Genomic DNA, 57,671 nt, shown 5'->3' on the forward strand with positions numbered 1-57,671 from the left:
ATTCGTGAAGGTGGTCGTACTGTTGGTGCCGGTATCGTCTCTAAGATCATTGAATAAATAATGCTTGTTGAGTGCTTGTTAAAGGTATTTTAGTTTTAAGAATTAGGGGTATAGCTCAGTTGGTAGAGCGGCGGTCTCCAAAACCGCAGGTCGCGGGTTCAAGTCCTGCTGCCCCTGCCAAAGGGGAATAGGATTCAGATATGAGTTAGTAGATTTTTCTGCTTTTTTTGCTTTTTTTTATATGGGGCTTGTTTTTTTGTGTATGAAACTGTATTGAATAGAAAGTAAGAAAATTGCGTAAGTCTGGAAGTTGGCTTTTGCATTTTTTTCTATTTATTTTGTTGTATAAAACACAATAGGGCGAGAGAGAGTAGTGTGACGATGGCATCTAGAACCAATCCGATTACCTTTATGAAGCAGGTTTATGCAGAAACAGTTAAAGTGAAATGGCCTACACGTCGTGAGACGGTTATTTCTACTATTATGGTTTTGTTGGTAACTGCATTGGCTTCAGCTTTCTTTTTTATTGTGGATCAGGTTATGCATTTTGGTGTTTGGCGGGTTATTGATCTTCTGAAATATCTTTTTAGTTGAGAATGTAAGGAAGTGTGACTGTGGCAGCTCGTTGGTATATTGTTCAGGCATATTCAAATTTTGAAAAGAAAGTAGCGGAAGCTATTGATAAGGAAGCAAAGCAGAAAGGACTTGATCATCTATTTGAAAAAATTTTTGTTCCAACAGAGCGTGTTGTAGAAGTCCGTCGTGGACGCAAAGTTGATACTGAGCGAAAATTTTTTCCTGGTTATGTTCTTGTTTGTGCTGAATTAACAGATGAAGTTTATCATCTTATTAAGAATACTCCTAAAGTGACAGGTTTTTTAGGGTCGGATGCGCGTCCTGTTCCTATTTCTGATCGAGAGGTTGAAAAGATTCTCAAACAAGTTCAGGAGGGTGTTGATTCTCCAAAGTCCTCTGTGTTGTTTGAGGTTGGTGAACAAGTTCGCGTTGCTGATGGTCCTTTTGTTTCATTTAATGGAATTGTTCAAGAGGTTGAAGAAGAGCGCTCTCGTCTTAAGGTTGAAGTTCTTATTTTTGGGCGTCCTACGCCTGTTGATTTAGAATTTGGTCAGGTTGAAAAACTCTGATTAAACTTAGAGTAATTTTAATTACTTTAAGTAAGGAGTGGGAGGTGATTTATAGCTTTTGTCGGCTTAATGATCCGAACCACGTAACTGCAGCGGGTAGCAGGCAAAATAAATTGTCCGTATACCAGTGAAATTGAAGGCAGATTGTTATGGCAAAAAAAAGTATAGGTCAGCTCAAGTTGCAGGTCCCTGCAGGAGCTGCTACTCCATCTCCACCGATTGGTCCTGCTCTTGGGCAGCGTGGTATTAATATCATGGAATTTTGTAAGGCGTTTAATGCAGCGACACAAGAAATGGAAAAGGGGGCACCGATTCCAGTTGTTATTACGTATTACCAAGATAAATCTTTCACATTTTCTCTCAAGACGCCTCCTGTATCATTCTTTTTAAAGAAGGAAGCAAACCTGAAATCTGGCTCAAAAGAGCCTGGTAAAGTGTCTGTAGGAAGCATTTCTCGCGATAAAATTCGTTCGATTGCGGAATCAAAGATGAAAGATCTTAATGCAAATGACATTGAGGCAGCGATGCGTATGGTTGAAGGTTCTGCTCGCTCGATGGGTTTGGAAGTGGTGGGCTAGTATTATGGCAAAAGTAGCAAAGAGAATAAAAAATATCCGAAAAGATATCGATTTTAGTGAACTTTACGCTTTAAAAGATGCTGTTTTAATGGTTAAGGAGCGTGCCGTTGCTAAATTTGATGAAACAATCGAAATTTCAATGAACTTGGGTGTTGATCCTCGTCATGCTGATCAAATGGTTCGAGGTGTTGCTCATTTGCCTAATGGAACAGGAAGAAATATCCGTGTTGCCGTTTTTGCTCGTGGGGATAAGGCTGAGGAAGCTAAGGTGGCAGGAGCTGATATTGTGGGTGCTGAAGATTTGTTTGAAAGCATTAATAGGGGGGTGATTGACTTTGATCGTTGTATTGCAACACCAGACATGATGCCTCTTGTTGGTCGTCTTGGTAAGATTCTTGGTCCACGGAGTTTGATGCCCAATCCCAAAGTTGGTACTGTAACACTTGATGTTGCTGGTGCTGTCAAAGCGTCTAAGGGTGGTGCTGTTGAGTTTCGTGTTGAAAAAGCCGGTATTGTGCATGCTGGTATTGGTAAGGCTTCTTTTGGTGTTGAAAAAATCGTAGAAAATATAAAAGCCTTTGCAAGTGCAGTTATTAAAGCTAAACCGCAAGGTGCAAAAGGTGAGTATATTAAGCGCGTTGCTGTTTCTTCGACTATGGGGATTGGTGTTAAAGTTGATCCAGCAACAGTTCGTTCAGAGACAGTATAAGCTGATTTATAATTTTGTTTTGGGGTATGTGAACATCAAAATTGTATTTTAAATGCTGGTTTTGGTCGGTATTTAGCTATCTAAGCTTTATAGAGCTTAGGTTGTACCGGAAGAAATTCCGGAATATCCTGTCCGAGATTGTAGGTGATACTTTTAAGTATCTTAATCAAAAAAAGCCTGCATGAGACTGGGGTAAAAACTGAGAGTTAAAAGACTTAAAGGGTTTGAGCCAGGGTTGCCTTTGAGCGCTGTGCGTGAAAAAGGGGACAGGATCCTCATCGGTGACATGAAATATTTTATGTTATCAAAGGTAACCAACAGGTTTGTTTTAAGCAGATCTGTTAAATGGAGAGAGACAGTGAATAGAGCGGAAAAACGCGAATTTGTTACATGGCTTAACGAGGCTTTTCGGAAGTCTGGTTCTGTTGTTGTTGCACATTATTCCGGTCTGACAGTTTCACAAATGAACGATTTGCGTTCGAAAATGGGTGAAGCTGGCGGTGCCGTTAAAGTCGCCAAAAACCGTCTTGCTAAAATCGCTCTTCAGGGCACGGAATCTGAATCGATAGTGGATTTGTTTGCTGGACAAACACTTATTGCTTATTCAGAAGATCCAATCACAGCACCGAAAGTTGCTGTTGATTTTGCAAAAAGCAATGACAAATTTGTCATCCTTGGCGGTTCAATGGGTGCAACAAGTTTAAGTGTAGATGCTGTGAAGTCATTGGCTTCATTGCCTTCATTAAACGAGTTGCGTGCAAAACTTGTGGGTATGATTTCTACCCCTGCGACCCGTATTGCACAGGTTGTTAATGCTCCTGCTGGTCAGGTTGCACGTGTCATTGGAGCATATGCTCAGGAGGATAAGGCGGCTTAAGGCTGTTTGTATTCATGTTTATGGAAAAGCTTTAATGCTTTTCTGTTTTTTTGGATAAGTTTTAATAATGGTTCAAATCTTTTAATTGAAGGAATTTAAAAATGGCTGATCTAGAGAAGATCGTAGAAGACCTTTCTAATCTAACCCTTTTGGAAGCTGCTGAGCTTTCTAAGTTACTTGAAGAAAAGTGGGGAGTTTCTGCTGCTGCTCCTGTTGCTGTTGCTGCTGTTGCTGGTGCTGCTGCTCCAGCTGCTGAAGAAAAAACAGAATTTGATGTTATTCTTGTTGAAGGTGGCGCACAAAAAATTAATGTTATTAAGGAAGTTCGTGCTCTTACTGGACTTGGTCTTAAAGAAGCTAAAGATCTGGTTGAAGGAGCACCCAAGCCTATTAAAGAAGGTGCTTCTAAAGAAGAGGCAGAGAAAATTAAATCCCAACTTGAAGCTGCTGGTGCTAAAGTTGAACTTAAGTAAATTTAATTTTATTGGCGAACATTTATGTTCGCCGATTTTCTTTCTTTTAATAAAGAAAGAAAATCGTGAGTAGAAAACCTTGTCCCAACGGTTTTGTCACAATAATGGGATAGGTTTTGATTACTCATCCTGTCATCATAGAGTCAAAGAGATAAATGGCTTATGTTGGTGGGGAAAGTTAATGATGCTCATTATTGGGTGTCAAGTGAACTGGTCTGCATATGCAGGTTAATGATATAAGGCTTTCAAGGTTGGTCTACCTTGAACAGTAAAGATCAAGGAGCGATGATGGCTCAGACTCTTGCAATGATGTCTCAATTCAATGGTCGTAAGCGGGTACGTAAATTTTTTGGTAAGATTCCTGAAGTGGCAGAAATGCCGAATCTTATTGAGGTTCAAAAAGCGTCATATGATCAGTTTCTCATGGTTGAGGAACCGGAAGGTGGGCGACCAGATGAAGGTTTGCAGGCTGTTTTTAAATCGGTATTTCCTATTTCAGATTTCTCCGGTACAGCTATGCTTGAGTTTGTTGGTTATGAATTTGATTTACCGAAATTTGATGTTGAAGAATGTCGCCAACGTGATTTAACTTATGCTGCACCATTAAAGGTCATATTACGTTTGATTGTTTTTGATGTTGATGAGGATACTGGCTCCAAAGATATCAAAGACATTAAAGAGCAGGGCGTTTATATGGGCGATATGCCTTTAATGACGACGAATGGTACCTTTATCGTTAATGGTACAGAGCGTGTTATTGTTTCCCAGATGCATCGTTCTCCTGGTGTCTTTTTTGATCATGATAAAGGGAAGTCGCATTCATCGGGAAAGCTTCTTTTTGCTGCTCGTGTTATTCCATATCGTGGTTCTTGGCTTGACATTGAGTTTGATGCTAAAGATATCATTTATGCGCGTATTGATCGACGGCGCAAGATTCCTGTTACCAGTCTTTTGATGGCATTAGGTATGGATGCGTCGGATATTTTGTCAACGTTTTATGATAAAGTGACTTATGAGCGTGATGGACAAGGATGGCGTGTTCCTTATTCTGTTGATCGCTTTAAAGGAATGAAGCTTATTTCTGATCTTATCGATGCAGATAGTGGTGAAGTTGTTGCTGAGGCTGGTAAAAAGCTAACAGTTCGTACTGCGAAGTCTTTAGAAGAAAAAGGTCTCAAGGCGGTTAAAGTTAGCGAAGATGATTTATTAGGTTGTTATCTGGCCGAAGATATCGTCAATTACGAAACAGGTGAAATCTACCTTGAAGCTGGTGATGAAATTGACGAAAAAGTATTGAAAATTTTGCTTGATGTCAGTGCTGATCAAATCAATATTCTTGATATTGATCACATGAATATTGGAGCATATATCCGCAACACTTTAAAGGTGGATAAAAATGAAAGTCGGCAGGATGCGTTGTTTGATATTTACCGAGTAATGCGTCCAGGAGAGCCTCCAACAATCGATACAGCAGAAGCAATGTTCCATTCTTTGTTTTTTGATCCAGAGCGTTATGATCTTTCAGCTGTTGGACGTGTTAAGATGAATTTGCGTATGGATCTTGATTGTCCAGATACAGTTCGCATTTTACGTCAAGAGGATATTCTTGCTGTTGTTAAGATGTTGGTTGAATTGCGTGATGGTCGTGGTGAAATTGATGATATTGATAATCTTGGCAATCGTCGCGTTCGTTCCGTTGGGGAGTTGATGGAAAATCAATATCGCGTTGGTCTTCTTCGTATGGAACGTGCGATAAAAGAGCGTATGTCATCGGTTGAAATTGATACAGTTATGCCGCAGGATTTGATCAATGCAAAGCCTGCAGCAGCAGCAGTTCGTGAGTTTTTTGGGTCTTCACAATTGTCGCAGTTTATGGATCAAACCAACCCATTGTCGGAAATTACCCATAAACGCCGTCTTTCTGCTCTTGGTCCAGGTGGTTTGACTCGTGAACGTGCGGGTTTTGAAGTTCGTGACGTCCATCCTACGCATTATGGTCGAATTTGTCCGATTGAAACACCAGAAGGCCCGAATATTGGTCTGATTAACTCCTTAGCAACCTTTGCTCGGGTTAACAAATATGGCTTTATTGAAAGCCCATATCGAAAAATTATTGATGGTAAAGTCACAAAAGAAGTTATTTATCTTTCTGCGATGGAAGAAGCAAAGCATTATGTAGCTCAAGCTAATTCTTCATTAGATAGTGAAGGCCGCTTTATAGAAGAGTTTGTTGTTTGCCGTCATGCGGGTGAAGTTTTAATGGCGCCACGCGATCATGTTGATTTGATGGATGTTTCACCAAAACAGTTGGTTTCAGTTGCAGCAGCGCTTATTCCGTTTTTGGAAAATGATGATGCAAATCGTGCGTTGATGGGATCGAACATGCAGCGTCAGGCAGTTCCTCTTGTACGCGCTGAGGCACCCTTTGTTGGTACGGGAATGGAATCCGTTGTTGCACGCGATTCAGGAGCTGCTGTGAGTGCAAAACGTAGTGGTATTGTTGATCAGGTTGATGCGACCCGTATTGTTATCCGTGCAACAGAAGATTTAGATCCTTCAAAATCAGGTGTTGATATTTATCGCTTACAAAAATTTCAGCGTTCTAATCAGTCCACTTGTATTAATCAGCGTCCTCTTGTGCATGTCGGTGATAGGGTAGAGAAGGGTGATATCATTGCAGATGGTCCATCCACAGATCTTGGTGATTTAGCTCTTGGGCGGAATGTTCTTGTAGCCTTTATGCCTTGGAATGGATACAATTACGAAGATTCCATTTTGTTATCTGAGCGCATTGTTGCTGATGATGTCTTTACTTCGATTCATATTGAGGAATTTGAAGTTGCAGCACGTGATACAAAACTTGGTCCAGAAGAAATTACGCGTGATATTCCTAATGTTGCGGAAGAGGCGTTAAGAAATCTTGATGAAGCTGGCATTATTTATATTGGTGCTGAAGTTCAACCAGGTGATATTTTAGTTGGAAAGATTACACCAAAGGGTGAAAGTCCTATGACGCCGGAAGAAAAGCTTCTGCGTGCAATTTTTGGGGAAAAGGCATCCGATGTTCGTGATACTTCTATGCGTATGCCACCTGGGACTTTTGGTACTGTTGTTGAAGTTCGGGTTTTTAATCGCCATGGTGTGGAAAAAGATGAACGTGCTATGGCAATTGAGCGTGAAGAAATTGAGCGTTTAGCAAAAGATCGTGATGATGAACAGTCGATTCTTGATCGCAATGTTTACGCGCGTCTTACCGATATGTTGACGGGTAAAGTCGCGGTAGAAGGTCCAAAAGGCTTTTCGGGTAGCAAAAAGCTTGATAGCGCGGTAATGGGGCATTATCCACGATCCCAGTGGTGGCAATTTGCTGTTGAGGATGAAAAGCTTCAAAATGAAATTGAAGCTTTGCGTAAGCAATATGATGAATCAAAAGAAGCATTACAGCGTCGCTTTATGGATAAGGTTGAAAAAGTCCAAAGAGGTGATGAAATGCCTCCTGGTGTCATGAAAATGGTGAAGGTTTTTGTGGCTGTGAAACGCAAAATCCAACCAGGTGATAAGATGGCGGGGCGTCATGGGAATAAGGGTGTTGTCTCACGTATTCTTCCCATAGAAGATATGCCTTTTCTTGAAGATGGAACCCATGCTGATATCGTCTTGAATCCACTTGGTGTGCCTAGTCGTATGAATGTTGGACAAATTCTTGAGACGCACCTTGGTTGGGCATGTGCCGGGATGGGCAAGAAGATTGGCGATTTGTTAGAATTATATCAAGAAACTGGGGATATACTTCCTTTGCGCCAACGTATTGAAAATCTTATGCCTGATGATAATCATAATGAGCCAGTCCGTCAGTATGATAATGAAAGCCTTTACAAATTGGCTTTACAGATGAAGAAAGGGGTTTCAATTGCAACACCTGTTTTTGATGGAGCACATGAATCAGATATTAACATGATGCTGGAAGACGCAGGATTAGATAGTTCAGGGCAGGTTACACTTTATGATGGTCGTACGGGAGAGCCTTTTGATCGTCCAGTAACGGTGGGGTATATTTACATGTTGAAATTGCATCACCTTGTTGATGATAAGATTCATGCACGTTCTATTGGTCCTTATTCACTTGTTACGCAGCAGCCATTAGGAGGTAAGGCACAATTTGGTGGTCAGCGTTTTGGTGAAATGGAGGTTTGGGCACTTGAAGCTTATGGTGCTGCATACACTTTGCAGGAGATGCTAACAGTAAAATCGGATGATGTAGCTGGTCGGACGAAGGTCTATGAAGCGATTGTACGTGGTGATGATACATTTGAGGCAGGTATACCTGAGAGCTTTAATGTGTTGGTGAAAGAAATGCGTTCACTCGCTCTTAATGTGGAGCTTGATGATGCGCGTGAACTTATTGCACAGCGCGTATTGTCTGACACAGCAGAACAATAATTCAAGGAGCGCGCTGGAAAAAGGCTGCGCTCTGATTAATTTTAAAAGGTTCAAAACCTTATTAAGATACTGCAGATCATTTTTAAAAATAAATGTATTTTAAAGAAGATCTGTTATAAAATAAATGAGATATTACAACAGGTTCTAAGAATCTTTGAAGGAGAACAGCATGAACCACGAGGTCATGAATCTTTTCAATCCTCAAGCGCCAGCGCAGACATTTGACTCTATTCGTATTTCTATTGCAAGTCCTGAGAAAATTTTGTCCTGGTCGTATGGTGAGATTAAGAAGCCTGAGACGATTAATTATCGGACTTTTAAACCAGAGCGTGATGGTCTTTTTTGTGCACGTATATTTGGCCCTATTAAGGACTATGAATGTTTATGTGGCAAATATAAACGCATGAAATATAAGGGCATTATTTGTGAAAAATGTGGTGTAGAGGTTACTCTTTCGCGCGTACGTCGTGAGCGTATGGGGCATATTGAGCTTGCGGCGCCTGTTGCGCATATATGGTTTCTTAAATCATTACCAGGTCGTATTTCTACACTTTTAGATTTGACTTTAAAAGATATTGAGCGGGTTCTTTATTTTGAGAATTATATTGTAACTGAACCAGGGTTGACATCTCTTAAGCTCTACCAGCTTCTTTCTGAAGAAGAATATATGCTTGCTATTGATGAGTTTGGAGAAGATCAATTTACAGCTATGATTGGCGCTGAAGCTATTTACGAGCTTTTAGCTGGTATGGAGTTAGATAAAATTGCCAATGATTTGCGTCTCGAATTAGCTGAAACGACTTCAGAGTTAAAGCAGAAAAAATTGATTAAACGACTTAAGATCGTTGAAAATTTTCTTGAATCTGGGAATAAGCCAGAGTGGATGATTATGAAAACAATTCCGGTTATTCCACCGGATTTACGTCCATTGGTTCCACTTGATGGTGGGCGTTTTGCGACATCAGATCTGAATGATCTTTATCGACGTGTTATTAATCGTAATAACCGCTTGAAACGGCTTATTGAATTGCGTGCTCCTGGAATTATCGTGCGCAATGAAAAGCGTATGGTGCAAGAAGCTGTTGATGCATTGTTTGATAATGGACGGCGCGGGCGTGTGATTACTGGAGCCAATAAACGTCCGTTAAAATCTCTTTCAGATATGTTAAAGGGTAAGCAAGGGCGTTTTCGTCAAAACTTACTTGGAAAGCGTGTTGATTACTCGGGACGTTCTGTTATCGTGACAGGTCCTGAATTAAAATTACATCAATGTGGTCTTCCTAAAAAAATGGCTCTTGAATTATTTAAGCCATTTATTTATGCGCGCCTTGATGCGAAGGGATATTCCTCAACTGTAAAACAAGCAAAAAAGCTTGTTGAAAAGGAGCATCCAGAAGTTTGGGATATCTTGGATGAGGTTATTCGTGAACATCCTGTTTTGCTCAATCGTGCGCCAACATTGCACCGCTTGGGGATTCAGGCTTTTGAACCTATCTTGATTGAAGGAAAAGCTATCCAGCTTCATCCGCTGGTGTGCACTGCTTTTAATGCAGATTTTGATGGAGATCAGATGGCGGTTCACGTTCCGCTTTCTCTTGAAGCACAGCTTGAAGCCCGTGTTTTAATGATGTCAACCAATAATATTCTTCATCCAGCTAATGGAGCCCCCATTATTGTTCCATCACAGGATATGGTTCTTGGTCTTTATTATCTTTCGATTGTTTCTGAAAAAGAACCAGGTGAGGGAATGGCTTTTTCTGATATAGGTGAGCTTCATTATGCTTTGGAAAATAAGGTTGTAACGCTTCATACGAAGATTAAAGGCCGTGTTAAGGATATCGGTAAGGATGGAAAGGAAGTTTCTAAACTTTATGATACGACACCTGGTCGTTTGATTATCGGTGAGCTTTTGCCAAGAAATCCGAATATTTCTTTTGATATTGTCAATCAAGAAATGACGAAAAAGAATATTTCCAAAATGATTGATCATGTTTATCGGCACTGTGGACAAAAAGAGACGGTTATTTTTTGTGACCGTATTATGCAGCTTGGCTTTTCTTATGCGTGTCGTGCAGGAATTTCATTCGGTAAAGATGATATGGTTATTCCTGATAGCAAGTCGCGTTTAGTTGCGGAAACAGAAGCTTTGGCTAAGGAATATGAACAGCAATATAATGATGGTTTGATTACACAAGGTGAAAAATACAATAAGGTTGTAGATGCTTGGGGTAAATGTACAGATCGCGTCGCAGATGAAATGATGAAACGTATTCAAGCCATCGATTTTGATCCTAAAACAGGTCGTCAACGGCCAATGAATTCGATTTATATGATGTCGCACTCTGGTGCACGTGGTTCTGCTAACCAGATGAGACAATTGGCTGGTATGCGTGGATTAATGGCAAAACCATCCGGTGAAATTATTGAAACCCCCATTATTTCAAATTTTAAGGAAGGTCTGACGGTTAACGAGTACTTCAACTCAACTCACGGTGCGCGTAAAGGACTTGCTGATACTGCGTTAAAGACTGCCAACTCCGGTTATCTCACGCGGCGTCTTGTTGATGTTGCTCAGGATGCTATTATTTCAGCAGTTGATTGTGGTACAGCAAAAGGGCTTACCATGCAGCCCATTGTTGATGCAGGACAAATTGTTGCCTCTCTTGGGCAAAGAATTCTTGGTCGTACAGCGCTTGTGGATATTTTGCATCCCGTCTCTGGTGAGGTTATTCTTGAAGGGGGGGCAATGATTGAAGAAGCTGATGTCGCAAAGATTGAAGAAGCCGGAATTCAGTCAGTTCAAATTCGTTCTGCTTTAACGTGTGAAACACGTCTTGGTGTTTGTGCGAAATGCTATGGTCGAGATTTGGCGCGTGGAACACCTGTTAATCAGGGAGAAGCCGTTGGTGTTATTGCTGCTCAATCCATTGGTGAGCCGGGAACGCAGCTTACTATGCGTACTTTTCACTTAGGAGGAACTGCGCAGGTTGTTGATTCATCCTATTTAGAAGCATCCTATGAAGGTACGGTGGAGATTCGTAATCGTAATGTGGTTCGCAATTCTGAAGGCCATTTGGTTGTTATGGGGCGTAATATGGCTATCCTTATCAAGGATGAGTTAGGAAAAGAGCGCGTTGTGCATCGTGTTAGCTATGGTGCACATATTTTTGTTGATGATGGTGATATGGTTAAACGTGGCCAGCGTATAGCAGAATGGGATCCTTATACGCGTCCGGTTTTAACAGAAGTTGAAGGCTATGTGGGTTTTGAAGATATGGTTGATGGTTTATCTGTCACTGAAACAGCTGATGAATCTACGGGTATTACGAAGCGTTTGGTGATTGATTGGCGCGCTAATCCGCGTGGTGCGGATCTCAAACCAGCCATTATTATCCATGAAAATAAAGAAGGTGAATCCATTGCTAAATTGTATAAAGGAGGTGAAGCCCGTTATATGATGTCAGCGGAAACTATTCTTTCTGTTGAGCTTGGTGCTCATGTTAAGGCGGGTGATGTTATTGCTCGTTTACCAATGGAAAGTGCCAAGACGAAAGATATTACCGGTGGTTTGCCTCGTGTGGCTGAGCTGTTTGAAGCACGTCGTCCAAAGGATCATGCGATTATTGCTGAAGTAAGTGGTACAATTCGATTTGGCCGTGGTTATAAGAATAAACGTCGTATTATTATTGAACCAAATGATGAGACTCTTGAGGCAGTAGAATATTTGATTCCAAAAGGTAAGTTGTTTCACTTCCAAGAAGGCGATCAAATTGAAAAGGGGGATTATATCCTTGATGGAAATCCAGCTCCTCATGATATTTTGGCGATTAAGGGTGTTGAAGCTTTGGCATCTTACCTTGTTAATGAGATTCAGGAGGTTTATCGTTTGCAAGGGGTTCTTATTAATGACAAGCACATTGAAGTGATTGTTCGTCAAATGTTGCAAAAAGTTGAAATTACTGAATCTGGAGATTCTGGTTATATTCCAGGTGATAACGTTGATCGTATTGAACTTGATGAAATCAATGATAATTTGATTGCAGAAGGGAAGAAACCCGCATCTGGTAATCCCATTCTTCTTGGAATTACAAAAGCTTCTCTTCAAACGCCTTCTTTCATTTCGGCGGCATCATTTCAGGAGACAACGCGTGTTCTTACTGAAGCAGCAGTTTCTGGTAAAATTGATACTTTGCAAGGACTCAAAGAGAACGTTATTGTCGGTCGTCTTATTCCAGCAGGTACAGGTGGTACGATTTCTCAAATCCGTCGTATTGCTGCAGTTCGTGATGATCTGATAGTAGATGAGCAGCGTAAGTCTAGTAATAACGAAGTGGCTAAAGCTATGTTGACAAATATGACAACTGAGGCAGTTGCTAAATAGTTTAAATACAACATCCACATACTATAAAAGCGTCTGAATAGAAATTTCAGACGTTTTTTATCTCAAGATGCAGAAATTGCATATTTTTCCTGAAAAATATAATAATAACAATTATAAGGTTGTAGTCGTTTCAAACATTCTGAGTAGTTTATTATTTGATAATGATACTGATTTTTTTTATTGCGTCATTTTAAAGTTTTTTTATTTTTGAGGACAGTATAGAAATTTTTTTCAAGATACATGAAGTCAAAAAGCCGTATTCCAAGAAAAAGAGTAGCTTATATGTAAGTTAAATAACGACTAATTTCGAATTTTAGGAAAATTTTTGATTGGATATCTTCTATAAAGATTTAAAAGGCCTTATAATAGATGATTAGCAATCTTTCCTGTCATCTAAAAAAATAATTAATTTTTTACTGTATAATACTTATTTGACAAGAATGTATTTCTTCATATTTTAGAATGCAGGAAAGGATAGAGTGCTGACTAAATTTTTATAAAAATAGACATATTTCTTATAATAATGTGATCTATAAAGACAGAATGATAAAATGTACGAATATTATTCAATTGGAGAGTTGACACGTGAGTTTTCAATAACAGCTCGAACTTTGCGTTATTATGAAGAAGAGGGACTTCTTGTCCCTTTCCGGCGTGGAAGTACACGGCTTTATACACAAACGGATCGTCATAAATTAAAACAAATACTGCGTGCTAAAAGAGTTAAATTTTCGTTGTCTGAAATATCTGATATGTTGGCTATGGTTGGAAAACCACCTGATGATGAGAAAAAACTTAAGAAATTAATTGCAGGAATTAATAAAAAACGATCTGATTTAAAGAAGATGCAACGTGATATTGATGATCTTCTACAGGATTTAGAACACATTGAGGAGACTTTTTTTGAGAGCTTAGCAGAGTTGGGGGTTAATCGTTGATTGTGAGATTTATTTCATCTGCTTTTAGGAAATTTCTTTTCTATTAAAAGAGATAGCCATCAGTATTTCTAATGGGATTTTTTGACACTGCGTGAAATGTGTAAATCATTTGAAGAAATAGAGGGTGTGAAAAAGTAGAAAAGGTATTTTCACACTATATTGTCCTTGATAGGAAAAAAAATATTTTTCATAGAGAAAGAAAAGACAATGGCAGTTTCTTCTATTAGTGTTTTTCAATCTATTTTGTCGCGAAAGTCAATTCGAGCTTTTACCAACCAGCCAGTTAGTTTGGAAACAATCAAAAAAATCTTAACACTTGCAGCACGTGCACCATCTGGAACCAATATTCAGCCATGGCAAGTGATTGTGCTTACGGGAAGTGTATTACAGAAAGTAGGGCAAGAGCTTTCACAACTTGTTCTTTCGGGTGTAAAAGGGGAGCGTGAATATAATTATTATCCACGTCAGTGGCGTGAGCCTTATATTTCAAGGCGTAGAAAAGTTGGTTTGGAACTTTATCAGAGTCTTGGAATAAAAAAAGGAGATGAAGAAAAAATGCTTCATCAAAAAGCACGAAATTTTTTATTTTTTGATGCACCTGTAGGACTCTTATTTACAATGGATCACGACATGGAAATAGGGAGTTGGCTTGATTTGGGTATGTTTATGCAGACCATTATGTTAGCAGCACGTGGATTTGGATTGGATACCTGTCCCCAAGCAGCTTTTGCTGATTATCATAAACAGATTCGTACGCTTTTATCTGTACCTTCTGATCGGAATATTATCTGTGGTATGGCACTTGGTTATCGCGATATGAGTGCTCCAGAAAACAATTTTGAGACAGAACGAGAACCGTTAGAAAACTTTGTACGTTTCATTGAAGCATGTCCATAAAATATTTTATATCATTAAGCATATACTTTGAAGAACTTAGTGCATTATGAAAAATATGCTTGGTAGAAATTTTTCATTCTTATTAAATCATGATGTTGCATATTAACACTTATTTTACTACGTTCGCAACATTGATAGAGAGGTGACTCTAAGGGCATTGTTCGTTTTGAAGGTTGGCTAATGGAAAGCACTATAGAAAGAGGGTGTTGGGTGGTAGCGAGTCGAGCAACATTCGTGTTTATTGCTGTCATTTTTTTACTCTATCTCGCAATTTGATTTTAAACGGGACAAACGTTATAGAAAAGCGTATACTCAGACCATGTTGGAGTTTTGAGGTGGTATGTGTTTTTATCTGTTTTTGAACTTTTTAAAATTGGTATTGGTCCTTCTAGCTCACATACGATGGGGCCGATGACTGCGGCTAATATGTTTTTGCAAAGGATAAGAGATTTTTCTCAGTTATCTGATATTCAAGTTTCTCGTATACGTGTTTATCTTTATGGTTCTTTAGCTTTCACAGGTATTGGTCATGCGACAGATAGAGCTATCATATTAGGACTTTTAGGAGAAAAAGCTTCTACTGTTGATCCTGATGACATGGGATTCCTGTTAGAAAAAGTTATACGTGAAAAAAAAGTGCAACCAGAAGGCCATCCCGTTTATCAGTTTGATTTGCAACGTGATCTTATTTTTGAACGAAAGAAAAACCTCCCTGGTCATACGAATGGACTAGCATTTGAAGGGCTTGATACTGATGGGAATGTTCTTTTGCGGCAGATTTATTATTCTATTGGTGGTGGCTTTATTGTAACTGAGGATGAATTAAGACACATGAATGGTAATATAGAATCAGAAGTGTCTGAGGTGCCATATCCATTTGATTCTGCTCGTACAATGTTATCAATGGCAGAAAAATCAGGACTTTCAATTGCTGAAATGAAGCGCTTAAATGAAGAAATAAAAATAGAGCGTTCTTCTCTTGATGCTGGGCTTGATGAAATTTTTTCAGCGATGACAAATTGCATTAATAGAGGTCTTTCACAAGAAGGTGAGTTGCCTGGTGGATTACATATTCCAAGGCGTGCTAAAAAGCTGCATGATACGCTTTTGGAAAATCAAAAGAAAAATTGCAATTATCCACTTTGGGCAAATGATTGGCTTTCGGTATATGCTATAGCAGTCAATGAGGAAAATGCAGCAGGTGGTCGTGTTGTTACAGCACCAACAAATGGGGCTGCTGGTGTTGTCCCAGCCGTTTTGCGTTACTATCTTCAGTTTAATGATGGTTCAGATCGAAAGGGAATACATAATTTTCTATTAACGGCAGCAGCTATTGGCGGTGTTATCAAACATAATGCCTCTATTTCTGGTGCAGAAGTTGGGTGTCAAGGTGAAGTTGGAACGGCATCTTCAATGGCTGCAGCAGGGTTAACCGCGGCGTTAGGTGGAACACCAGCTCAAATTGAAAATGCAGCGGAAATTGCGCTTGAACATCATTTAGGAATGACGTGTGATCCTGTTGCAGGTCTTGTACAAGTTCCTTGTATTGAGCGTAATGCAATGGGGGCTGTTAAGGCGGTAACGGCTTCTTCTCTTGCATTACATGGTAATGGAAATCATTTTGTTTCTCTTGACGCTTGTATAGAAACAATGCGCCAGACTGGTCATGATATGAGTGAACGCTATAAAGAAACAAGTAAAGGTGGCCTCGCAGTCAATGCAATATCTTGTTAAGAGCTGGACACTCTTCAATCCATAACTGAACTATTGTGAGAGGGATGGCCTTTTTTTCCTGATAAAGCTTATATTTTTTATTACTGATAAATCAACATTCAAATTTAAATTCAGCAGCATGCTTGAGATAAATTTGAGATGGGTTCAGTGCTTTTTAATGAGTCGTGGCTTTTTGCGTGCAAGATTGGAGGGAGAGTATTGCTTCTATCTGTTTAATTTGTCTCTGAAAGGGAAAAGCAGTCTAATTTGGAAAAATAAAAAAGCGTCAAGTAAAATTAGTGGTCAACCTGCCATTACTTTTTTTCTAGGTTTTATGGCCTTTAAAAGTTTTCATAGAAATATCTTTTAAGTAAGAGAAGATTATGCCTTGGTATCTAAGGTAAATTTGTTTTAAACCTGAACTATTATGATGAGATGCAAGAGAGCTTTAAAGATTTTAGTTTTTTAGAAATGAAGATCTTTTGGGCATCTGGTATGGTGAAAAAATATCTTGAAAAGAAACCTCTCTCAATCTGAAATCTATTTCACAACGGTACATATAAATAGTATAATGTAAAGTTTCTATGAATGGTATAAAGTCTATAGAGCATAAGCATCTTTATTTATAAAGGGAGCAAAACGAGCACTATCATTCTTTTTTCAGCTCTCAATGTTATAACGAAAACTCTTGGGACTTAAGACTCTTTATAAAAGGCGTTTTTACGTTTTTTCATCGATAGTATTTGTATTTTAAAATTGCTTTGCGTGTTGGAGTTTAAAAAGCTTAGGAAATTTGTACAGCGTTTATGTTATAGGGTGCATTGAAGCGTTATGAAGGATAATTTTTGATATTAAATCAAAAAGTGAAGAAATATCTGGTATTTTTGTGCTCTAAAAAATGGTTTGATTGGAAGCTTGAAGGTGTCTCTAGGGATAGTTGGAAAAGCCGTTAGAACAATTCCTCCGACTTGAGAAAAAAGCACGACTATCAAAGGATTTTTAAAATTCTAGATAATAATACAATAATTTTTTGAGAGATACCCTGTAGAGTTAAATATTTGTTGCTCCTAGACAGATTTTAATAGGCACATTACCAGTTTGACTTGCAACGCGTAAATGAATGCGTACAGGAGGCATTGTGAGACGACGATTACGCATTATTTGACAAATAAGAAGATTAACAAGAGATTGTGTATCTAATGCAGTTGAATTATATTTTAAACCAGTAAGTCTTGCAGCAGCATCGTGAAGAGAACGCAATGAAAGGAAGGATGATTGCTTCAATAAGATTTCATTTTCATGGAATGCAGCAAAAGCATTATCTGTCATAATACTATCCTAACGCAGAATTCAAAAACTTTTAGTAGACTACAGTATAGCAGTTAAAATTTGCTTTCTTTAATGTAGAACAAGCATCAAAAGCAGATTTTTTTGATTGAAACCCCGTAAATCGTGCTCGGTAATAACGCTGCCCATTTTTTTCAAACAGTTGCATGTGTGAAGATGCATCCTTTAAAGCAGAAAAAGCTGTATTTTTTGCTTTTAAAAGCAGAATTTTTGCTTGTTCTTGATTGGGCAGGGAACCAATTTGGATAGCCCATCCGGCGTTTGTGGATAAAGAGGCCGTTACAATTTTATGTGCCTCAACCGGTATGGCTTTTTGAGGGTTAGGTATTGGTATAATTACTTTATTTACAGCAGTTATTGCGATATTCGAATTTTTAGGTTGTTCTGCAAATGCTGTTAACATAGTCGAAACTTCATCATCAAAATTACTTGGAACAGCTTTAATGGTCGGTATAGGGGTATTTGCGCCAGTGGGTAAGTGATAGTGTACAGAGGTCAAACGTTCACCACTTTTCATTTGGCTTGCTTTTGGCAAATATTGATTTAATAAGCTAGCCATATGCTCATCACGTGCAATAGATGATTTACCTCCCATAACAACAGCAACGATAGAACGCCCCTCAAGACGCATCGAAGTTGCTAAATTAGAACCTGACATTTGTGTGTATCCTGTTTTAATTCCATCGACACCTTTCATTCTTTTTACGAGTTTATTGTGGCTGTTAATCGTATGCCCACGGAAATTAAAACTTTTTATTCTAAACAATTTATATTGTTTTGGAAAATTTTTCCTTAAAGCTAATGACAAAGTAGCTATATCTCGTGCGGTAGAATAATTGTGCACGTCTGGAAGCCCTGAAGCATTTGCGAAATGTGTATGTTTCATACCAAGTTTACGAGCTTTTGCTGTCATCATTTGAGCGAATTTTTTCTCACTACCCCCAAGATACTCTGCAATGGCAGTAGCAACATCATTTGCCGATCTTGTAATGAGTGCTTTAGCTGCTGCTTCTGCAGAAATTGTTTGACCTGCTTTAAATCCAATTTTTGTCGGTGGACGCATTGCAGCATAATGTGAAACAGGAATTGGTGTATTTGGTGTTACCCGACGCATCTGCATAGCTTCAAAGAGGAGGTACAATGTCATCATTTTTGTTAAAGAAGCAGGGTAACGCTTCAATGTTGCATTGGCTTGAAATAGAGTTTTTCCTGTAGTGGCATCTATAACAATAGCCGCATACTTATCAGGATAGGCTCCTTGAGGTGTAGCTGATGCCCAACAGTGAGAAAAAGCTAACATAACAAAAGAGATTGCTATTTTTTTATAGCAGCGCATAATTTTTTGATAGTTAATATACACTTGCAGTATCCTATTTCTCCATTTATCCTAAAAAACCTCTATAAAGCTTCCTTTTCTGTAATTTGTTGATGCAGTTTAGACGAATGGTATTACTAATTTGTTTACAGAAGTTATTTTATGAGTGACTTAAATCTAACCATAGGGGGGAAGTTTTTTCTTATAAAACAGGTATTGCAATAATTATGAAAGAACTTAAAATTAATAAAAAATACGCTGCATGGAAAACAATCATGGAACAGACGCTCACGGTGGACTCTATACTTCATATTATGCATTATGAAAAGGGCAAAAATTGGGAAGAAGGTAGGTATGGTGCGGTTGTAATACCTAAGGCTAGAGCAAAACTCCAAAAACCTAAATTATATCGCGTTTTTTTACTCAATGATGATTACACACCTATGGATTTTGTTGTTTTCATTTTGAAGAACTTTTTTAAAAAAAGTTTCGAAGAAGCAACACGGATTATGTTAAATGTTCATCACAATGGGATAGGCGAATGTGGAACCTATACTTATGAAGTTGCTGAAATGAAAATAGTACAAGTGAGGGAATGTGCACGTCAAAATGAACATCCGTTACAATGTGTAATGGAACAGAAGTGAGGAATTATGCCATCTTTTACACCTAGTCTTGAAGAGGTTTTGCATCGTGCATTAACAATTGCCACTCAAACACGGCATGAATATGCAACATTAGAGCATCTTCTCCTTGCCCTGTTAGATGATGCTGATGCAAATTCCGTTATTCAGGCATGCCAAGTAGATGTAGAAGAATTACGAGAGCGCTTAACCAATTATCTTCGCTCAGAGCTAGATGAACAGATTAGAGCTGATGAGGATACAAAGCCTACAGATTTTTTCCAGCGTGTTATACAACGCGCGGTGATCCATGCTCAATCTGCTGGAAAAGATGAAGTATCGGGAGCAAATGTTCTTGTGGCAATTTTTTCTGAACGCGAAAGCCATGCAGCATATTTTCTTCAAGAGATGGGAATGACACGCTATGACGCTGTACGTTTTATTTCACATGGTATCACGCGTGATGATGGATTATCTATGTTACTTGAAGGACTTGAAGAGCAATTAGATCAGCAGATTTCGGACAATAATGAAAGGGTAACAAGTGCTTTAACGAGTTATTGTGTTGATCTCAATTGTAAAGCACGTAATGGGAAAATTGATTTATTAATTGGCCGTGAAATAGAAATTTCACGCATGATTCAGATTTTATGTCGCAGGTCAAAAAACAATCCGCTTTTGGTTGGTGATCCTGGAGTGGGGAAAACCGCTATAATTGAGGGATTGGCAAAGCGCATTGTTGATGGGCAGGTGCCTGAAGTTTTATCAAATGCAACAATATTTTCTCTTGATATGGGGGGGCTTGTTGCTGGTACACGTTATCGAGGTGATTTTGAAGAACGCTTAAAGCAAATTATTAAAGAGTTTGAGCTATATCCAGATGCTATTTTATTTATTGATGAAATTCATACCTTAATTGGAGCAGGAGCGACATTAGGGGGAAATATGGATGCAGCAAATCTTTTAAAACCTACATTATCTTCTGGAGCTGTGCGGTGTATTGGTTCGACGACTTATAGAGAATATCGAAAATTCTTTGAACAAGATCGTGCTTTAGAACGCCATTTTCAGAAGATTGATATTCATGAACCTTCTATTACTGATGCAATTAAGATTCTGCAGGGGATAAAGCCTTATTTTGAAGGTTTTCATCAGATTAAATATACAGATCAGGCGATGAAGGCATCTGTAGAATTATCTTCACGTTATATAATTGATCGTAGGTTACCTGACAAAGCAATTGATATTATTGATGAAAGTGGCGCAGCACAAAAGCTCTTGCCACAAAAACAGCGCAAAAAGAGTATAGGTGTTAAAGAAATTGAAGCGACTGTTGCTAAAATTGCAAGGATTCCACCAAAAACAGTTTCTCGGGACGATCAAAAGATACTGAGTAAGCTTGAAAAAGAGCTCAAGCAGGTTGTCTATGGGCAGGATCAGGCAATTTCCGTATTAGTTTCGTCAATTAAATTGGCGAGAGCAGGTTTACGCGAACCAGATAAACCGATAGGAAGTTATTTATTTTCAGGACCAACAGGTGTAGGAAAAACTGAAGTTGCAAAACAGCTTGCCTCATCTTTAGGCATTGAATTATTGCGTTTTGATATGTCAGAATATATGGAACGGCATACGGTAGCGCGCTTAATCGGAGCACCTCCAGGTTATATAGGATTTGATCAAGGTGGTCTCCTTACCGATGCAGTTGATCAGAAACCTCACGCAGTTCTCTTGCTCGATGAGATTGAGAAAGCACATCCAGAGTTATTTAATATTTTATTGCAGGTAATGGATTATGGTAGATTAACAGACCATAATGGCAAGAAAATTGATTTCCGCAATATTATTTTGATTATGACAACCAATGCTGGTGCTTCAGATATGGCAAAATCAGCTATTGGATTTGGGAAAGTACATCGTGATGGTGAGGATATAGAAGCAATCAATCGACTCTTTACACCAGAATTTCGTAATCGATTAGATGCAATTATTCCGTTTGCGCCTTTATCTCACTTAATCATTAATCAGATAGTGCAAAAATTTATTTTTCAGCTTGAAGCACAATTAGCTGATCGGGGGATTGGTTTTGAATTAAGCCCTTCTGCAACTTTATGGCTTTCCAATAAAGGATATGATTCTCAGATGGGAGCACGCCCACTAGGGCGTGTTATACAAGAATATATTAAAAAGCCATTAGCTGATGAAATTTTATTTGGAAAGTTACGCAATGGTGGAATCGTTCACGTATTGACAGAAAAATCAAATGGCGAAAAAGAAAGATTACAGTTAAAAATTTCATCTCCCGATGTATCTATTGGTTCAAAGAAAAGTAAAATGAAAAATTTTACAAAAAAACGTGCAGGAAAGAAAAGCACAACAACTTAAGAGCATGTTACAAGGCTGCGCGGATTTTTTTTGCATTTTCTTCAAGTATTTCTATAGGTGTTATCACATCATTATGAGGGGTAAGTTCTACTCCTTCCATACGCGGTATAATATGGAAATGGAGGTGATAAACGGTTTGTTGGCTCGCTGCTTCATTAAATTGCATGACAGTTATCCCATCTGCTTGAAAGGCTTTTTTGACGGCATTTGCAATTTTTTGAACAGCTTTAATAACAGGAAATAATGTTTCAGTATCTGCATCAAGCAAGTTTCTAGAGCCTTTTTTAGGAATGACCAGCGTATGACCTGGTGCCTGTGGCATGATATCCATGAATCCAATAACATCATTATCTTCATAGACGCGAACAGAAGGGATTTCATTGCGAATCAATTTAGCAAAAATATTGTTATTGTCATAAGCTTGTTTCATACAAATGTTTCCTTTTATTATAGGTTTAGAATTTTAATTTCAAAACAAAAAAGTGCAAGTTTTATCAAAGTTATAAGACAAAGAAGTATTTTGGATTCAGTTATATTTAGCTAGGGTGATGCACTGTCTTTAATGAAGATTTAGATTTCTATGATGGCTTCAACTTCTACAGGAACATCCATGGGAAGAGAGGCAACACCAATAGCAGAACGAGCATGCTTTCCAATTTCACCAAGAATATTGACAAATAAATCAGAAGCTCCATTGGCAACAAAAGGGATATCGGTAAAATGAGAATCTACCGCCACAAAAACAGTAATTTTTACCATGCGTTTTATTCTATTTAAGTCACCCAGAGTTGCTTTGAGTTGAGCGAGAATATTGAGAGCGCAAGCTTCAGATGCTTTTTGGGCTTGTTCGACATTCACAGTTGTACCAACTTTACCGATGGCTATAGGTTTTCCATTAATAAGAGGAAGCTGTCCAGAAATAAAGAGTTGATTACCACTTTGCGAAGTGGTGATGTAATTGGCAAGGGGGGGGATTACTTCAGGAAGAGTGATACCGAACTTTTCTAGGTTTCTTTCAATTCCATTGGTCATAATTTAAACTCCATAGCTGTTCTATAATACATTCATTGCATACCCTATTTTTTGATTTAAGGAAATGTGTGGTTAATTGAGAAATTAGCCTTTTTTGCCTTATTGTATGATGTTATGCAACGGGGATAGAGTTTGGAAGTTGGGAATGATAAGATCATTATTTATAATAATTTTATATATTGTTTTTGTATGTACTGCGAGAGCTGAAGAGCCCATTTTTATTGTGCCTCATCGAGCAATTTATGATTTTCATCTCGATAACGTTTCGCATGAAATGACAATTTCTGGGATGACAGGGCGAATGGTTTACGAGCTTACTGGTTCGGTATGTCAGGGTTATAATACACGTTTTCGTTTCATTAGCCGTATGAACATTGAAGGTATGCCGGTACGTTTAACGGATCAACAGACGACGAGTTATGAAACAGGGGACAGCCGTACATTTCGTTTTGATATTACAGATCAAGAGGGAGAAGAGGTTGCGCATCGTGCCGAAGGGGTCGCAGAGCGCACTCCGGATGGTATTACAGTTACATTAAAAAAGCCAAAAGAAAAAGAGTATAAGCTTGCAATGGCTGAATTTCCAGTAATGCAACTAAAAAATATTATTCGCCATGCAAAAGCAGGGCATCATTTTTACAATGTTACGGTATTTGATGGGACGAATAAAGCAGATAAAGTTATAAAAGAAAGTGTTGTTATAGGGGAAAAGAAGGCACTTTTATCTGATAGCGAAACGGAAAAAATGAAAAAATTGGATGAAGAAAAATATTGGCCTGTTACAATCTCTTATTTTGATGATGAAGAAAATAAAGATGGTTTGCCGATTTATCGTAGCAGTTTTCTCTTACATGAGAATGGTGTTATGCGTGATCTTCATATGGATTATGGAACTTTTTCTGTGCGTGCCAAATTGAATAGTCTCGAATTCCTCGAACTTGGAAAAGATCTTGATCAATGTGAAAATGCAAATATTAAATGATTGAAGAAAATGACTTGAAAAAGAATCAAATAATAGTATGTTTGCACTATTCCACACGCGGAGTTTGGGTGTTTGCAAATAGTCTGTGAGAAGAGTCTAGCAAGCATCCGCCGGTAGTAGGTTTTCCTGCTTTTTCCGCGGAGGTTGAACCGGAAAGGATAAAATTTATGGCACTACCCGATTTTACTATGCACCAGCTTTTAGAAGCAGGTGTACATTTTGGTCATCAGACTCATCGCTGGAATCCCAAAATGACACCTTATATTTATGGTCAGCGTAATAATATCCATATTATTGATCTTGCTCAGACTGTTCCACTTTTGCACCGAGCACTTAAACTTGTCTCAGATACTGTTGCGCGCGGTGGTCGTATTCTCTTTGTTGGTACGAAACGACAAGCATCTGACATTATCGCTGATGCGGCCAATCGTTCTGCCCAATATTACGTTAATGCGCGTTGGCTTGGTGGCATGCTTACAAATTGGAAAACGATTTCCAATTCGATACATCGTTTGCGTAAGCTTGACAAAATTCTTGCCGCTGAAGCACAAGGCTTTACCAAAAAAGAACGTTTAAATCTTGAACGTGATCGTGAAAAGCTTAATCGTGCGCTTGGTGGTATTAAAGATATGGGATCTGTTCCAGATCTTATATTTGTTATCGATACAAATAAAGAAAATATTGCACTCCAAGAGGCAAAGCGTTTGGGTATTCCTGTAATTGCTATTATTGATACCAATTGCGATCCTGATGATGTAACGCATCCAATACCAGGAAATGATGATGCTTCGCGTGCAATTTCTCTTTATTGCGATCTTTTTGCTCGTGCTGCTCTTGATGGTATTGCACGCCAGCAAGGTGCCATGGGTATTGATTTGGGAGCTCAAGTTGATGCACCTGTGGAGCCTATGTTGGAAAATGCGGTTTCAGAAGTTCCTGAGTAATATAAAACGCCTAACTAAGGTACTTTTATTTTCTAAAGAAGAGGTTACTGGCGTGCAGAGGAAATTTGCACGCTTTCACTGTTACAGAATAAAGAGGCAAATATGAGCATTACTGCTGCACAAGTAAAAGAACTTCGAGAATTATCTGGCGCTGGTATGATGGACTGTAAAGCCGCTCTAGCAGAGACTAATGGTGATATGGAAGCTGCTGTTGATTGGCTTCGTAAAAAAGGGATAGCTAAAGCAGATAAAAAGGCGGGTCGTACAGCGGCTGAAGGATTAATCGGAGTCGTATCAAAAGATTCACATGCGGTTTTGGTTGAGATTAATTCTGAAACAGATTTTGTTGCACGCAATGATGGATTTCAAGAGATTGTGCGCAATATAGCAACAGCCGCCTTGGATACGCCAGGTGATGTTGAATCTGTTTCTGTTTCTCTTTATCCTGGTTCTGAGAAGACTGTAGAGCTTACAATTAAAGATGCAATTGGTACAATTGGTGAAAATATGACATTTCGTCGTTCCGCTAAATTGTCTGTTGAGAATGGTGTTGTTGCGACTTATATACATAATAGTGTGGCTGACGGTCTTGGTAAGCTTGGTGTTTTGGTGGCAATTGAAACAACAGGAAATAAAGAAGCTGCTCTTGCTTTTGGTCGTCAGGTTGCGATGCATATTGCAGCAACCAATCCGTTAGCACTCACAGCACAAGATGTTGATGCTGGTGCTATTGAACGTGAAAAAGCGATTTTTTCAGATCAAGCACGTCAGTCTGGAAAGTCTGAAAGTATCATTGAAAAAATGGTAGAAGGGCGTATGCGTAAATTTTTTGAAGAGGTTGTTTTGCTTTCACAGGCTTTTGTTATGAATCCTGATATGACTGTTGAGGCAGCTTTAAAGGACGCTGAGAAATCAATTGGTGCACCAGCAAAAATCACAGGCTTTATTCGTTTTGCACTAGGTGAAGGTGTAGAAAAAGAGGAGTCTGATTTTGCTGCAGAGGTTGCTGCTGCAAAAGGTTAGTTATTGCAAACTCTTAATCAGAGATTTAAAATCATATCTTTGAGTATAGAATCTCTGAGGGAACCAATCTAATTGTTGAGAGGGCGTCACGTGAAAAAAAGTGGTGCCCTTCGTGGTGTTAAAAGCAAAAAGTAAATGTGCTTTTGGGGAGATTATTAATGGCATTAGCACTTCCGTATAAACGTATTCTTTTAAAGGCTTCTGGTGAAGCCCTTATGGGGGGGCAGAGTTTTGGCATTGATGTTTCTGTTGTAGACCGCATTGCCGCTGATATTGCAGAAGTGCGTGCAATGGGGATAGAGGTTGCTGTTGTGATCGGTGGGGGAAATATTTTTCGTGGTGTTGCTGTTGCTTCGCATGGTGGGGATCGAGTGACAGGTGATCATATGGGAATGCTTGCAACGGCTATTAACTCTTTAGCATTGCGAACATCATTGACAAAATTAGGCGTTGAAACGGTTGTACTCTCTGCGATTGCTATGCCACAAATTTGTGAAAGTTTTTCGCAACGTAAAGCAATAGCTTATATGAATCAGGGAAAAGTTGTTATTTTTGCGGGCGGTACAGGAAATCCATTTTTTACAACTGATTCTGCTGCCACTTTACGTGCAGCAGAAATTGGTGCGGACGTTCTTCTTAAAGGAACACAAGTTGATGGTATTTATTCAGCAGATCCAAAGTTAGACCCTACGGCTAAGCGTTTTGACCAATTAACGCATGTTGAAATTTTGCAATGGGGATTATCTGTTATGGATTCAACGGCGGTCACTTTAGCACGTGAGAACAATGTGCCGATTATTGTGTATTCCATTCATGAAAAAGGTGGTTTGGCTAAGGTCTTGAATGGAACAGGACGCTTTACAATAGTATCGGAATAAGGGTAAGCTTCAAAGGACAATTGAAGGAGACAGAAATATGGATGTTACATCAATTATGGATGATCTGAAACGTCGCATGGATGGTGCTATTACGGCTTTTAAACATGAGTTGGGTGGTTTGCGGACTGGACGAGCATCGGCCAGTTTATTAGAGCCGTTGACTGTTGAAGCTTATGGTTCTGTTGTGCACATAAATCAAGTTGCTAATATTTCTGTTCCCGAACCTCGGATGCTTTCTGTTTCTGTATGGGATAAAACGATGGTAGGAGCTGTAGAGCGTGCTATTCGCGATTCCGGTTTTGGTTTAAATCCCATAACTGATGGTACGAATTTACGTATTCCTTTGCCTGAGTTGAATGAAGAGCGCCGTAAAGAACTTGTAAAAATTGCGCATCATTATGCAGAGCAAGCGCGTGTTGCTACACGTCATGTTCGTCGGGATGGTATGGACAATTTGAAAAAGTTAGAAAAGGATGGTGAAATTGGGCAAGATGAAGCCCATAGTTTGTCTGAGAAAGTTCAAAAACTCACAGATGAAACTATTGCTGATATTGATAAAATTTTAGCCGTAAAAGAATCTGAAATTATGCACGTTTAAGACGGTTTTGTCGCTAGAAAAAGGATGTTATACTCCCGCCTGTAAATTGTTTCTATGGATAATAGTAAGGAGTGGTGTGCTCTGTGATAGCAAGGTGTAATACAAGAAGGTGTTTTATCGTTTTATCATCTTGATATGGGAGAGATTGATTTGAAAGGGAAGATGTTTTAATTTTTTAGTTTGCGTGGTAAATCATGCCCTTTGCTGGAAGACACTATTTAACAGCATGGTAAAGGCTCCTAGTTAGCATGTCTTTGTTAAACTGCATAATGAAAACATTATTAGAAATTATTTAAATATCTAAGATGAGGGTTGGGGAAAGAATATAACACAAAAAATAAGCCTAACCTTTCTCTTATTTCCCATTATAAAACATGCGAGTAGAATCGATCAAGCAGATGTTATGTGGCATAATTTTCTTTTAGATGACGAACAGTTGATAAAAGAGTGTTTTTAACCTCTATTGGTTAATTTATATAGGGCGTAGATAGCCGCTTTTTCATTTTATGTTTGAGAAAATATTTAAAAACATATTTTAGGATTAATTTTAAGAGGGGATTTTTGAAGCTGTTTTCATTGATTATTCGTCTTATAAGCACTATCTTGGTAGACTGAATTATTTATGGTAAATTATAAGAGAAGTTTGTACAAGTGTGAAATAAAAATACTACAATTTTAGAGCTTGTATTTTCTATTTTTATTGTGTGGATGTTGTTTTGTCTAATTTGGTTTATCGTGTTCTGACAGCTTTTGTGTTTGGCGTTATTGCATTGTATCTAACGTGGTTGGGAGGAACCATCTTTTTTTTGTTTGTATGGTGTATTGGCGGTTTTATTCTCTATGAGTGGATGAGTATTACTAAAGAGAAGTGGTGTGTTGTACAAAAGATATTAGCAAGTATTTTTTATTTGTTTTTCGGCTTTTTTTTAGTGTTGAGTGTATCTGCTTCATTAGATTTTTGTGTTTTAATCGTTTTGGCTGCGGTGTTGGCTATTATATCTATAAAAGGGGGGGGGTGGGTTTTTTGTGGTTTTTTATATGCCTCTTTTCCTGTTGTTGCTTTATGCTTTTTACGGGATCATGAGATGTTGGGGTTCCAAGTTGTTATTTTCTTATTTACGATAGTGTGGGGGACAGATATTGGTGGGTATTTTATCGGACGTGCCTTAGGGGGGGCTAAATTAGCACCACAATTTTCTCCTAATAAAACATGGTCAGGAGCGTTTGGTGGCACATTTATCGGAGTTTTCGGCGGTATATGGGTTGCTTTTGGATTTTTTGATATAAATTTAACAAGTTTTTTCGTGCCACTCCTTACACTTATTTTATCAATTGCTTCACAATTGAGTGATTTAGGACAATCATGGCTCAAAAGGCGGTTTTCTGTTAAAGATTCTAGTTCTTTATTGCCTGGACATGGTGGCTTTATGGATCGTATGGATGGGTTGGTAGGGGCCGCTTTGCTTCTTTATTTAATTGGGGCGTTTATAGCTGATATGAATGCGCCTTTTAATCTTTTTAGTATGATTTAATTGGGAGTAGATATTTTGGGACTTTTAAATCATATCGTCACTATGGGTGATTTTCTTTTAAGAAGTTTGAGTATTCTTTTTATCATTATGATTATCATTTTTGTGCATGAACTTGGGCATTATCTCATTGGTCGGTGGTGTGGTATTAAGGCGTTAGTTTTTTCACTTGGATTTGGTCCACAAATAGCGAGTTACACAGATAAGCATGGCACCAAGTGGCGCTTAGCACTTATTCCCTTAGGAGGTTATGTAAAGTTTGTTGGAGATGAGGAAAAAATTGATACGGTATCATCCCAATCATCTCCGATAGTTGATGGTTCATTTGCCAGTGTGCATGCTTGGAAAAAAGCAGCAACTGTTTTTGCTGGTCCCTTTTTCAATGTCCTTTTTACTGTTGTTATTCTGACACTTTTTTTCTTTATTTACGGTCGTGTAGCCATTGAACCGGTTGTTGGTTCTTTAGTAAAAGATAGCCCTGCTGTTCAGTCTGGTTTGGAATTAGGTGACCGTTTTGTTGAAATGGATGGTCGACGGGTTGAAAGTTTTGAAGATTTGATGAACTATGTAACTTTTCACGGAAAAGAACCTATAGAGTTTAAGATAGAACGCATGGGGCGCGTGTTTACAACGGTCATTACTCCGAAACTAGTTGAGCGAGATGATGGATTCGGTAATCGGACACAAAGTGCTATGATAGGTGTAGGTGTTCCTGTTGATTCAAATAATCCTGCGCGTTTAGATCCAACTTATATAAAACATATTCACTATGGTTTTTTAACAGCTGTAAGAGAAGCATCAAATCGTACTGCGTTTATTGCTACTCAAACTGTTCTTTTTATGAGTCGTTTAATAGAAGGAAAAGAGGATCGTTGTCGGCTAAGTGGACCTTCTAAAACCGTTAAAATTGCTTGGAAAGTGAGCGAGGCAGGTTTTATTTCTTTGTTGAATTTGGCAGCTTTTCTTTCAATAAGTGTTGGGCTTATTAATCTTTTTCCGATTCTACCACTTGATGGTGGGCATCTTTTATTTCATGTCATTGAAGTTATTACTGGGAAGACAATATCCACTAAAATTCAGGGAATTGTTTTTCGTTTAGGTTTCTCCATTCTTCTCTTTTTTATAATTTTTGTCTTTTTAAATGATTATTTTTGTTGGTTTAGCTAATTAAATTATGGAAAATACTTTATGAATTGGGTAATAATAGCAAAAATAAATTGAAGGTTGTTTACCATGTCTGCAAAATGTTGTGGCGTTGTACATTATAATGAGTAATTAAGGGATGACAAAGTCTCGCTGTAAAAAGGTTGTTGTGGCAGTTAGCTTTTTAAGGCGTTGTGTCCAAGGAATAAGAGTAAGGTAAAAGAGCCAATGACTACGAATTCAAAGTTTTTAAATGCAGCATCTGTGTTGGTGTTAAAGATGGGGATGATTGTTCCAGTAACGGCTTTTATGTCAATTGCTGTGGTTGGAGAAATGCAAGCGTCTGTAGTCCGTTCTATTGAGGTTCGTGGGAATAAGTTTGTAAGTTCTCAGGCAATTCGGGACAATATGGGTATTAAGGCTGGACAAGGATTTTCCAGTGGTGATGTTGATAATGCTGTGAAGAACCTTTTCGAATTAGGTTTATTTTATGATGTTAAAATAAATCAAGTAGGTGATAAATTGGTCGTATTCGTAAAAGAATATGAGGTTGTCAATCAAATATTGTTCCAAGGAAATAAATCTTTTAAAGACCCAGATCTTAAACGGTTTATTTCTTTGAAACCAAATGAACCTTTTAACTCTGCTAAGCTTTCTGCTGATATAAATACAATTCGTGAAGCTTATAAAACTCTTGGTCGTAATAATATCACGGTTAACGTTCAAACCATTAATCTTGGAAAAGGGCGTGTGAATGTGGTCTTTAATGTTGTTGAAGGAAAAAAAACAAAGATTAGTGATATCGCTTTTAAGGGAAATAGTGTCTTTGGAAGTCGCCGTTTGCGTGATGTAATTTCGACAAAATCTTCAGGAATTTTTTCCAAGTTGTTAGGAGGCGATGTTTACAGTGAAGAGCGCCTCGCTGTTGATGAAGAAGCTTTACGTCGCTTTTATTATAATCATGGTTATGCAGATTTTCGTGTAGTCTCTTCTAAAGCAACTTTTGATGCAGCAAGCAATACGTATAAAATTTCTTTTGTTCTTGATGAAGGGGCGCGTTATAAAATTAGTGATATTCAAGTTGAAAGTGATGTCGATGGAATTGACGTTCAATCTGTAAAAAGGATGCTTAAAACCCAGCCAGGTGATGTTTATAGTGCAGAAGAGATTGAACAGTCCGTTGCAATTATTAATAACAAGGTTGCTGATTCTGGCTATGCTTTTGCTAAAGTTGAACCGCGGGGAAATCGTAATTTAGCAAATCATACAATTTCAATTTTATATAATATTGAACAGGGTACACGTGCTTATATTCAGCGTATTGATATACGTGGTAATGAGAAAACGCGTGATTATGTCATTCGTCGTGAGATTGATTTGAATGAAGGAGATGCCTACAATCAAACTTTATTACAGCGGGCAAAACGTCGTCTAGAAAGTTTAGGTTTTTTCAAAGCCGTTAATATTTCAATGGTTCCTACCGAGCAATCTGACCAAGTTGTTTTGGTGATAGATGTCGTTGAAGCTTCAACAGGAGATCTCTCTCTTTCAGGGGGGTATACAACGGGGGGAACAAGTCCTGGTATGTCACTTGAAGTTTCTGTTACTGAGCGTAATCTTGGCGGACGTGGGCAGTATGTTCGTTTAGGATTAGGAGCAGGGCAAGAAAAATCCCGTAATTATAATTTATCATTTGTTGATCCTTATTTCTTAGGGTATCGTTTATCTGCTGGCGTTGATGTTTTTCGTAGTACTTACCGTGCTGATAAAGCCTATGATGTACGACAGACAGGCGGGTCATTACGGTTTTCGTTGCCTATTAATAATCAATTGTCTGCTAATGTAGCTTATTCTTATGTGCAGGAAGAATATGATTTTGGCGGAGAGTATAATTTCGATAAAGAGAGTGACATAATAGAATTATACGGGAAATATTCTGGTGCGATTGTTCAAGCTGCAAAGCAAAGCCCTTGGAAGCGTTCATCGATTAGTTATGGTTTTACCTATAATACAATTGACGATATGAGAGCCCCTCATGATGGGTGGTATGTGAATCTTCTTCAGGAATATGCAGGGCTTGGTGGAAGTGCAAAGTTCTTGAAGACCACGGGTAAGGCGATGATGTACAAGACTCTTTCCGAGCAGAAGGATATCGTTGGTTTGCTTTCCTTTGGGGGGGGGTATATCCACGGAATGGGCCGAGATGGTGTTCGTATTTTCGATATGTTTAAGGCGAATACTGATATGATCAGAGGGTTCAAATATAATGGGATAGGCCCACGTCAGGTTTCTAATAAGGGTGAAGTTTATTTCTTAGGGGGAACAACATATATGAATGCGACTGCTGAAGTACAGTTTCCTATTCCTGTTGTGCCTGAAGGATTTGGGTTGCGCGGTGCTTTATTTGCGGATATTGCCACGCTTTATGGTAATAATTATAAGGCAGTTTTTAAAGGTGAGCCGCCTGTTACCAATACCAAAAGTGCTTGGCGCTCATCTGCAGGTGTGAGTTTGATGTGGGATTCTCCGTTTGGTCCTTTGCGTTTTGATTATGCTTGGCCAATAATGAAGCAGGAGGGGGATCGTGTGCAGCAATTAAACTTTGGTATTTCTACAAAGTTCTGATTTGAGCGATTTTAAGAAGGAAAAACTTGAAGAGAATAGCTTAAGCTGGGAGAGAAAGTGTTTTGATGGCGGATACATTTTTTTTTACGCCGTCCCGACGATTGACAGTTGCAAATGCTGCTGAGTTGACGGGTGCAAAGCTTCTTAATCCAGAGTTTTCTCATAAAGTTATCAATACTCTTTCTTCACTTGAGAGTGCTGTGGAAGGTTCGCTTGTTTTTGTAGAGCATCGAAAGTTTTCTGATGCTTTGCTGGATAGTTCTGCTGTTGCTGTTTTGTGTACGAATGAGATTGTTTTTAAAGTTCCCGAAACTATGGCAATTTTGGTGACATCCACACCACAGCGTGACTTTGCTCAGATTGGTCGTATTTTGTTTCCAGATTCTGTTAAGCCAATACCTTGGTTGGGGCAGAAGGGGATTTCATCGCATGCGCATATTCATCCAACGGCTAAGTTGGCGCATGATGTGTGTATTGAAGCGGGAGCTGTTATTGGTAAAAATGTTGAGATTGGTGCAGGAACTCTTATCTCATCCACAGCTGTTATCGGTGAAAATTGCCGTATTGGATGTGACTGCTATATTGCTCCTAAGGTAACAGTTCAGTGTTCTATAATAGGTGATAAGGTTCAGCTTTATCCTGGTGTTTGCATTGGGCAAGATGGTTTTGGTTATGTTGGGGGCGTTTCTGGAATCGAGAAAATTCCACAGCTTGGTCGCGTTATTATTGAGGATGGTGTAGAAGTTGGTGCGAACACGACAATTGATCGTGGAACATTTCAAGATACCGTTATTGGTGAAGGAAGCAAGATTGATAATCTTGTACAAATTGCCCACAATGTAAAAATTGGCCGCTATTGTCTTATTGCCGCTCAATGTGGCATTGCGGGAAGTACATCTATAGGGGATATGTCTCAGCTTGGCGGAAGTGTGGGAGTAGCTGATCACATCATAATAGGTAAATCTGTTCAGATTGCTGCTCGTAGTGGTGTTATGAATGACATTCCGGATGGCGAAAAATGGGGAGGTAGTCCAGCGCGACCATTTAAACAATGGTTTCGTGAAGTAGCGGCGTTGCGCAGTATGGGAAAAGTTAAAAAGGAGAAACGCTGATATGATCAGCAGTGAAAAAACTAAAAACTTAGAGGCTGTCGATATTGAAAAACTATTATCAATATTACCGCACCGTTATCCATTTTTATTAATTGATCGTATCGTTGATATTGATGGTGAACAAGAAGCGATTGGTATTAAAAATATAACGATTAACGAGCCACATTTTACAGGACATTTTCCCTCAAAGCCTGTTATGCCTGGAGTTTTGATTTTAGAAGCTATGGCACAAACGGCAGGAGCAATAGCACTTTTAAATTTAGGCAATAAGCAAACAAATTTAGTTTACCTTATGACGGTTGATAATGCGAAATTTCGTAAGCCGGTTATGCCTGGTGATCAGCTCAAGATTCATGTTCAGCTTTTGAAAAAAAGATCTGGTATGAGACGTTTTTCATGTGTTGCAAAAGTAGAAGATGTCCGCGTCGCTGAAGCAGAAATTGCTGCGATGATTGTTGAAAAAGAATAAACGATATTTGATGGGGATTTAAAAATGTCCGGTACGAAAATCCATCCAACTGCTCTTGTGGAGAAGGGAGCGCAGCTTGGTGAGAATGTACGCGTTGGACCATTTTGCCATATTAGTTCAGAGGCTGTTATTGGTGATGAATGTAGTTTGACAAGTCATGTTGTAATAATGGGAAAGACAACGTTAGGAGCCAAGAGTAAAGTATTTTCTCATGCTGTTTTGGGGGCAGATCCGCAAAATAATAAACATAAAGGAGGGGCTACGACTCTTTTTATTGGTAAGAATTGTACGATTCGTGAAGGTGTAACAATGCATAGGGGTTCCGATTCGAGTGTAGGAATGACAGTTGTTGGTGATAATTGCCAATTTTTTTGTTATGCGCATATCGCTCACGATTGTTATGTAGGCAATCATGTAACATTTGCCAATAACGCAATGATTGCTGGTCATGTTACTATTGGTGATTATGTGATTATTGGTGGAGGTGCTGCTGTTCATCAATTTGTTCGTGTTGGACATCATGCATTTATCGGCGGCGTATCTGCACTGGTTGGTGATCTGATACCTTATGGAACAGCTGTTGGTGTGCAGGCAAAACTTGCTGGGCTCAATATTATTGGCATGAAGCGTGCAGGACTTGAGCGTCAAGATATTCATGCACTCCGTCACGCGGTTGCCATGCTTTTTGATCATAGCAAACCATTTAAAGAGCGTGTCAGTGATGTTGCTTCTTTCTATTCTTCTTCTCAGTCTGTTTCTGAAGTTGTTAATTTTATTAAAGAAGAAGGAAAGCGTTTTTATTGTACACCAAAATTTGAAGGTGATAGAATAAAAGAACATAAGGATTAAAAATGCCTATTTGGGGAGCCAGAAGTTTTCTTTCCGGCCGTACTGCCGTTATAGCAGGAAATGGTGTTCTACCGATTACTGTTGCGCAGGCTCTTGAGAAGAATGGAGAAAATCCTTTTCTTGTGCTTTTGCGTGGTGAGGCAGATTCTGTTCTTTATCGTTATGAGCATTGCGAGCTATCAATTGTAGAGTTAGCGCGACTCGTTAAAATCTTAAAAGAGGCTGAAGTTTATAATGTTGTTTTGGCAGGTGGTGTGAAAAAGCGGCCACTTCTTAAACAATTGCGACTGGACTGGACAACATTTTTAGCTCTTCCTAAGTTAATCGGAGCTTTGAGGAGGGGGGATGATGCGTTATTAAAAGCTTTTATACGGGTTATTGAAGCGCATGGTTTTTGTGTTATCGGTGCCCATGAAATAGTACCAGATCTTTTAGCTCCCATAGCATTTAATTTAACAATACGGCGTGCTACGCCAAAAGAGAAAAAAGATATTTTTTTAGCAGCAGAAGCAGCAAAGCTTTTAGGTCAATTGGATATTGGACAAGCCGTTGTTGTTGTTCAGGGAAGGGTGGTTGCTTTGGAGGGCGCTGAGGGAACTGATAATATGTTGTGGCGTGTTTGTGAAATGCGAGAAAGAGGGCAAATTCCCTCTAAGGGTGGTGTTCTTGTAAAATGTGCAAAACCACAACAGGATAATCGCGTTGATTTGCCATCAATTGGTCCCGCGACAATAATGAATATTGCAAAGAGTGGTTTATATGGTGTTGCGGTGGAGGCAAATAGAAGTCTAATATTATCAGTGAAAACAACAATAGAAAAAGCCAACAAATATTCTCTATTTATAGAGACATTTGAGAAGTTTGGTCATGAATAATTGTTTCTTAAAGATTGCAGTGGTTTCAGGTGAGGAATCTGGTGATTTACTTGGGGCCGATCTAATTTCTTGTTTATCACAACAGATAGGATGCAATATTCATTTGATTGGTGTTGGGGGGAGCCATTTAAAGGCATTAGGCTTAAAAAGCTTTTTTGATTCCCATGATATTGCTTTAATAGGTTTAAAGGAGGTGTTGAAAAAACTACCGTTGTTGTTGCTACACATTCGCAATTTATCCAAATTTATTGCACAAGAACAACCTGATTGTTTAATTATTATTGATAGTCCTGATTTCACGCATCGTATTGCAAAAAAGGTACGTGCTTTAGCGCCTTCTATTCCTATCATTAAATATATTGCACCAACCGTTTGGGCATGGAGGCCAGAGCGTGCAAAAGCTATGTGTGGATTTGTTGATCATGTTTTAGCGGTTTTTCCTTTTGAAGAAAAGATTATGCAAGATTTGGGAGGCCCTGCCACGACTTATGTTGGACATCGTCTTTTGACATATCCTCCCCTTTTGAGAATTCAGTCAGAAAAAAAAAGCCAATTAGAACAAAGAAATTTGATCGATACACAAGCATTATCGCCTACATTAGTTATTTTGCCAGGATCGCGCAATTCAGAAATTCGTTCTTTAATGCCTATTTTTCGAGAAACAGTAGAGATTCTTGTACAACGTATTCCTCATTTACGTATTATTTTACCAACCTTACCTCATTTGGTAGATAGAATCCGGGACTTTGTGCAGGGCTGGAAAAGCAAGATAGAAATTGTAGTTGGTGAAGATGAAAAATGGCGTGCTTTTGCACAAGCAGATGTTGCTCTTGCTGCACATGGAACTGTTTCACTTGAATTAGCCTTAGCAAAAGTTCCTATGGTTCTTTGCTATAAACTTGATTTCTTTTCTAAATTATTTATTTTTCCTAAAATGATGTTATGGAGTGCTGCTCTTCCAAATATTATTGCTGATAAGCCTATTGTTTCGGAATATTTGAATGAATTAATCCGTCCTGGCATGTTAGCAAGACAGGTAGAACAACTTTTGGCTAATCCTTTATTGCGACAGGCACAACTTGATTCCTTTGAGATGGTAGAACAGAAAATGAAAACTGAAGTACCATCGGGGGTTGTTGGCGCACAAACAATTATCACTCTTTTTAAAAGTAGGAATAAAATTGTATAAATAAAGCAATATTTTAATGATTAATATTTAATTTTAGCAAGAAATTCACAAGCACGTTGGCTTTTAGGATTGGTAAAAAATTTTTCAGATGCTGTATCTTCAACAATTTTTCCGTTTTCTAGAAAGAGTATTCTTTCTGAGACTTTCCGTGCGAAGTCCATTTCATGAGTAACACAAAGCATTGTGATTCCTGTATCTGCTAATTGAGCCATTACTTGCAAAACTTCTCCTACACTTTCTGGATCAAGAGCAGAGGTTGGTTCGTCAAAAAGCATTACTTCAGGTTCCATACAAAGTGCACGGGCAATCGCAACACGCTGTTGTTGCCCACCAGAGAGTTGGAAAGGATATTTTTCACAGTGTTTTTCAATACCGACATGCGTTAAGTAATGAATTGCTCGTTCTTTTGCTTGTTGTTTGGAAAGACCTTGAACTGTCATAGGGGCTAAAATACAATTTTGTATAACGCTCATGTGGGGGAATAAATTAAAGTTCTGAAAGACCATTCCTATCTTACGGAGAACATTTTTTTGCTGTTGTACAGGGGCGGTATGGATATCAACGTTATGGATACGGATCGAACCTTTTTGTGCTTGTTCTAATTGATTAATACAACGAATTAACGTTGATTTTCCAGATCCGGATGGGCCACAAATAACGATATGTTCACCAGTTTGAACATCAAAGTTGATATCATGTAGAACCTGAAAGTTTCCGTACCATTTATTGAGGTTTCGAATGGAGATCACAGGGTTTTTATTGGGAGAGATCGATTGATTATTTTTCAAATTCATCTTGTTTTATTCTTTCATTGATGAATGAATTTATTAATTCAACATTTTGATTTGGTAAAGTTCTTTTATGATCATTTATTTATCGTAAATATCGAGTGAGGCGATGTTCGATAAAAACAATAAAACGATGAATGAGTTCAACAATAAAAAGATAGATAAGGGCTGCCCAAACGTAAACTTGAAAATCGAATGTACGTGAATAAGTGAGTTTAGCAATCCCCATTAAATCATAAACAGTAATAAGTGAGGCAATGGCACTGGATTTAATCATTAAAATCAACTCATTGCCTAGAGGGCGTAATGCTATAATCATTGCTTGTGGAAGAATAACTTTAAAAAATGTGACAGAGTTGCTTAAACCTAAAGCTTTTGATGCTTCACGTTGCCCAGTTGTTACGGATAAAAAACTTCCTTTAAAGATCTCAGATTGATAGGCAGCAGAATTGAGTGTAAAAATAAAAAGACAACAATACCACGCGTTTTGAAAAAACCACCATAGACCAACCTGTTGCCAAAAATTGTTCATTGAACCAAGCCCATAATAAAAAAGGAAGAGTTGGGCTAACAAAGGAGAGCCGCGAAAAAAATAGACATAAGCATTTGCGAAATATTGTAAAAACGTATTCTTTGATAAACGCGCAAAAGCGATAAGCATACCAAGGAAAAAACCAAGAGAACAAGAAATAGAAACAAGCTCAACAGTAACAATAAAGCCATCAACAAATTTGGGGCCATAACGGCTTAAAAGATCAGGATTAAAAAGGAAATAAAGCCACTCCGGAATCATTAACCTAGCACCTTTTTATAGCCTATTTGAGTGTATGTTTCCACATAGCGTAATATTGTAGAAAAAAACGCTGAAAATAATAAATAGAGTAAGCATGCTACAAGATAAAATAGCATGGGTTTATTGGTTGCCGCGACAGCTAAATTCGTTTGTCGCATGAGGTCAACAAGCGCGATAGTTGAAACGAGGGATGTATCTTTCAGTAAAGTAAGCCAATTATTAGAAAGTCCTGGTAAGGCATTTCGGATGAGCTGAGGGAAGACAATACGAAAAAATGTGGTTGATCGTGAAAGGCCTAAAGCTTTGGCAGCTTCATATTGACCTTTATCAAAAATATTAAATGCTCCAAGCCAAACTTCACAAGAGAAAGCTGCAAAAACCAGACTGAGTGCAAGGACACCAGCAACAAAAGCATTGATGCTGAACATGATTTCAAGATTAAAATAGTCAAAGGCATTTTGAATAAGATTTTGTAATCCATAGTAAACTAAAAACAGAGTTAAAAGCTCTGGTAATCCACGAAATACCGTTGAAAAGAGACGTGCTAGAGCTTTAGCTATCTTAATATTGGATCGAATCATTACTGCATTGAGAAGACCTAAGGGAAGCCCTAGAAGGCCACAACACAACGCCAATGACAATGTCATTCCTGCACTGGAAAGTATAACCGCTCCCCATCCACCATTGCTAAATGATAGCAATGCTAAATTTTCAATCATTCTTGTGTTCCTCATGAAAGAGTTAGATAATGTTTTTTAGAAATAGACAGTAGGTTGCATTTAAATATCACATTGATATTTAATAAACATCATTTGTAAAATATTTTCTCATAATTTTCTCATAAGTTCCATCCAAACGGATTTCTTTTATTGCTTCATTGAACTTATTTTTAAGATCATTATTATTTTGACGGATTGCAATTGCAACAGGAAACTTTGTTTCTTCCAGAGTTCCTAGGAGGAAACAGCAATCTTTTCCTTCATTTTTAAGCCAATTTAACGCTTCTAATTTATCAACAATAATCATATCAAGTCGATGATTTAAGAGGTCACGATTCATTTCTATTGTGGAAGGATAGAGTTTGATTTTTACCTCTTTAGAGGCATAATGATCTTCCGCATACAAAGCTTGTGTTGTATTGGATTGCACACCAAGATTTTTACCTCTAAAGCTTTGTGTTGAGAGTTCCTTAATTCCTGAATCTTTAGTAACAATGACAGCCAGTGCTGTGTCATAGTAAGGATCTGTAAAGTCAATTTTTTGTAAACGCTCTTGTGTATGAGAGAGAGAAGCAACAATAGCGTCATATTTTTTTGCAATAAGTCCGGGGATCATTCCCTCGAAATCTTGCGTGACAATAGTACACTCAACATTCATTTTTTTACAAAGTGCATAAGATATATCAATATCAAATCCCTGCAGTTTGTTATTTGAGTCAATATAACTAAAAGGAGGATAGGTGCCTTCACTCGCAATTTTTAATGTTTTCGCATCAGCCAATTGGGCGAATAGCGCGGCGCTTATTATAAGAGCTCCAGCTAATAGTTTCATGATATTCTCCTATTGGATAAGCGGACAAATATGAAATCGTCACGTTTTATAATCTGTAAGCTTTTTGGGAGCAATGCAAAAATTTATCGGCGTTTATTTTAGATCATTATGTTGCAGATTATTATCAAAAAATTATCTTTTTTATTGATTTAAAGAAAATGAATATCTTATTGCTTTTATGATGGCTTAATTTTCATAAAATGAGTGCTTTGCATTATCTCATAAATAAAAATCGAGAAATTTTCTTGCAAAATAAGGCTATTCAATTTGAACATGAAGAAAAAATTAGATTTTTATAAAATAAAAATACAATCTCAATTATTATTAGATTCCATGAAAGGTTTAAATATCGAGAAACAATTAAAAATTAACTTTTTATAAATATAAATTTTTCTTATAAAAATACTGGGTTTTCAATCATACTTGCATGTTCAACAAAGAGTTTGAAAATATTCCTTAAATATAAAGCTTCAAGTTTAATTCATAGTGATATTTAATCGATATCGAATGCAAAATACTTTCTCATAATTTCATCATAGGTTCCATCGGCGCGGATTTCTTCTATTGCTTTATTGAACTTATTTTTAAGATCAGTATTATTTTGACGGAGTGCAATTGCAATAGGAAATTTTGTTTCTTCTAAAGTTCCTAGAAGCTCGCAGCAATCCTTTCCTTCATTTTCAAGCCAATTTAATGCTTTTAATTTATCAAAGATGATTATATCAAGCCGATGGCTTAAAAGGTCACGAGTAACTTCTATTGCTGTAGGATAAAGTTTGATATTCACTTCTCCAGAGGCATAATGGTCTTCTGAATATGAAGCCTGTGTTGTATTTGATTGTACACCAAGATTTTTACCTTTAAAGCTTTGTGTTGAGATCTCTTTAATTCCCGAATTTTTGCTAACAATAACAGCGAGTACTGTATTGTAGTAAGGATCTGTAAAATCAATTTTTTGTAAGCGCTCTTTTGTAGGAGAAAGGGAAGAAATGATAGCATCGTATTTTTTGGCAATAAGTCCGGGAATCATTCCCTCGAAGTCTTGTACGACGATAGTGCATTCAATATTCATTTTTTTACAAAGTGCATAAGCTATATCAATATCAAATCCTTGCAGTTTATTATTTGAGTCAATATAACTAAATGGCGGATAAGAAGCATCGCTTGCAATTTTCAGCGTTTGAGAATTGGCCGATAGGGTAAACAGTGTCGCGCTTATTATAAGAGCTCCTGCTAATAATTTCATTATGTTCTCCTATTAGATAAGCTGGCAAATATGAAACCATTATGCATTTTTATAATCTTTAAGCTCTTTGGGAGCAATGTAAAAAATTGAGTTGTTTTCATTATGCTGGATATTATTATCAAAAAAATAATTTATTTTTATCAAGCATGGGAATAGAAAATACAGGAAAGAAGTAAACCTCTTATCGCTTATATAATGAATTTTAATAATTTTATTTAAAAATCAGTAAATTATCTTTAAAAGAAAAACTATTAATTTAAATACAAAGAAAATTTTAGTCCTTAACAGGATAAAATATTATTATTTCCACTTTTTATATGAAATGCAGAATGTCAAAATAAATTTATTTTCTAACGATTGTGAAGATTTTCTTCTAAGAAGTTTGATTTTAGCCGATGATGTTTAAGATGAATGCCTGTATAGGATATAATCATTATAACAAGTTGATCTTTATAGCTATTCTTATAGAAAGAGTCATTTTGCATAGCAAATTTTAAGAGTGCATTTCATTTTCATTCTAATCTACTGTATTTGAAGAAGATAGAAAGAAAAATTCTGACATTGCTAAGTTTTAATATGTAATAAGGGTTTTAAATATGAGGGAATCATAGAAAATACGCTTCATTGAAAATAATGAGAATTATAGGGTAAAATTTTCAATTTTTTTTACTAAATGTGTAGCTAATTTTCAAAAGAGTATTATCAATTTATTGACAGAGCCAAAATTTAGAATTTTTTCGTAAATTTTTATAATGATGTTCTCTGGCGAGAAAGAGCTTTAAAATGAGGTTTTATAAAAATCCTTAAAGGATGCTTTTTGATCACTTTCAATAAAGCCTCAGTAAATTGAAGCTTTATTGATTGATTTATCTCTTTAATTTACACGTTCATCCATAGGAACATAGTCACGCATAGCGTAACCTGTGTAAAGTTGTCGAGGACGACCAATTTTTTGGGCAGGGTCTTCAATCATTTCTTTCCATTGTGCCACCCACCCAACACTGCGTGCTAATGCAAAAAGAACAGTAAACATTTCGGTTGGAAAACCTAAAGCTTTTAATGTAATGCCGGAATAAAAATCAACATTGGGATAAAGCTTTTTCTCAATAAAATATTCATCACTTAAAGCAATTTTTTCAAGCTCTATTGCAATATCAAGAAGCGGGTCATCTTGAATGTTGAGTTCTTTTAAAACTTCATGACAAGTTTTTTGCATGATTTTTGCACGTGGATCATAATTTTTATAGACACGATGCCCAAAGCCCATAAGGCGGAAAGGATCATTTTTATCTTTTGCACGTGCAATAAATTCAGGAATTCTTTTAATAGAACCTATTTCTTGTAGCATTTTTAGACATGCTTCATTGGCACCACCATGTGCTGGTCCCCAAAGGCATGCAACACCTGCTGCAATACAGGCAAACGGATTAGCACCTGAGGATCCAGCAAGACGCACTGTAGATGTAGAAGCATTTTGTTCATGATCTGCATGAAGGATAAAGATTTGATCCATCGCTCGGGCAAGCACTGGATTTATTTTATATTCTTCACAAGGAACAGCAAAACACATATGGAGGAAATTTGCAGCATAACTAAGATCATTGCGTGGATAAACAAAGGCTTGTCCGATACTGTATTTATAGGCCATAGCAGCAAGCGTTGGAACTTTTGAGATAAGACGTACAGAAGCAATCATTCTCTGGTGAGGATCTGTAATATCAATAGAGTCGTGATAGAACGCAGACATAGCGCCAAGGCAGGCAACCATGACGGCCATGGGATGAGAGTCACGACGGAAGCCGTGGAAGAAACGTGAAAACTGCTCGTGGACCATGGTATGCTGCATAATACATCGATCAAAGTCGTTTTTTTCTTTCTGTGTTGGGAGTTCACCATAAAGGAGAAGATAACAACTTTCGAGAAAGTCTCCTTTTTCAGCCAATTGGTCGATAGGATAACCACGATAAAGCAATATGCCTTTATCACCATCAATATAAGTAATTTTTGATTCACAAGAAGCTGTTGAAGTAAAACCAGGATCATAAGTAAAAATATCGGTTTTTTTGTAGAGAGAAGCAATTTCGATGACTTCAGGTCCACTTGTGCCTTTACGCAGGGGAAGTTCTACTTTTTTATCATTCACAATAAGATGTGCGTTATTCTCAGACATTCGGTATTCCTTTCAGATCCTTCGCTTCTAAAAATTAAGACTCTGCTTCATCAGAGTAGGAGATATACAATAACTGAAGCTTTTCTTACTTATACTAAGGGCAGATTGCCTCTAAAAGTGAGTACATGCAATCTAAAATATTTCCTTAGCGATCATTATTACTCAATACAAATTGTATTTCAATGATATAACATAAAAAACTCTTTTAGATTGCGTTGAAATATTTGTATAGAGATCTATTTGAGGAGATATATTCAGTACATATCATGAGTATATTTTTTTGATAAGTTGGTCTTTGATACGATGAAGGCATTCATCGCGTCCTAATAAAATAAGAATATCTAAAACTCCTGGCGATGTTGCGCGTCCTGTAAGAGCTGCGCGAAGTGGTTGGGCGATAGATCCAAATTTAAGATTTTCTGTTTGGGCATAAGAGCGAAGAGTTTCATCTAAAGCTTTTGTATCCCAAGAGGGGCAAGCTTTCAGGGCAAGATAAAGAGCGTTTAAAATGGTTCGTCCATTTTTATCTAAGAGCATTTGTGCTTTTTCATCAAGCTGTAATGGTCGTTGCGTAAAAATGAAGGCGGCATTATCAATCAGCTCGCACAGTGTTTTTGAACGTTCTTTCAAATGTGGGATTGCTTTTAAAAATTGAACACGGCGTTTTTCATCAAGTCTTTCAATGGTTTGTGCTCCCTTATCGGTTTCTGGTAGAATATCAAGAGCGGCATCAAAAAGTTCTTGATCATTGCTCATGCGCATATAGTGTCCGTTAATGGAATCGAGCTTTTTGAGATCAAAACGAGCAGCACCTTTGTTAATATCCTCAATATCAAACCAAGAAATCATATCTTCAAGTGATATAAGTTCGTCATCCCCGTGACTCCACCCTAAACGGACAAGGTAATTGCGCAAAGCAGCAGGAAGATATCCCATGGTTCGGTAAGCATCAACACCGAGCGCCCCATGCCGCTTTGATAATTTTGCGCCGTTTTCACCGTGGATAAGAGGAATATGTGCCATAACAGGAATATCCCATCCCATTGCTTTAAAGATGATTATTTGTCGGGCTGCATTGGTAAGATGATCGTCTCCACGTATGATATGTGTGATGCCCATATCATGATCATCAACGACAACAGCATGCATATAGGTAGGCGAACCATCAGAACGCAAAATAATAAAGTCATCAAGATCTTTATTAGGAAAACGAACATCACCTTGAACAAGATCATGTACTATGGTTTCTCCCTCTTGAGGGGCTTTGATGCGAATAACAGGTTTAACACCTTTAGGAGCTTCAGAACGATCACGGTCCCGCCAACGTCCATCATAACGGGGCGGGCGCCTTTCTGTACGGGCTTTTTCACGCATTTCAGCTAATTCTTCAGGTGAAGCATAACAATAATATGCTTTGCCATTCTTGACCAACTGCTCGGCGATTTGGCGGTGACGTTCTGCACGTTCAAATTGCGAAATAGGGGCGCCATCATAGTTAAGACCCATCCAATGCAAGCCATCTATTATGGCTTTTACAGCTGCTTCTGTTGAACGTTCCCGGTCTGTATCTTCAATTCGTAGAAGCATTTTTCCACCGGTATGTTTTGCATAAAGCCAATTAAAAAGAGCAGTACGAGCGCCACCAATATGAAGGAAACCTGTGGGTGAAGGGGCAAAACGGGTAATAACAGACACGAATATTTTCCTTTAAATTGAGATATTACTTATGGAACTTTATAGAAAGGTTATGTTAGCATAAGTGATGGGGCGTGCAATAGCCGTATTGCGAGTTAAAGTGGGGGACTGATGTTTTATAAAAGTAAAGAGGGTTTATCCGAAAAATCTGTTACAGAAAGAAAAAAGCCATGTCAGATAGGGCAGAGTGTTTTTTCTAGATATGATGATGCAAAGAACGGTAGCTATAACCAACAAAAACTTTTTTTATTGACACTCTTAAAAGAAGTAATCATTTTTTTTCGCAAATGGTTAGAAGATTGTATTAATAAAGAGGTTGCTTTTGGTATCCTTTTTTCGCTGATTTTAGTCTTTTTTGCCCTAGGAATCATTTTCTATTTTCATTTAGAGTGGGAACCAAGTTGGGGACAATTGGGGGCATTGGTCAGTATTTTTCTGGGAATATTCTATGGTGCACGTTTTTATCCAAAAATATGGATTCCCGTGGGATTTCTGTTTTGTATTATATTGGGTACTTTAGCGGCAAAAATAGAAACGTGGCGTATTGCAACACCCATGTTAGGCAGTGACATTGTCACTACATTGACGGGAAGAATTGTTTCTATTGAGTCAGGTGCCAAAGGAGGATTTCGTTTAGTTTTGGATATTTTGAGTACAGAAAAGCCCATATTACGCCATAGTCTTCATCGTGTTCGTTTATCGGCAAAATATTTGCCATCTGGCTTAGCGATTGGTGATGGACTGCATGGAAAAGTGAAGATGCGTGCATTCTCTGGGCCGGTGCGTCCAGGAGGCTACGATTTTAGTTTTCATAATTACTTTAAAAGAATTGGGGCACAAGGCGTTTATTTAGGAAAACCAAGAAAAATATCCGTTTCTCAGCCTGATGGGATATTCGCTATCATTCTACAGAAAATTGAAAATTTACGCACGAAGATGACACAAAGAATCCGTATAGCCCTTGAAGGAGAAAAGGGGAGTGTTGCAGCTGCCCTCATAACAGGGCAGCGTGCTGGTATTTCAAATGAGACAAATGAAGCATTACGTACAGCTGGATTAGCCCATATTTTATCAATATCAGGTTTACATATGGCGTTGTTAAGCGGCATAGTTCTTTTGAGTATCCGTAGTTTTTTAGCATTTTTTCCAGTTTTTTCTTCCTATTATTCCAGTAAAAAGTTTGCTGCTATCGTTGCGTTTATGATAACAGCTTTTTATTTGTTATTGTCGGGCTTAGCAATATCAGCGCAAAGAAGTTTTGTGATGATTGCTGTTATGTTGGTTGCTATATTGTGTAATCGCTCTGCTATAACAATGCGTAATTTTTCCATTGCAGGGTTGATAACTCTGGCGATGACACCCCATGAAATATTAGGTCCTAGCTTTCAAATGTCCTTTTCTGCGACTGCTGCTTTGATCGCTTTTTTTGATTGGTGGAGTGGAAGATCATTTTTTCGTAAAAGAAAAACAACTCCCTCTTATGTTGGAGGAGGAGTGATGAATTTTGTTTTCTTATCGATTCTTTCAACGTGTGCTTCTTCCTTTGTTGCAGGGAGTGCAAGTGGAATTTATGCTGCTTATCATTTTTCTAATATGGCATCTTTGAGCATTATCAGTAATGCTTTTGCTTTGCCTGTCATCTCAATTTTTGTCATTCCCTTTGGATTAATCGCAGTTCTTGCAATGTTAGGAGGATTTGAATGGCTTCCCCTTCAAATTATGGGGTTTGGAGTTGATCTTGTGATAAAGATTGCACATGCTATCAAGGCTATTTCTCCTGATTTGAATCCTGGTTTTATGCCGTTATCTGCGTTGATCTTACTGAGTATAGGCTTGGTTGGATTGACTTTTTGCAAAACACCTATCAGGCTCTTTTTTAGTTTTTTTATTTTGGTTGGTATTTGTATTTGTGTGATGCATTCACCTGTACAACTGATGATCGCAGATAATATGCGTCTGGTGGGTGTTATCCATGATAAAAAATTATATATTGATCGTTACCATATTTCTAAATTAACGTCATCCATATGGAAAAAGTCATTCCGTGTGAATGAAATGATTAAACCAACAAAATATGGGCCTTCATTGCATGGACAATTTATTTGTGATCGTCATGTCTGTGCATCCTTATTGGATAATGGATTAAAAGTGATCGTTTTACAGAGAGAAACAGATCAATGCGTAGAGGCAGATATTCTCATTCAGACATTTACAATTGCGATGCATAATCCAGTATGTCACAAGAAGGCAAAAATAATATTTACCCCTCAACAATTGTTATCACGAGGAAGCGTGATGATGACCAAAAGTGGGGATATTATTTGGTCTTCTCTAGGGTTTCATAGACCATGGAATATGCATAGACGGTATGCACAAAAAAATATATAATTTAATCGCATTTTTCTTCATATCTGGACGATGACAAAACAGAAAAGAATAGAAGACTTTTTTGATAATATTTTACGGTATTTAGATTGGTAAATTTATCAACGTCATTGAAAATGAGATAATAATCTACAGTTTTCTAGAAATAGATGATTTTTATATCTGATCATTTTAAATTTTTCAAAAAAATTGATATGTGTATCTTTGTGCATCCTATTGATAGCATAAGGTAAATCAAAAATTTTTATTGAATGAGAAAAATGCTAACAAATCTTCTCAAAGAAATAAAAAAGATAATTGTTGATTATTCTATTTTATTCTTATCATATATTTCTATAACGAGTAACATCTGTTCAAGCAAAAAATAACGGTAAGTTTAGAAGATTGAGTCAGGTAGTTACCTTTTATTATCGGTGGTAATAGGGGGAGTGAGTACTGCTTGAGGATAAAAGGTAAAGTCATTCATGAATGTTCAGCAGTTAAAAAAAATGGCAGCTGTTAGAGCGCTTGAATTTATTGAAGATGGTATGCGGCTTGGTATCGGATCTGGTTCGACAGTCAATGAATTTATTCGTCTTCTTGGTGAGCGTGTTGCGGATGGTCTGCGTGTGACTGGTGTTGCTACCTCACGATATTCTGAACAGCTCTGTCGTAAGTTTGGAGTTCCTGTTAGCACTTTAGAAGAAATACCTGAATTGGATCTTGATATTGATGGAGCAGATGAAATTGGTCCTCAGATGATGCTTATTAAAGGAGGAGGTGGAGCATTGTTATATGAAAAAATTGTGGCATCGGCATCCCGTGAAATGCTTGTCATTGCTGATGAAACAAAGATAGTAAAAAGACTTGGTGCTTTTGCACTACCGATTGAAGTTAATTCATTTGGTATCCATACAACACGCAAAGCCATCGAAAAAATTGCTGATGATTTCGGACTTTCTGGAGACATTATATTGCGAATGAATGGAAAAAATCCTTTTGAAACAGATGGTGGTCATTTTATTCTTGATGCATTTTGGGGATGCATTCTGCAACCCCAATTATTATCAGAGGCGCTTCTTGCCATTCCTGGCGTTGTTGAGCATGGTCTTTTTTTGGGGTTGGCTTCACGTGCAATTGTTGCTATGGCTGATGGACAAACAAAAGTTTTAGAACCATTTGATTTTTAGAAAAGACATTTACATGATGATATACTAGCACAATAAAAAAGGGTCTTAAAGACTTTAGGTAGAATAACAAATTTAAATTATAATTAACTATCAGGGTAATCATTAAATGAGAATAATATTTTCTTTTCCGCGTTTTGTCGCATATTGGGGTGCAATTACCATTTTTGTTGTGAATATTGGAATGGTTCATGCACAAGGTGTGAGTGATCAACATTTAGATTCAGCGCGAAAGGCAATCAGAGCTATTCATGCAACGGATCAATTTGATAGCTTTTTACCAAATGCAGTCCATGATTTCAAAAATGAACTGATCAGCGATGATCCGAATTTGGCAACAGCTATTTCTGATATTGTTGATAAGCAGGCGCTTGCTTTAATTAAAAGGCGCTCTGATCTAGAAAAAGAGATTGCTCATGTATATGCAAAATATTTTACTCAAAAAGAGCTTGATGCGATAACAACATTTTATAATTCTGACACCGGTAAAAAGTTTTTGACAGAAGTTCCCAATATTGCACGTGATTCCTATTCTGCATTTGATGTATGGCGTTCTGCTCTTATGCAAGATCTTGTAGAAAATGTGAAAAAAGAGATGTCTGAAACACTTAATTTGAATAATTCTACTATGCCTACAAATATGCCTATAAAATCAGAATCTTCAGAAAATAAAAAATAGCTTGATTGATATTATGACAACAATGGGCAATTTCTGATTTTTTTAATAGCGGCGGTTTTCCCGCCGTTTTAAATATTTTAATAAGAATAAACCCTTTAAGAATATTGCTTAAAATGCTTCTTCAAAAGAAAAAAGACTTTTATTTGATAATAAATGATCTTAGCCTATTGTTTGTAGATATATGAGAAGGATTAGTTCGTGGGTTCTTTTGATTTTGATTTATTTGTTATTGGAAGTGGTTCTGGTGGAGTGCGTGCAGCACGGCTTGCTGGAGGTCTTGGCAAGCGGGTAGCTATAGCAGAGGAATATCGTATAGGGGGCACTTGTGTTATTCGTGGTTGCGTTCCCAAAAAACTTTATGTTTATGCATCACAATATGTAAGAGAATTTAAGAAAAGTGTTGGTTTTGGGTGGGAATATGCGGATCCAATTTTTAGCTGGGAAAAGTTGGTTGCAGCTAAAAATAAAGAAATATCAAGGTTAGAAGGCCTGTATCGTAAGGGATTAGAAAATAACAATGTGCATATTTATGAAAGTCGTGCTACTTTTATAGATGATCACACATTAGAGCTTTCTGCCACGGGTGAGCGGGTAAGTGCAGAAAAAATTTTGATTGCAACAGGGGCAAAACTTGCACCAAATACGTCCATAGAAGGCGGTGAATTTTGCCTTACTTCTAATGAGATTTTTGACCTTAATCAACTCCCAAAATCAATAGTGATTGTTGGTGGAGGGTATATTGGTGTTGAATTTGCTAATATTTTTCATGAATTAGGTGTAAAAACAATACTCCTTCATCGCGGTGATTTAATCCTTCGTAATTTTGATCATGATTTGCGGCAATTGCTCAGCGATGCAATGATTGAAAAAGGGATTTCTATTCTCTATGGCATAACAATTTCTAAAGTACAGGCTGCCGAAAACTGTTATGATATTGTTTTATCAAATGGGCAAACGATCAGCACTGACCAAGTTCTGTTAGCTACGGGACGGATGCCCAATACTGCTGGTTTAGGACTTGAGAGAGTAGGTATAGAAGTTAATGAATTTGGTGCAGTTGTTGTTGATGAGAAAATGACAACAAATATCCCCCATATTTGGGCTGTTGGTGATGTAACAGGTCATATTCAATTAACACCCGTTGCGATTCATGATGCAATGTGTTTTGTTAAGACAGCATTTGAGAATATTCCCACAACACCTGATTATGATTTAATTACAACGGCAGTTTTTTCTCAACCAGAGATTGGAACGGTTGGTCTTTCAGAAGAGGAGGCGGTAAAGCATTATAAGCGTCTTGAAATTTATCGTACAGTTTTTCGTCCTATGCGTAATATTCTTTCTGGTATTTCAGAGAAAATGCTTATGAAACTCATTGTTGATGGTGAAAGCCGTATTGTTGTGGGCGCTCATATTTTAGGGGAAAATGCTGGTGAAATGGCACAGCTTATAGGGATATCTCTCAAGGGTAAGCTAACGAAGGATATCTTTGATGAAACGATGGCAGTGCATCCAACGATGGCAGAAGAATTGGTAACGATGTATAAACCAAGTTATATATATGAAAATGGGAAGAAAATAGAAAGTTAAACAGCATATATTTTGGTGAAAAGTTTTTGATATGCCAAGCTGTAAGTTTAGTCTTTAGAGAGAGTATAATGATAAAAGAATGGGTGCCTGACTCTTGGAGAGAAAGGCCAATTAAACAAGTTCCGACTTATCCAGATAAGTCTATGTTAGAAAATGTTGAACGAAAACTGAGAAGCTATCCTCCTTTAGTTTTTGCCGGTGAAGCACGTGATTTAAAAAATGAATTAGCAGCCGTTGCGAAAGGCCAAGCTTTTTTATTGCAAGGTGGTGATTGTGCCGAAAGCTTTGCAGAACATGAAGCTGATAATATTCGTGATTTTTTTCGTGTATTTTTGCAAATGGCGATTGTTTTAACCTTTGGTAGTTTTAAGCCTGTTGTTAAAATTGGTCGTATTGCTGGTCAATTTGCAAAGCCACGCTCTTCTGATATCGAAAGTAAAGAAGGGATTGATCTTCCTGCTTATCGGGGGGATATTATTAATGGCATTGAATTTAGAGCCGATTCTCGTATTCCGGATCCGCAACGGATGTCCATGGCTTATCGCCAATCTGCGGCAACACTTAATCTCTTGCGTGCTTTTTCACAAGGTGGCTATGCTGATTTAGAAAATGTTCACACATGGATGTTGAGTTTTGTTTCTAACAGTCCGCAGGGGGAACGTTATGAATTATTGGCAGAGCGTATTTCTGAAGCAATTGATTTTATGCGTTCTATAGGGATTACATCCAAAACGCATTCTTCATTGCGTGAAACATCTTTTTATACCAGTCATGAAGCACTTTTACTTGGTTATGAAGAGGCTTTGACGCGAATTGATTCAACTTCAGGAAATTGGTATGCAACATCTGGCCATATGTTATGGATTGGAGACCGTACACGTCAGATTGATCATGCTCACGTTGAATATTGTCGTGGTATCAAAAATCCTATAGGATTAAAGTGTGGCCCTTCCATTGAGCCTGATGAGCTTTTAAGATTAATTGATATTCTAAATCCTGAAAACGAGCCAGGTCGGCTTACCCTTATTACGCGCTTTGGTTATGATAAGGTTGAAAGTTATCTACCTAAACTCATCCGCGCCGTTGAACGCGAGAAGCGTGCGGTTATATGGTCATGTGATCCAATGCATGGCAATACAATTACTGTTAGTGGTTATAAAACGCGTCCCTTTGATTATGTTTTAAAAGAAGTAGAGAATTTTTTTGCTGTGCATCATGGAGAGGGAACTTATCCAGGAGGCATTCATATTGAGATGACAGGTCGTGATGTCACTGAATGCACCGGTGGGGCACATGCTATTTCTGTGGACGATTTGTCTGATCGTTATCATACGCAATGTGATCCACGATTAAATGCAGATCAATCGTTAGAATTGGCGTTTCTTGTTGCGGAACTCCTTAAAAAAAATCGTGCCACTGACCCGTTAGCAATTGCCACTGGTGGATAGCAAAAATTTACCTAATATTTTAGGTCATATGACAGAAGAGAATTTTAAAAAAAGCGATGTTTCTGATGATTAAAAATAAAGTTGTGGTTGCCAAACTGATGAAGTGATAAAAAGACTTATGAAAAATGATTTTCGGGTAGCAATTGCCCAATTAAATCCTATTGTCGGTGATATTGAGGGGAATTTTTCTCTAGCTGTTATGGCACATCAAAAGGCTAAAGAAGAGGGAGCTGCCCTTGTTTTATTATCGGAGCTTTTTATAAGCGCTTATTCACCAGAAGATCTTGTTCTAAAATCTGCTTTTACAAAAACATGTGAAGAGGCTGTTAAAAATTTAGCAAAAATAACCGTAGGCGGACCAGGAATTGTCATTGGTCTTCCATTAAGGCGTAATGGCAATGTTTATAACGGTCTCATGCTTCTTGATGAAGGGCGAGTTATTGCTGAAAGCTTAAAGTTTGATTTACCTAATTATGCCGAATTTGATGAAAAGCGTTTGTTTTCTTCAGGTCCACGTCCTGAGCCTATTGTTTATCATGGAATCAAATTAGGAATAGTCATTTGTGAGGATCTATGGAATGATTTCTCTCTGAGTACAGAGCTTAAAGATAAAGGAGCGGAAATTATTCTCGTCCTTAACGGATCTCCCTACTATCGTAATAAAACTTTAAAACGTATAGATGTTGTTCATACGCAAGCTCTACGATCTGGGGTACCAATTATTTATGCTAATCAAGTTGGTGGTCAAGATGAGCTCGTTTTTGATGGCGGGTCTTTTGCCTTGAATGGGCAAGGCAAAAAAGTGTTTCAAATGAAACACTTTGAAAGGCAGATTGCTTTGAGCCATTGGCAACGAACAACGACGGGATGGAACTGTGTTTCAGGTCCTAATGAAAATCTTCTCAATGGATTAGCAGCCGATTATCAAGCTTGTGTTTTAGGCTTGAAAGATTACGTTAATAAAAACGGCTTTAAGGATGTTATTCTTGGTCTTTCAGGAGGAATTGATTCAGCCCTGTGTGCGGCAATGGCGGTGGATGCTCTTGGTGCTGAGAGGGTTCGCACCATTATGATGCCCTATCATTATACTTCGCAAGAATCATTAAAAGATGCCAAAAAATGTGCTGATCTTTTAGGATGTCATTATGAAATCATACCGATTGCACAACCTGTTGAGGCTTTTTTAAAGACAATGGCACCTGTTTTTTTGGGCTTACCCTCTGATGTAACAGAAGAAAATCTTCAAAGTCGCATACGCGGTACACTTTTGATGGCTCTTTCGAATAAATTCGGATCAATGGTGGTAACGACAGGCAATAAGTCAGAAATGGCTGTAGGATATGCAACACTATATGGGGATATGAATGGCGGATTTAATCCTCTTAAAGATATTTATAAAATGCAGGTTTACGCATTAGCTGAATGGCGCAATAAAAATCACTTTCACAATTTGAGAGGACCAGAAGGAATTGTCATTCCATCCAATATTATAGAAAAAGCGCCTTCTGCAGAGCTGCGAGAAAATCAAAAAGATGAAGATTCTCTTCCCCCTTATCCTATTTTAGATGATATATTGCAATCTCTTGTAGAAAATGACATGAGTATTTGTGATATTGTTAAACGTGGGCATTCACGGGAAACTGTTGAGAAAGTTGAACAGCTTTTTTATGGTGCCGAATATAAAAGACGACAATCTGCACCCGGTGTAAAAATCAGTTACAAGAGTTTTGGACGCGATCGTCGCTATCCCATAGTCAATCATTTTCGCGATAAAAATTGAGTATTATTTTATGGTTAAAGTTCGTTTTGCTCCCTCTCCAACAGGTTATATTCATATTGGCAATATCCGTATTGCACTTTTCAATTGGCTTTATGCGCAAGCGCATAAAGGAGAATTTATTTTGCGCTATGATGATACAGATGTTGAACGTTCTAAACAAGAATATATTGATGCTATTGCTGTTGACCTTGAATGGCTTGGTATTCAACCAGATTCAATTTATTACCAATCTAAGCGATTTAATCGATATGATGAAGTTGCGGAAATTCTCAAACAACGCGGGCTTCTTTATCCCTGTTATGAGACTGCAGAAGAATTAGAGCGGCGTCGTAAAATTCAGCTTTCACGCAAATTGCCTCCTATTTATAACCGTGCAGCATTAAAATTGACGGCAGAAGAGAAAAAAAGCTTTGAATCTCAAGGTCGTAAACCCCATTGGCGTTTTCTTCTTCCTAATTTTGAAAGTGATCCTTTGCAAACAAAGCGAACAGAAGTTTGCTGGAATGATGCGATAAAGGGGAAGCAGACGATTGATTTGGCTTCTCTTTCAGATCCTGTTCTTATTCGTGAAGATGGAAGCTATCTTTATACATTGCCGTCTATTGTTGATGATGTAGATATGGCTATTACGCATATTATTCGCGGGGATGATCATATTACAAATACAGGCGCTCAAATTGCTCTTTTTAAAGCTCTTAATGCAGAATTACCGGTTTTTGCTCATACCAATTTATTGGCGACAGTTTTAGGAAAAGGATTTTCAAAACGTAATAATGATCTTTCTATTCGTTCTCTACGGGAAGAAGGATTTGAATCTATAGCTGTTCAATGCCTTGCCGTTTTGATTGGGACATCGCAAAATGTGCATCCCTATCCCAATCAAGCTACGCTTTTAGAACATTTTAATTTACAAGATACGTCAAGATCCGTTGCAAAATTTGATATTGCTGATCTTCTTTCTTTGAATAGTCATCTTGTCCATGAACTAACCTATGAAGAAGTTCAAATACGACTTAAAAAACTTTCTATTGAGGGAGATAAGGCGGAATATTTCTGGAACGCGATAAGACGCAATATTGATAAAGTCAATGATGCTGTTTTGTGGTGGAAAATCATTCATGATGAACAAAATTTTGATACAGTAGCACTAGAGGATCGTGCATTTGTGCGTCAATCACTCGATTTCTTACCTGAAGGTGCTTTGAATGAGGAAAGTTGGAAAATTTGGACAACAGCATTAAAAGAAAAAACAGGTCGGAAAGGAAAGTCTTTATTTATGCCATTACGTCAAGCACTTACGGGCATGGATCATGGACCTGAAATGGGAAAGCTTTTGCAGCTTTTAGGGCGTGAAAAGGTAATAGAAAGGCTCTCTAAGAAATAAGAGAAACTTTTAAAAGGCATCTTTTATTTGCTTTATGCTTACAGAGAGTAAAGGGCGAGTCTATCTACGCGTTTTTATGAGCATGAATGCAGGAATATCATCACCAAATCCAAGGGGCGTGTAATTCTTATTTTTTCGTGAGCGTTGTTGCTCAGATGGCTTCTCCTTATTATTTGCATTTTTGATATATTCTGTTTTATTCTCTTCTGCAGATTTTTTAGTGTGAGCAACAGGCTCTCTTGGAGCAGTTTTCTTTGATGATTTTTTCTTTACAACAATATCTTCTGTTTGATCATCGGCTATTAAAGTTGAGAGATCTCCATTGAGCCATTCAATTTTTTCATTACTCATTTCCTCAATGGCATTGATATATTTTTGATCAGCTTTTGTGACAATTGTAAAAGCTTTTCCGCTACGATTTGCACGCCCTGTACGACCAATTCGATGGATATAGTCTTCAGCATGTGTAGGAACATCATAGTTAAATACGTGGCTTACGGCTGGAATATCGAGACCACGGGCAGCAACATCAGAAGCAACCAGAAGTGTAAGTTTATTATTTTTAAAATCGGCTAGGGTGTTCATACGTGAATATTGGTCCATATCCCCATGCAATGCACCTACACTAAAGTTATATTTAATGAGTGATCTAAGAAGTTCAGAGATATCCCTCTTGCGATTACAGAAAATAATAGCATTTTGAAGCTCGGCACCTTCATTTTGGATAAGTTCTCGTAGAACTGCTCTTTTGTCCCATGATTTATTTCCAGATTTAACAAGCCGTTGTGTAATTGTGGTCGCTGTTGAGGAAGCTTTTGTAACTTCAACAGATACCGGAGCATGTAAAAATTGTTTCGTTAGTTTTGTAATTTCTGGTGCCATTGTTGCAGAAAAGAACAAAGTTTGACGCGTAAAAGGTGTTAGTTTACAGATGCGTTCGATATCAGGAATAAAGCCCATGTCCAACATGCGATCAGCTTCATCAATAACAAGGATTTCAACGCCCATCAGGAGCAATTTACCGCGCTCGAAATGATCAAGAAGGCGCCCTGGTGTTGCTATAAGAACATCAGCTCCTCGTTCAAGTTTGCGATCTTGGAGTTCAAAAGATACCCCACCAATCAAAAGAGCAACATTTAAACGATGATTTATTCCGTATTTATCAAAATTTTCTTCAACTTGAGCTGCAATTTCTCTTGTTGGTTCTAAGATGAGCGTACGGGGCATTCGTGCTCTTGCACGACCTTTTTCAAGGAGAGTGAGCATAGGCAATACGAAAGAGGCGGTTTTACCTGTTCCCGTTTGAGCGATTCCTAGAACGTCTTTTCTTTGAAGGACGTGAGGAATTGTTTCACTTTGAATAGGTGTTGGAGCTGTATATCCCGCTGATTTTACGGCGTTAACAACCTTTGCGGAAAGACCTAAATCATCAAAACTGTTTAAAGATGGTATCATTTTTTTATCAATTGCTCTGTGATTTTAATTTCGCTATCTAAATGATGAGTATAACCAATATCCCCCACTCTTAAAGAGTTTTAAGATGCTTTCACAAAAAAACTAACTATAACAACCATATACACATAAAACGCACAATACAATCATTAATAGCGAAATTGTTCTGATAAAATGCGTTCATCCCATGAATGATTTGAGTCAAAAAGGATTGAAGCTGTTACTTCTGTTGCCATTGAAATAGTAACTGAATGGACAGATTTAACTTCAACATTATCAGCAGCAGCGTTAACAGGGCGTTTGTCAGGTTCAAGCATATCAAAGCGCACTGTTACTGTATTAGGAAGCAATGCTCCATGCCAACGTCGAGGACGAAAAGGACTAACGGGAGTAAGAGCCATAAGGGGGGCCATAAGGGGTAAAATAGGTCCTTGTGCTGATAAATTATAAGCGGTTGATCCTGCTGGTGTAGCGACGA

Annotated in this window: 46 protein-coding genes and 1 tRNA gene (1 of these 47 running past the window's edge); 34 read left to right on the plus strand and 13 right to left on the minus strand. The window is 37.9% G+C overall.

Annotated features, from left to right (window positions below):
- The first annotated feature begins 104 nt into the window (after positions 1 to 104).
- The 12 genes from ACFIMW_RS06435 (at position 105) to ACFIMW_RS06490 (ending at position 16,172) form a co-directional block, all read left to right on the plus strand.
- Positions 105 to 180, plus strand: a tRNA-Trp gene (locus tag ACFIMW_RS06435).
- Between the two features lie 201 nt (positions 181 to 381).
- The gene (gene secE, locus ACFIMW_RS06440; RefSeq protein WP_375608518.1) at positions 382 to 594 is read left to right on the plus strand and encodes a preprotein translocase subunit SecE; all 213 of its coding nucleotides are present in this window, start codon (positions 382 to 384) and stop codon (positions 592 to 594) included.
- 20 nt (positions 595 to 614) lie between these two features.
- The gene (gene nusG, locus ACFIMW_RS06445) at positions 615 to 1,145 is read left to right on the plus strand and encodes a transcription termination/antitermination protein NusG (RefSeq protein ID WP_375608519.1); all 531 of its coding nucleotides are present in this window, start codon (positions 615 to 617) and stop codon (positions 1,143 to 1,145) included.
- Positions 1,146 to 1,294: 149 nt separating this feature from the next.
- Positions 1,295 to 1,723 carry a 50S ribosomal protein L11 gene (gene rplK / locus ACFIMW_RS06450; protein ID WP_273723157.1) on the plus strand — a complete coding sequence of 143 codons (429 nt, stop codon included), beginning with the start codon at positions 1,295 to 1,297 and terminating at the stop codon, positions 1,721 to 1,723.
- A 4-nt stretch (positions 1,724 to 1,727) separates the two neighbouring features.
- Positions 1,728 to 2,432 (plus strand): 50S ribosomal protein L1, encoded by a 705-nt coding sequence (gene rplA / locus ACFIMW_RS06455; RefSeq protein ID WP_375608520.1) that lies wholly within the window; start codon positions 1,728 to 1,730, stop codon positions 2,430 to 2,432.
- 358 nt (positions 2,433 to 2,790) lie between these two features.
- The gene (gene rplJ, locus ACFIMW_RS06460; RefSeq protein ID WP_375608521.1) at positions 2,791 to 3,309 is read left to right on the plus strand and encodes a 50S ribosomal protein L10; all 519 of its coding nucleotides are present in this window, start codon (positions 2,791 to 2,793) and stop codon (positions 3,307 to 3,309) included.
- Positions 3,310 to 3,410: 101 nt separating this feature from the next.
- A complete protein-coding gene (rplL, locus tag ACFIMW_RS06465) occupies positions 3,411 to 3,782 on the plus strand; it encodes a 50S ribosomal protein L7/L12 (RefSeq protein WP_012755028.1) in 372 nt (123 codons plus the stop codon).
- A 288-nt stretch (positions 3,783 to 4,070) separates the two neighbouring features.
- Complete coding sequence (rpoB, locus tag ACFIMW_RS06470; protein WP_375608557.1) at positions 4,071 to 8,222, plus strand: DNA-directed RNA polymerase subunit beta; 4,152 nt, start codon at positions 4,071 to 4,073, stop codon at positions 8,220 to 8,222.
- 169 nt (positions 8,223 to 8,391) lie between these two features.
- A complete protein-coding gene (rpoC, locus tag ACFIMW_RS06475; protein WP_375608522.1) occupies positions 8,392 to 12,603 on the plus strand; it encodes a DNA-directed RNA polymerase subunit beta' in 4,212 nt (1,403 codons plus the stop codon).
- Between the two features lie 551 nt (positions 12,604 to 13,154).
- A complete protein-coding gene (locus ACFIMW_RS06480; protein ID WP_375608523.1) occupies positions 13,155 to 13,541 on the plus strand; it encodes a MerR family DNA-binding transcriptional regulator in 387 nt (128 codons plus the stop codon).
- A 207-nt stretch (positions 13,542 to 13,748) separates the two neighbouring features.
- Positions 13,749 to 14,438: a nitroreductase gene (locus ACFIMW_RS06485; protein ID WP_375608524.1), complete on the plus strand. Its 690-nt coding sequence runs from the start codon at positions 13,749 to 13,751 to the stop codon at positions 14,436 to 14,438.
- A gap of 342 nt (positions 14,439 to 14,780) precedes the next feature.
- Complete coding sequence (locus tag ACFIMW_RS06490; protein WP_375608525.1) at positions 14,781 to 16,172, plus strand: L-serine ammonia-lyase; 1,392 nt, start codon at positions 14,781 to 14,783, stop codon at positions 16,170 to 16,172.
- Between the two features lie 1,029 nt (positions 16,173 to 17,201).
- On the opposite strand, the gene ACFIMW_RS06495 is transcribed toward ACFIMW_RS06490, so the two are convergent.
- Together ACFIMW_RS06495 and ACFIMW_RS06500 are read right to left on the minus strand one after the other, a co-directional pair.
- Positions 17,202 to 17,480, minus strand: a complete 279-nt coding sequence (locus tag ACFIMW_RS06495; RefSeq protein WP_375608526.1) for a hypothetical protein — start codon at positions 17,478 to 17,480, stop codon at positions 17,202 to 17,204.
- Between the two features lie 31 nt (positions 17,481 to 17,511).
- Positions 17,512 to 18,858: an SPOR domain-containing protein gene (locus ACFIMW_RS06500; protein WP_375608527.1), complete on the minus strand. Its 1,347-nt coding sequence runs from the start codon at positions 18,856 to 18,858 to the stop codon at positions 17,512 to 17,514.
- A gap of 230 nt (positions 18,859 to 19,088) precedes the next feature.
- Here ACFIMW_RS06500 and clpS point away from each other — a divergent pair, with 230 nt between their 5' ends.
- The gene (gene clpS, locus ACFIMW_RS06505) at positions 19,089 to 19,460 is read left to right on the plus strand and encodes an ATP-dependent Clp protease adapter ClpS (protein WP_375608558.1); all 372 of its coding nucleotides are present in this window, start codon (positions 19,089 to 19,091) and stop codon (positions 19,458 to 19,460) included.
- Between the two features lie 6 nt (positions 19,461 to 19,466).
- Positions 19,467 to 21,818, plus strand: a complete 2,352-nt coding sequence (gene clpA / locus ACFIMW_RS06510; RefSeq protein ID WP_375608528.1) for an ATP-dependent Clp protease ATP-binding subunit ClpA — start codon at positions 19,467 to 19,469, stop codon at positions 21,816 to 21,818.
- 7 nt (positions 21,819 to 21,825) lie between these two features.
- On the opposite strand, the gene ACFIMW_RS06515 is transcribed toward clpA, so the two are convergent.
- Positions 21,826 to 22,248, minus strand: coding sequence for an HIT family protein (locus ACFIMW_RS06515; RefSeq protein ID WP_375608529.1), 423 nt, complete (start codon positions 22,246 to 22,248; stop codon positions 21,826 to 21,828).
- A gap of 140 nt (positions 22,249 to 22,388) precedes the next feature.
- Positions 22,389 to 22,850, minus strand: a complete 462-nt coding sequence (locus ACFIMW_RS06520; protein ID WP_375608530.1) for a RidA family protein — start codon at positions 22,848 to 22,850, stop codon at positions 22,389 to 22,391.
- Positions 22,851 to 22,995: 145 nt separating this feature from the next.
- Between ACFIMW_RS06520 and ACFIMW_RS06525 the strand changes: the two genes are divergently transcribed.
- The 13 genes from ACFIMW_RS06525 (at position 22,996) to lpxB (ending at position 37,066) form a co-directional block, all read left to right on the plus strand.
- Entirely contained in the window at positions 22,996 to 23,832 is an 837-nt protein-coding gene (locus tag ACFIMW_RS06525; RefSeq protein WP_375608531.1) for a cell envelope integrity EipB family protein, read from the plus strand.
- Positions 23,833 to 23,999: 167 nt separating this feature from the next.
- Positions 24,000 to 24,776 carry a 30S ribosomal protein S2 gene (gene rpsB / locus ACFIMW_RS06530; protein ID WP_375608532.1) on the plus strand — a complete coding sequence of 259 codons (777 nt, stop codon included), beginning with the start codon at positions 24,000 to 24,002 and terminating at the stop codon, positions 24,774 to 24,776.
- Positions 24,777 to 24,878: 102 nt separating this feature from the next.
- Entirely contained in the window at positions 24,879 to 25,799 is a 921-nt protein-coding gene (gene tsf / locus ACFIMW_RS06535; protein ID WP_375608533.1) for a translation elongation factor Ts, read from the plus strand.
- A 158-nt stretch (positions 25,800 to 25,957) separates the two neighbouring features.
- Positions 25,958 to 26,677, plus strand: a complete 720-nt coding sequence (gene pyrH, locus ACFIMW_RS06540; RefSeq protein ID WP_375608534.1) for a UMP kinase — start codon at positions 25,958 to 25,960, stop codon at positions 26,675 to 26,677.
- A 37-nt stretch (positions 26,678 to 26,714) separates the two neighbouring features.
- Positions 26,715 to 27,275 carry a ribosome recycling factor gene (gene frr, locus ACFIMW_RS06545; RefSeq protein ID WP_375608535.1) on the plus strand — a complete coding sequence of 187 codons (561 nt, stop codon included), beginning with the start codon at positions 26,715 to 26,717 and terminating at the stop codon, positions 27,273 to 27,275.
- A 716-nt stretch (positions 27,276 to 27,991) separates the two neighbouring features.
- The gene (locus ACFIMW_RS06550) at positions 27,992 to 28,807 is read left to right on the plus strand and encodes a phosphatidate cytidylyltransferase (RefSeq protein ID WP_375608536.1); all 816 of its coding nucleotides are present in this window, start codon (positions 27,992 to 27,994) and stop codon (positions 28,805 to 28,807) included.
- A gap of 15 nt (positions 28,808 to 28,822) precedes the next feature.
- Entirely contained in the window at positions 28,823 to 29,971 is a 1,149-nt protein-coding gene (locus ACFIMW_RS06555) for an RIP metalloprotease (RefSeq protein WP_375608537.1), read from the plus strand.
- Positions 29,972 to 30,175: 204 nt separating this feature from the next.
- Positions 30,176 to 32,572, plus strand: coding sequence for an outer membrane protein assembly factor BamA (bamA, locus tag ACFIMW_RS06560; protein ID WP_375608538.1), 2,397 nt, complete (start codon positions 30,176 to 30,178; stop codon positions 32,570 to 32,572).
- Positions 32,573 to 32,637: 65 nt separating this feature from the next.
- A complete protein-coding gene (lpxD, locus tag ACFIMW_RS06565; protein WP_375607211.1) occupies positions 32,638 to 33,684 on the plus strand; it encodes a UDP-3-O-(3-hydroxymyristoyl)glucosamine N-acyltransferase in 1,047 nt (348 codons plus the stop codon).
- Position 33,685: 1 nt separating this feature from the next.
- On the plus strand, positions 33,686 to 34,153 hold the full coding sequence (gene fabZ / locus ACFIMW_RS06570; protein ID WP_375607210.1) for a 3-hydroxyacyl-ACP dehydratase FabZ: 468 nt from the start codon (positions 33,686 to 33,688) through the stop codon (positions 34,151 to 34,153).
- Positions 34,154 to 34,177: 24 nt separating this feature from the next.
- Positions 34,178 to 35,002, plus strand: coding sequence for an acyl-ACP--UDP-N-acetylglucosamine O-acyltransferase (lpxA, locus tag ACFIMW_RS06575; protein ID WP_375608539.1), 825 nt, complete (start codon positions 34,178 to 34,180; stop codon positions 35,000 to 35,002).
- Between the two features lie 2 nt (positions 35,003 to 35,004).
- Positions 35,005 to 35,877: an LpxI family protein gene (locus tag ACFIMW_RS06580; RefSeq protein WP_375608540.1), complete on the plus strand. Its 873-nt coding sequence runs from the start codon at positions 35,005 to 35,007 to the stop codon at positions 35,875 to 35,877.
- Complete coding sequence (lpxB, locus tag ACFIMW_RS06585) at positions 35,870 to 37,066, plus strand: lipid-A-disaccharide synthase (RefSeq protein WP_375608541.1); 1,197 nt, start codon at positions 35,870 to 35,872, stop codon at positions 37,064 to 37,066. The genes ACFIMW_RS06580 and lpxB overlap by 8 nt, the downstream gene beginning before the upstream one ends.
- 20 nt (positions 37,067 to 37,086) lie before the next feature.
- Here lpxB and ACFIMW_RS06590 read toward each other — a convergent pair whose 3' ends face one another.
- The 7 genes from ACFIMW_RS06590 to gltX (ACFIMW_RS06620) form a co-directional block, all read right to left on the minus strand.
- Positions 37,087 to 37,860: an amino acid ABC transporter ATP-binding protein gene (locus ACFIMW_RS06590; protein WP_375608542.1), complete on the minus strand. Its 774-nt coding sequence runs from the start codon at positions 37,858 to 37,860 to the stop codon at positions 37,087 to 37,089.
- A gap of 79 nt (positions 37,861 to 37,939) precedes the next feature.
- Positions 37,940 to 38,647 carry an ABC transporter permease gene (locus ACFIMW_RS06595; protein WP_375607205.1) on the minus strand — a complete coding sequence of 236 codons (708 nt, stop codon included), beginning with the start codon at positions 38,645 to 38,647 and terminating at the stop codon, positions 37,940 to 37,942.
- Positions 38,647 to 39,366 (minus strand): ABC transporter permease, encoded by a 720-nt coding sequence (locus tag ACFIMW_RS06600; protein ID WP_375607204.1) that lies wholly within the window; start codon positions 39,364 to 39,366, stop codon positions 38,647 to 38,649. Before ACFIMW_RS06600 ends, ACFIMW_RS06595 begins: the two co-directional genes overlap by 1 nt.
- 79 nt (positions 39,367 to 39,445) lie before the next feature.
- Positions 39,446 to 40,198 (minus strand): transporter substrate-binding domain-containing protein, encoded by a 753-nt coding sequence (locus ACFIMW_RS06605; protein WP_375608543.1) that lies wholly within the window; start codon positions 40,196 to 40,198, stop codon positions 39,446 to 39,448.
- Between the two features lie 493 nt (positions 40,199 to 40,691).
- Positions 40,692 to 41,444 carry a transporter substrate-binding domain-containing protein gene (locus ACFIMW_RS06610; protein ID WP_375608544.1) on the minus strand — a complete coding sequence of 251 codons (753 nt, stop codon included), beginning with the start codon at positions 41,442 to 41,444 and terminating at the stop codon, positions 40,692 to 40,694.
- A gap of 874 nt (positions 41,445 to 42,318) precedes the next feature.
- Positions 42,319 to 43,614 (minus strand): citrate synthase, encoded by a 1,296-nt coding sequence (gene gltA / locus ACFIMW_RS06615; protein ID WP_375608545.1) that lies wholly within the window; start codon positions 43,612 to 43,614, stop codon positions 42,319 to 42,321.
- Between the two features lie 264 nt (positions 43,615 to 43,878).
- Entirely contained in the window at positions 43,879 to 45,309 is a 1,431-nt protein-coding gene (gene gltX / locus ACFIMW_RS06620; RefSeq protein ID WP_375608546.1) for a glutamate--tRNA ligase, read from the minus strand.
- 111 nt (positions 45,310 to 45,420) lie between these two features.
- On the opposite strand from gltX (ACFIMW_RS06620), the gene ACFIMW_RS06625 reads away from it, so the two are divergent.
- The 7 genes from ACFIMW_RS06625 (at position 45,421) to gltX (ACFIMW_RS06655) (ending at position 55,741) form a co-directional block, all read left to right on the plus strand.
- Positions 45,421 to 47,697 (plus strand): ComEC/Rec2 family competence protein, encoded by a 2,277-nt coding sequence (locus ACFIMW_RS06625; protein ID WP_375608547.1) that lies wholly within the window; start codon positions 45,421 to 45,423, stop codon positions 47,695 to 47,697.
- A gap of 461 nt (positions 47,698 to 48,158) precedes the next feature.
- Positions 48,159 to 48,863, plus strand: coding sequence for a ribose-5-phosphate isomerase RpiA (gene rpiA, locus ACFIMW_RS06630; RefSeq protein ID WP_375608548.1), 705 nt, complete (start codon positions 48,159 to 48,161; stop codon positions 48,861 to 48,863).
- A 106-nt stretch (positions 48,864 to 48,969) separates the two neighbouring features.
- Entirely contained in the window at positions 48,970 to 49,539 is a 570-nt protein-coding gene (locus ACFIMW_RS06635; RefSeq protein ID WP_375608549.1) for a DUF2059 domain-containing protein, read from the plus strand.
- A 198-nt stretch (positions 49,540 to 49,737) separates the two neighbouring features.
- Positions 49,738 to 51,129 (plus strand): glutathione-disulfide reductase, encoded by a 1,392-nt coding sequence (gor, locus tag ACFIMW_RS06640; RefSeq protein WP_375608550.1) that lies wholly within the window; start codon positions 49,738 to 49,740, stop codon positions 51,127 to 51,129.
- Between the two features lie 68 nt (positions 51,130 to 51,197).
- Positions 51,198 to 52,577, plus strand: coding sequence for a class II 3-deoxy-7-phosphoheptulonate synthase (locus tag ACFIMW_RS06645; RefSeq protein ID WP_375607195.1), 1,380 nt, complete (start codon positions 51,198 to 51,200; stop codon positions 52,575 to 52,577).
- Positions 52,578 to 52,695: 118 nt separating this feature from the next.
- A complete protein-coding gene (locus tag ACFIMW_RS06650) occupies positions 52,696 to 54,357 on the plus strand; it encodes an NAD+ synthase (protein ID WP_375608551.1) in 1,662 nt (553 codons plus the stop codon).
- A gap of 10 nt (positions 54,358 to 54,367) precedes the next feature.
- A complete protein-coding gene (gene gltX, locus ACFIMW_RS06655; protein WP_375608552.1) occupies positions 54,368 to 55,741 on the plus strand; it encodes a glutamate--tRNA ligase in 1,374 nt (457 codons plus the stop codon).
- A gap of 60 nt (positions 55,742 to 55,801) precedes the next feature.
- On the opposite strand, the gene ACFIMW_RS06660 is transcribed toward gltX (ACFIMW_RS06655), so the two are convergent.
- On the minus strand, positions 55,802 to 57,196 hold the full coding sequence (locus tag ACFIMW_RS06660; protein WP_375608553.1) for a DEAD/DEAH box helicase: 1,395 nt from the start codon (positions 57,194 to 57,196) through the stop codon (positions 55,802 to 55,804).
- 146 nt (positions 57,197 to 57,342) lie between these two features.
- Positions 57,343 to 57,671: the 3' end of an NAD kinase gene (locus ACFIMW_RS06665; protein WP_375608554.1), read on the minus strand. Its footprint extends 445 nt past the window's final position; only the last 329 of its 774 coding nucleotides appear in the window; its start codon lies off the right edge, out of view; its stop codon occupies positions 57,343 to 57,345.

This window comes from Bartonella sp. AC329YNZD (genome assembly GCF_042196685.1).
Classification (GTDB): Bacteria; Pseudomonadota; Alphaproteobacteria; order Rhizobiales; family Rhizobiaceae; genus Bartonella.

What these genes read in the sequence shown, in the direction of transcription:
- ACFIMW_RS06660 (WP_375608553.1), bottom strand. Translation starts at nt 57,196, where the DNA reads ATGATACCATCTTTAAACAGTTTTGATGATTTAGGTCTTTCCGCAAAG.
- ACFIMW_RS06595 (WP_375607205.1), bottom strand. Translation starts at nt 38,647, where the DNA reads ATGATTCCGGAGTGGCTTTATTTCCTTTTTAATCCTGATCTTTTAAGC.
- rpoB (WP_375608557.1), top strand. Translation starts at nt 4,071, where the DNA reads ATGGCTCAGACTCTTGCAATGATGTCTCAATTCAATGGTCGTAAGCGG.
- ACFIMW_RS06635 (WP_375608549.1), top strand. Translation starts at nt 48,970, where the DNA reads ATGAGAATAATATTTTCTTTTCCGCGTTTTGTCGCATATTGGGGTGCA.
- ACFIMW_RS06520 (WP_375608530.1), bottom strand. Translation starts at nt 22,850, where the DNA reads ATGACCAATGGAATTGAAAGAAACCTAGAAAAGTTCGGTATCACTCTT.
- frr (WP_375608535.1), top strand. Translation starts at nt 26,715, where the DNA reads ATGGATGTTACATCAATTATGGATGATCTGAAACGTCGCATGGATGGT.
- ACFIMW_RS06515 (WP_375608529.1), bottom strand. Translation starts at nt 22,248, where the DNA reads ATGAAACAAGCTTATGACAATAACAATATTTTTGCTAAATTGATTCGC.
- rplA (WP_375608520.1), top strand. Translation starts at nt 1,728, where the DNA reads ATGGCAAAAGTAGCAAAGAGAATAAAAAATATCCGAAAAGATATCGAT.
- ACFIMW_RS06525 (WP_375608531.1), top strand. Translation starts at nt 22,996, where the DNA reads ATGATAAGATCATTATTTATAATAATTTTATATATTGTTTTTGTATGT.
- rplK (WP_273723157.1), top strand. Translation starts at nt 1,295, where the DNA reads ATGGCAAAAAAAAGTATAGGTCAGCTCAAGTTGCAGGTCCCTGCAGGA.
- ACFIMW_RS06495 (WP_375608526.1), bottom strand. Translation starts at nt 17,480, where the DNA reads ATGACAGATAATGCTTTTGCTGCATTCCATGAAAATGAAATCTTATTG.
- bamA (WP_375608538.1), top strand. Translation starts at nt 30,176, where the DNA reads ATGACTACGAATTCAAAGTTTTTAAATGCAGCATCTGTGTTGGTGTTA.
- ACFIMW_RS06485 (WP_375608524.1), top strand. Translation starts at nt 13,749, where the DNA reads ATGGCAGTTTCTTCTATTAGTGTTTTTCAATCTATTTTGTCGCGAAAG.
- ACFIMW_RS06590 (WP_375608542.1), bottom strand. Translation starts at nt 37,860, where the DNA reads ATGAATTTGAAAAATAATCAATCGATCTCTCCCAATAAAAACCCTGTG.
- ACFIMW_RS06650 (WP_375608551.1), top strand. Translation starts at nt 52,696, where the DNA reads ATGAAAAATGATTTTCGGGTAGCAATTGCCCAATTAAATCCTATTGTC.
- pyrH (WP_375608534.1), top strand. Translation starts at nt 25,958, where the DNA reads ATGGCATTAGCACTTCCGTATAAACGTATTCTTTTAAAGGCTTCTGGT.
- lpxA (WP_375608539.1), top strand. Translation starts at nt 34,178, where the DNA reads ATGTCCGGTACGAAAATCCATCCAACTGCTCTTGTGGAGAAGGGAGCG.
- clpS (WP_375608558.1), top strand. Translation starts at nt 19,089, where the DNA reads ATGGAACAGACGCTCACGGTGGACTCTATACTTCATATTATGCATTAT.
- fabZ (WP_375607210.1), top strand. Translation starts at nt 33,686, where the DNA reads ATGATCAGCAGTGAAAAAACTAAAAACTTAGAGGCTGTCGATATTGAA.
- rpoC (WP_375608522.1), top strand. Translation starts at nt 8,392, where the DNA reads ATGAACCACGAGGTCATGAATCTTTTCAATCCTCAAGCGCCAGCGCAG.
- lpxD (WP_375607211.1), top strand. Translation starts at nt 32,638, where the DNA reads ATGGCGGATACATTTTTTTTTACGCCGTCCCGACGATTGACAGTTGCA.
- rpsB (WP_375608532.1), top strand. Translation starts at nt 24,000, where the DNA reads ATGGCACTACCCGATTTTACTATGCACCAGCTTTTAGAAGCAGGTGTA.
- gltX (WP_375608552.1), top strand. Translation starts at nt 54,368, where the DNA reads ATGGTTAAAGTTCGTTTTGCTCCCTCTCCAACAGGTTATATTCATATT.
- ACFIMW_RS06580 (WP_375608540.1), top strand. Translation starts at nt 35,005, where the DNA reads ATGCCTATTTGGGGAGCCAGAAGTTTTCTTTCCGGCCGTACTGCCGTT.
- ACFIMW_RS06625 (WP_375608547.1), top strand. Translation starts at nt 45,421, where the DNA reads ATGTTTTATAAAAGTAAAGAGGGTTTATCCGAAAAATCTGTTACAGAA.
- ACFIMW_RS06480 (WP_375608523.1), top strand. Translation starts at nt 13,155, where the DNA reads ATGTACGAATATTATTCAATTGGAGAGTTGACACGTGAGTTTTCAATA.
- rpiA (WP_375608548.1), top strand. Translation starts at nt 48,159, where the DNA reads ATGAATGTTCAGCAGTTAAAAAAAATGGCAGCTGTTAGAGCGCTTGAA.
- ACFIMW_RS06645 (WP_375607195.1), top strand. Translation starts at nt 51,198, where the DNA reads ATGATAAAAGAATGGGTGCCTGACTCTTGGAGAGAAAGGCCAATTAAA.
- ACFIMW_RS06605 (WP_375608543.1), bottom strand. Translation starts at nt 40,198, where the DNA reads ATGAAACTATTAGCTGGAGCTCTTATAATAAGCGCCGCGCTATTCGCC.
- rplL (WP_012755028.1), top strand. Translation starts at nt 3,411, where the DNA reads ATGGCTGATCTAGAGAAGATCGTAGAAGACCTTTCTAATCTAACCCTT.
- lpxB (WP_375608541.1), top strand. Translation starts at nt 35,870, where the DNA reads ATGAATAATTGTTTCTTAAAGATTGCAGTGGTTTCAGGTGAGGAATCT.
- ACFIMW_RS06600 (WP_375607204.1), bottom strand. Translation starts at nt 39,366, where the DNA reads ATGATTGAAAATTTAGCATTGCTATCATTTAGCAATGGTGGATGGGGA.
- secE (WP_375608518.1), top strand. Translation starts at nt 382, where the DNA reads ATGGCATCTAGAACCAATCCGATTACCTTTATGAAGCAGGTTTATGCA.
- ACFIMW_RS06610 (WP_375608544.1), bottom strand. Translation starts at nt 41,444, where the DNA reads ATGAAATTATTAGCAGGAGCTCTTATAATAAGCGCGACACTGTTTACC.
- tsf (WP_375608533.1), top strand. Translation starts at nt 24,879, where the DNA reads ATGAGCATTACTGCTGCACAAGTAAAAGAACTTCGAGAATTATCTGGC.
- gltA (WP_375608545.1), bottom strand. Translation starts at nt 43,614, where the DNA reads ATGTCTGAGAATAACGCACATCTTATTGTGAATGATAAAAAAGTAGAA.
- clpA (WP_375608528.1), top strand. Translation starts at nt 19,467, where the DNA reads ATGCCATCTTTTACACCTAGTCTTGAAGAGGTTTTGCATCGTGCATTA.